61 protein-coding genes and 2 pseudogenes (1 of these 63 only partly in view) are annotated in these 54,618 nt (G+C 63.4%); 13 read left to right on the forward strand and 50 right to left on the reverse strand.

The window, feature by feature from the left end; translation table 11 throughout:
* From V3572_RS10365 to V3572_RS10380, 4 genes and pseudogenes are all read right to left on the reverse strand, one after another.
* Window positions 1–974, reverse strand: a pseudogene (locus tag V3572_RS10365) (anaerobic carbon-monoxide dehydrogenase catalytic subunit); the annotation flags it as partial.
* 295 nt (window positions 975–1,269) lie between these two features.
* Complete coding sequence (locus V3572_RS10370) at window positions 1,270–1,929, reverse strand: Crp/Fnr family transcriptional regulator (RefSeq protein WP_332110915.1); 660 nt, start codon at window positions 1,927–1,929, stop codon at window positions 1,270–1,272.
* Between the two features lie 19 nt (window positions 1,930–1,948).
* Window positions 1,949–2,869, reverse strand: coding sequence for a TIGR01777 family oxidoreductase (locus tag V3572_RS10375; RefSeq protein WP_332110916.1), 921 nt, complete (start codon window positions 2,867–2,869; stop codon window positions 1,949–1,951).
* A 124-nt stretch (window positions 2,870–2,993) separates the two neighbouring features.
* Window positions 2,994–3,632: a hypothetical protein gene (locus V3572_RS10380; protein WP_332110918.1), complete on the reverse strand. Its 639-nt coding sequence runs from the start codon at window positions 3,630–3,632 to the stop codon at window positions 2,994–2,996.
* A 147-nt stretch (window positions 3,633–3,779) separates the two neighbouring features.
* Between V3572_RS10380 and V3572_RS10385 the strand changes: the two genes are divergently transcribed.
* Window positions 3,780–4,244, forward strand: a complete 465-nt coding sequence (locus tag V3572_RS10385) for a 23S rRNA (pseudouridine(1915)-N(3))-methyltransferase RlmH (RefSeq protein ID WP_332110975.1) — start codon at window positions 3,780–3,782, stop codon at window positions 4,242–4,244.
* Between the two features lie 32 nt (window positions 4,245–4,276).
* The gene (locus V3572_RS10390) at window positions 4,277–4,495 is read left to right on the forward strand and encodes a hypothetical protein (protein ID WP_332110919.1); all 219 of its coding nucleotides are present in this window, start codon (window positions 4,277–4,279) and stop codon (window positions 4,493–4,495) included.
* On the opposite strand, the gene V3572_RS10395 is transcribed toward V3572_RS10390, so the two are convergent.
* From V3572_RS10395 to V3572_RS10440, 10 genes are all read right to left on the reverse strand, one after another.
* Entirely contained in the window at window positions 4,435–5,172 is a 738-nt protein-coding gene (locus V3572_RS10395; protein ID WP_332110920.1) for a 16S rRNA (guanine(527)-N(7))-methyltransferase RsmG, read from the reverse strand. The genes V3572_RS10390 and V3572_RS10395 overlap by 61 nt on opposite strands.
* A 137-nt stretch (window positions 5,173–5,309) precedes the next feature.
* Window positions 5,310–5,627, reverse strand: a complete 318-nt coding sequence (locus tag V3572_RS10400; protein WP_332110921.1) for a hypothetical protein — start codon at window positions 5,625–5,627, stop codon at window positions 5,310–5,312.
* Between the two features lie 232 nt (window positions 5,628–5,859).
* Entirely contained in the window at window positions 5,860–6,234 is a 375-nt protein-coding gene (locus V3572_RS10405) for a DsrE family protein (protein ID WP_332110922.1), read from the reverse strand.
* Window positions 6,235–6,274: 40 nt separating this feature from the next.
* Window positions 6,275–7,198 (reverse strand): (Fe-S)-binding protein, encoded by a 924-nt coding sequence (locus V3572_RS10410; RefSeq protein WP_332110923.1) that lies wholly within the window; start codon window positions 7,196–7,198, stop codon window positions 6,275–6,277.
* Window positions 7,198–7,500, reverse strand: a complete 303-nt coding sequence (locus tag V3572_RS10415; protein ID WP_332110924.1) for a 4Fe-4S dicluster domain-containing protein — start codon at window positions 7,498–7,500, stop codon at window positions 7,198–7,200. Before V3572_RS10415 ends, V3572_RS10410 begins: the two co-directional genes overlap by 1 nt.
* Before the next feature lie 54 nt (window positions 7,501–7,554).
* Window positions 7,555–7,872: a winged helix-turn-helix domain-containing protein gene (locus V3572_RS10420; RefSeq protein ID WP_332110925.1), complete on the reverse strand. Its 318-nt coding sequence runs from the start codon at window positions 7,870–7,872 to the stop codon at window positions 7,555–7,557.
* A gap of 19 nt (window positions 7,873–7,891) precedes the next feature.
* Window positions 7,892–9,829: a CoB--CoM heterodisulfide reductase iron-sulfur subunit A family protein gene (locus V3572_RS10425; protein ID WP_332110926.1), complete on the reverse strand. Its 1,938-nt coding sequence runs from the start codon at window positions 9,827–9,829 to the stop codon at window positions 7,892–7,894.
* The gene (locus V3572_RS10430; protein ID WP_332110927.1) at window positions 9,822–11,150 is read right to left on the reverse strand and encodes an FAD-dependent oxidoreductase; all 1,329 of its coding nucleotides are present in this window, start codon (window positions 11,148–11,150) and stop codon (window positions 9,822–9,824) included. Before V3572_RS10430 ends, V3572_RS10425 begins: the two co-directional genes overlap by 8 nt.
* Before the next feature lie 71 nt (window positions 11,151–11,221).
* Complete coding sequence (locus V3572_RS10435) at window positions 11,222–11,644, reverse strand: hydrogenase iron-sulfur subunit (RefSeq protein WP_332110928.1); 423 nt, start codon at window positions 11,642–11,644, stop codon at window positions 11,222–11,224.
* A 12-nt stretch (window positions 11,645–11,656) separates the two neighbouring features.
* The gene (locus V3572_RS10440) at window positions 11,657–11,911 is read right to left on the reverse strand and encodes a sulfurtransferase TusA family protein (RefSeq protein WP_332110929.1); all 255 of its coding nucleotides are present in this window, start codon (window positions 11,909–11,911) and stop codon (window positions 11,657–11,659) included.
* Window positions 11,912–12,398: 487 nt separating this feature from the next.
* On the opposite strand from V3572_RS10440, the gene V3572_RS10445 reads away from it, so the two are divergent.
* On the forward strand, window positions 12,399–13,766 hold the full coding sequence (locus tag V3572_RS10445) for a sigma-54 interaction domain-containing protein (protein ID WP_332110930.1): 1,368 nt from the start codon (window positions 12,399–12,401) through the stop codon (window positions 13,764–13,766).
* A 487-nt stretch (window positions 13,767–14,253) separates the two neighbouring features.
* On the forward strand, window positions 14,254–16,137 hold the full coding sequence (locus V3572_RS10450) for a CASTOR/POLLUX-related putative ion channel (RefSeq protein ID WP_332110931.1): 1,884 nt from the start codon (window positions 14,254–14,256) through the stop codon (window positions 16,135–16,137).
* Window positions 16,138–16,353: 216 nt separating this feature from the next.
* Here the strand turns inward: V3572_RS10450 and V3572_RS10455 are convergent, their stop codons facing one another.
* Complete coding sequence (locus tag V3572_RS10455) at window positions 16,354–18,009, reverse strand: AMP-binding protein (RefSeq protein WP_332110932.1); 1,656 nt, start codon at window positions 18,007–18,009, stop codon at window positions 16,354–16,356.
* A gap of 54 nt (window positions 18,010–18,063) precedes the next feature.
* Window positions 18,064–18,624 carry a helix-turn-helix domain-containing protein gene (locus V3572_RS10460; protein WP_332110933.1) on the reverse strand — a complete coding sequence of 187 codons (561 nt, stop codon included), beginning with the start codon at window positions 18,622–18,624 and terminating at the stop codon, window positions 18,064–18,066.
* Window positions 18,625–18,836: 212 nt separating this feature from the next.
* Here V3572_RS10460 and V3572_RS10465 point away from each other — a divergent pair, with 212 nt between their 5' ends.
* The 6 genes from V3572_RS10465 to V3572_RS10490 all read left to right on the forward strand — a co-directional run bounded on the left by V3572_RS10465 (window position 18,837) and on the right by V3572_RS10490 (window position 25,166).
* On the forward strand, window positions 18,837–19,418 hold the full coding sequence (locus V3572_RS10465; protein ID WP_332110934.1) for a helix-turn-helix domain-containing protein: 582 nt from the start codon (window positions 18,837–18,839) through the stop codon (window positions 19,416–19,418).
* 11 nt (window positions 19,419–19,429) lie between these two features.
* The gene (locus V3572_RS10470; RefSeq protein ID WP_332110935.1) at window positions 19,430–21,085 is read left to right on the forward strand and encodes an AMP-binding protein; all 1,656 of its coding nucleotides are present in this window, start codon (window positions 19,430–19,432) and stop codon (window positions 21,083–21,085) included.
* Between the two features lie 102 nt (window positions 21,086–21,187).
* Window positions 21,188–22,648, forward strand: a complete 1,461-nt coding sequence (locus V3572_RS10475) for a sodium:solute symporter family protein (RefSeq protein ID WP_332110936.1) — start codon at window positions 21,188–21,190, stop codon at window positions 22,646–22,648.
* A 153-nt stretch (window positions 22,649–22,801) separates the two neighbouring features.
* Entirely contained in the window at window positions 22,802–24,259 is a 1,458-nt protein-coding gene (gene cysS, locus V3572_RS10480) for a cysteine--tRNA ligase (protein WP_332110937.1), read from the forward strand.
* Between the two features lie 89 nt (window positions 24,260–24,348).
* On the forward strand, window positions 24,349–24,918 hold the full coding sequence (locus V3572_RS10485; RefSeq protein ID WP_332110976.1) for a UbiX family flavin prenyltransferase: 570 nt from the start codon (window positions 24,349–24,351) through the stop codon (window positions 24,916–24,918).
* Window positions 24,915–25,166 carry a hypothetical protein gene (locus V3572_RS10490; RefSeq protein ID WP_332110938.1) on the forward strand — a complete coding sequence of 84 codons (252 nt, stop codon included), beginning with the start codon at window positions 24,915–24,917 and terminating at the stop codon, window positions 25,164–25,166. Before V3572_RS10485 ends, V3572_RS10490 begins: the two co-directional genes overlap by 4 nt.
* A gap of 21 nt (window positions 25,167–25,187) precedes the next feature.
* On the opposite strand, the gene V3572_RS10495 is transcribed toward V3572_RS10490, so the two are convergent.
* From V3572_RS10495 to V3572_RS10560, 14 genes and pseudogenes are all read right to left on the reverse strand, one after another.
* The gene (locus tag V3572_RS10495) at window positions 25,188–25,874 is read right to left on the reverse strand and encodes a class I SAM-dependent methyltransferase (RefSeq protein ID WP_332110939.1); all 687 of its coding nucleotides are present in this window, start codon (window positions 25,872–25,874) and stop codon (window positions 25,188–25,190) included.
* Window positions 25,875–26,191: 317 nt separating this feature from the next.
* Complete coding sequence (locus V3572_RS10500) at window positions 26,192–26,473, reverse strand: SemiSWEET family sugar transporter (protein ID WP_332110940.1); 282 nt, start codon at window positions 26,471–26,473, stop codon at window positions 26,192–26,194.
* A complete protein-coding gene (locus V3572_RS10505; protein WP_332110941.1) occupies window positions 26,473–27,123 on the reverse strand; it encodes a hypothetical protein in 651 nt (216 codons plus the stop codon). Before V3572_RS10505 ends, V3572_RS10500 begins: the two co-directional genes overlap by 1 nt.
* A 152-nt stretch (window positions 27,124–27,275) precedes the next feature.
* The gene (locus V3572_RS10510; RefSeq protein WP_332110942.1) at window positions 27,276–27,848 is read right to left on the reverse strand and encodes a tetratricopeptide repeat protein; all 573 of its coding nucleotides are present in this window, start codon (window positions 27,846–27,848) and stop codon (window positions 27,276–27,278) included.
* A 48-nt stretch (window positions 27,849–27,896) separates the two neighbouring features.
* Window positions 27,897–28,886, reverse strand: a complete 990-nt coding sequence (gene ilvC / locus V3572_RS10515) for a ketol-acid reductoisomerase (RefSeq protein WP_332110943.1) — start codon at window positions 28,884–28,886, stop codon at window positions 27,897–27,899.
* Window positions 28,887–29,080: 194 nt separating this feature from the next.
* Window positions 29,081–29,563: an acetolactate synthase small subunit gene (ilvN, locus tag V3572_RS10520; RefSeq protein ID WP_332110944.1), complete on the reverse strand. Its 483-nt coding sequence runs from the start codon at window positions 29,561–29,563 to the stop codon at window positions 29,081–29,083.
* A gap of 12 nt (window positions 29,564–29,575) precedes the next feature.
* Window positions 29,576–31,267: a biosynthetic-type acetolactate synthase large subunit gene (ilvB, locus tag V3572_RS10525; RefSeq protein WP_332110945.1), complete on the reverse strand. Its 1,692-nt coding sequence runs from the start codon at window positions 31,265–31,267 to the stop codon at window positions 29,576–29,578.
* Between the two features lies 1 nt (window position 31,268).
* Window positions 31,269–31,502: a DUF465 domain-containing protein gene (locus V3572_RS10530; protein ID WP_332110977.1), complete on the reverse strand. Its 234-nt coding sequence runs from the start codon at window positions 31,500–31,502 to the stop codon at window positions 31,269–31,271.
* Between the two features lie 96 nt (window positions 31,503–31,598).
* Window positions 31,599–31,847 (reverse strand): annotated as a pseudogene (locus V3572_RS10535) (DUF167 domain-containing protein); the annotation flags it as partial.
* Entirely contained in the window at window positions 31,844–32,389 is a 546-nt protein-coding gene (locus V3572_RS10540) for a DivIVA domain-containing protein (protein WP_332110946.1), read from the reverse strand. The pseudogene V3572_RS10535 and the gene V3572_RS10540, both read right to left, overlap by 4 nt.
* Before the next feature lie 15 nt (window positions 32,390–32,404).
* Complete coding sequence (locus tag V3572_RS10545; RefSeq protein WP_163300962.1) at window positions 32,405–32,713, reverse strand: YggT family protein; 309 nt, start codon at window positions 32,711–32,713, stop codon at window positions 32,405–32,407.
* 205 nt (window positions 32,714–32,918) lie between these two features.
* A complete protein-coding gene (locus V3572_RS10550; protein ID WP_332110947.1) occupies window positions 32,919–33,596 on the reverse strand; it encodes an HAD family hydrolase in 678 nt (225 codons plus the stop codon).
* Window positions 33,597–33,598: 2 nt separating this feature from the next.
* On the reverse strand, window positions 33,599–34,456 hold the full coding sequence (locus V3572_RS10555; RefSeq protein WP_332110948.1) for a hypothetical protein: 858 nt from the start codon (window positions 34,454–34,456) through the stop codon (window positions 33,599–33,601).
* A 4-nt stretch (window positions 34,457–34,460) separates the two neighbouring features.
* Entirely contained in the window at window positions 34,461–34,847 is a 387-nt protein-coding gene (locus V3572_RS10560) for a hypothetical protein (RefSeq protein WP_332110949.1), read from the reverse strand.
* A gap of 117 nt (window positions 34,848–34,964) precedes the next feature.
* Between V3572_RS10560 and V3572_RS10565 the strand changes: the two genes are divergently transcribed.
* Window positions 34,965–35,156 (forward strand): twin-arginine translocase TatA/TatE family subunit, encoded by a 192-nt coding sequence (locus V3572_RS10565; protein ID WP_163300958.1) that lies wholly within the window; start codon window positions 34,965–34,967, stop codon window positions 35,154–35,156.
* Window positions 35,157–35,246: 90 nt separating this feature from the next.
* Here V3572_RS10565 and V3572_RS10570 read toward each other — a convergent pair whose 3' ends face one another.
* Both V3572_RS10570 and V3572_RS10575 read right to left on the reverse strand, forming a co-directional pair.
* Window positions 35,247–35,843 carry a CDP-alcohol phosphatidyltransferase family protein gene (locus V3572_RS10570; RefSeq protein ID WP_332110950.1) on the reverse strand — a complete coding sequence of 199 codons (597 nt, stop codon included), beginning with the start codon at window positions 35,841–35,843 and terminating at the stop codon, window positions 35,247–35,249.
* Window positions 35,844–35,995: 152 nt separating this feature from the next.
* A complete protein-coding gene (locus tag V3572_RS10575; protein WP_332110951.1) occupies window positions 35,996–37,225 on the reverse strand; it encodes an N-acetylmuramoyl-L-alanine amidase in 1,230 nt (409 codons plus the stop codon).
* A 22-nt stretch (window positions 37,226–37,247) separates the two neighbouring features.
* Here V3572_RS10575 and V3572_RS10580 point away from each other — a divergent pair, with 22 nt between their 5' ends.
* Complete coding sequence (locus V3572_RS10580) at window positions 37,248–37,739, forward strand: SixA phosphatase family protein (protein ID WP_332110952.1); 492 nt, start codon at window positions 37,248–37,250, stop codon at window positions 37,737–37,739.
* A 4-nt stretch (window positions 37,740–37,743) separates the two neighbouring features.
* On the opposite strand, the gene miaA is transcribed toward V3572_RS10580, so the two are convergent.
* The 18 genes from miaA to V3572_RS10670 form a co-directional block, all read right to left on the reverse strand.
* Window positions 37,744–38,664, reverse strand: coding sequence for a tRNA (adenosine(37)-N6)-dimethylallyltransferase MiaA (miaA, locus tag V3572_RS10585; RefSeq protein WP_332110953.1), 921 nt, complete (start codon window positions 38,662–38,664; stop codon window positions 37,744–37,746).
* 8 nt (window positions 38,665–38,672) lie between these two features.
* Window positions 38,673–39,206 (reverse strand): pantetheine-phosphate adenylyltransferase, encoded by a 534-nt coding sequence (gene coaD / locus V3572_RS10590; protein WP_332110954.1) that lies wholly within the window; start codon window positions 39,204–39,206, stop codon window positions 38,673–38,675.
* Window positions 39,152–39,757: a 16S rRNA (guanine(966)-N(2))-methyltransferase RsmD gene (gene rsmD, locus V3572_RS10595; protein ID WP_332110956.1), complete on the reverse strand. Its 606-nt coding sequence runs from the start codon at window positions 39,755–39,757 to the stop codon at window positions 39,152–39,154. The genes coaD and rsmD overlap by 55 nt, the downstream gene beginning before the upstream one ends.
* The gene (locus V3572_RS10600) at window positions 39,757–40,872 is read right to left on the reverse strand and encodes an acyltransferase family protein (protein WP_332110957.1); all 1,116 of its coding nucleotides are present in this window, start codon (window positions 40,870–40,872) and stop codon (window positions 39,757–39,759) included. Before V3572_RS10600 ends, rsmD begins: the two co-directional genes overlap by 1 nt.
* Before the next feature lie 16 nt (window positions 40,873–40,888).
* Window positions 40,889–42,940: an elongation factor G gene (gene fusA / locus V3572_RS10605; protein ID WP_332110958.1), complete on the reverse strand. Its 2,052-nt coding sequence runs from the start codon at window positions 42,938–42,940 to the stop codon at window positions 40,889–40,891.
* On the reverse strand, window positions 42,937–43,854 hold the full coding sequence (locus tag V3572_RS10610; RefSeq protein ID WP_332110959.1) for a hypothetical protein: 918 nt from the start codon (window positions 43,852–43,854) through the stop codon (window positions 42,937–42,939). The genes fusA and V3572_RS10610 overlap by 4 nt, the downstream gene beginning before the upstream one ends.
* A 156-nt stretch (window positions 43,855–44,010) precedes the next feature.
* The gene (locus tag V3572_RS10615) at window positions 44,011–44,745 is read right to left on the reverse strand and encodes an outer membrane protein assembly factor BamD (RefSeq protein ID WP_332110960.1); all 735 of its coding nucleotides are present in this window, start codon (window positions 44,743–44,745) and stop codon (window positions 44,011–44,013) included.
* A gap of 391 nt (window positions 44,746–45,136) precedes the next feature.
* Window positions 45,137–46,063 (reverse strand): NAD(P)/FAD-dependent oxidoreductase, encoded by a 927-nt coding sequence (locus V3572_RS10620; RefSeq protein WP_332110961.1) that lies wholly within the window; start codon window positions 46,061–46,063, stop codon window positions 45,137–45,139.
* 3 nt (window positions 46,064–46,066) lie between these two features.
* Window positions 46,067–46,387: a thioredoxin gene (gene trxA, locus V3572_RS10625; RefSeq protein ID WP_163300947.1), complete on the reverse strand. Its 321-nt coding sequence runs from the start codon at window positions 46,385–46,387 to the stop codon at window positions 46,067–46,069.
* Between the two features lie 198 nt (window positions 46,388–46,585).
* Window positions 46,586–47,656 carry a tRNA (adenosine(37)-N6)-threonylcarbamoyltransferase complex transferase subunit TsaD gene (tsaD, locus tag V3572_RS10630; protein ID WP_332110962.1) on the reverse strand — a complete coding sequence of 357 codons (1,071 nt, stop codon included), beginning with the start codon at window positions 47,654–47,656 and terminating at the stop codon, window positions 46,586–46,588.
* A complete protein-coding gene (gene fbp / locus V3572_RS10635; RefSeq protein ID WP_332110963.1) occupies window positions 47,653–48,663 on the reverse strand; it encodes a class 1 fructose-bisphosphatase in 1,011 nt (336 codons plus the stop codon). Before fbp ends, tsaD begins: the two co-directional genes overlap by 4 nt.
* Before the next feature lie 71 nt (window positions 48,664–48,734).
* Window positions 48,735–49,646 (reverse strand): hypothetical protein, encoded by a 912-nt coding sequence (locus V3572_RS10640; RefSeq protein ID WP_332110964.1) that lies wholly within the window; start codon window positions 49,644–49,646, stop codon window positions 48,735–48,737.
* 275 nt (window positions 49,647–49,921) lie between these two features.
* Window positions 49,922–51,031, reverse strand: coding sequence for a tetratricopeptide repeat protein (locus tag V3572_RS10645; protein ID WP_332110965.1), 1,110 nt, complete (start codon window positions 51,029–51,031; stop codon window positions 49,922–49,924).
* Entirely contained in the window at window positions 51,015–51,341 is a 327-nt protein-coding gene (locus tag V3572_RS10650; RefSeq protein ID WP_332110966.1) for an FtsB family cell division protein, read from the reverse strand. Before V3572_RS10650 ends, V3572_RS10645 begins: the two co-directional genes overlap by 17 nt.
* Window positions 51,341–51,718, reverse strand: a complete 378-nt coding sequence (locus V3572_RS10655) for a hypothetical protein (RefSeq protein WP_332110967.1) — start codon at window positions 51,716–51,718, stop codon at window positions 51,341–51,343. Before V3572_RS10655 ends, V3572_RS10650 begins: the two co-directional genes overlap by 1 nt.
* A 30-nt stretch (window positions 51,719–51,748) precedes the next feature.
* Entirely contained in the window at window positions 51,749–52,312 is a 564-nt protein-coding gene (pgsA, locus tag V3572_RS10660) for a CDP-diacylglycerol--glycerol-3-phosphate 3-phosphatidyltransferase (protein WP_332110968.1), read from the reverse strand.
* Between the two features lie 105 nt (window positions 52,313–52,417).
* On the reverse strand, window positions 52,418–53,329 hold the full coding sequence (locus V3572_RS10665; RefSeq protein WP_332110969.1) for an Mrp/NBP35 family ATP-binding protein: 912 nt from the start codon (window positions 53,327–53,329) through the stop codon (window positions 52,418–52,420).
* A 51-nt stretch (window positions 53,330–53,380) separates the two neighbouring features.
* On the reverse strand, window positions 53,381–54,025 hold the full coding sequence (locus tag V3572_RS10670; protein ID WP_332110970.1) for a protein-L-isoaspartate(D-aspartate) O-methyltransferase: 645 nt from the start codon (window positions 54,023–54,025) through the stop codon (window positions 53,381–53,383).
* A gap of 180 nt (window positions 54,026–54,205) precedes the next feature.
* Here V3572_RS10670 and V3572_RS10675 point away from each other — a divergent pair, with 180 nt between their 5' ends.
* Window positions 54,206–54,618: the 5' portion of a CBS domain-containing protein gene (locus V3572_RS10675; protein WP_332110971.1), read on the forward strand. It continues 37 nt past the right edge of the window; only the first 413 of its 450 coding nucleotides appear in the window; the start codon lies at window positions 54,206–54,208; the stop codon falls past the right edge of the window.

Below are 54,618 nucleotides of genomic sequence, written 5' to 3' on the forward strand. Positions count from 1 at the left end.
GCCAGCTCGGTCATGAGGTGGTTGCCGGCCATGGGCACGCCCTGGCGCATGAGCACCTCGTTGCCGGTACAGCACAGCCCGGCCACGTTGATGCCGACCGCCCCGACGGCCCTGGCCTTTTCGATCATGGCGGGGTCTCTGGCCGCAGCCAGAATCATTTCCGAGACGATGGGACTGTGGCCGTGGACGAGGACATTGACCTGGTCCTCCTTGAGAACGCCGAGGTTGACCAGGCTTTCCCTGGGGGTCGGCGTGCCAAAGATGATGTCCGAGGTCTCCGTGGCGATCATGGACCCGCCCCAGCCGTCGGTCAGGGCCACCCGCGCGGCGTGCAGGCAGATGCTTACGGGGTCGCAGTCCACGCCCATGTGGGTGCGGTGGAGCATCTCGACAACGTCGCGGTCCACCCCGCGCGGGGTGACGCCGTGTCGTTCCCAGACCGCCAGGCGCTTTTCCGGGACGCGGGACAGAAACGACAGGGTTTCGGTTCCAAAGCCGAAGTCCTGGATAAACGCCTGGGCCAGTTCCACGGCCACGGCCGCGTCGTCTTTGCCCGCAATGGCAAGCCCGGCCTCGCCGGCCACCCGGCGGAGTTTTTCCGGGTCGCGCAGGGCGTAATCGCGGGTCTTGCCCCGGCCCACGGCCAGAAGCGTCTCCACCAGGTCGCGGCCATGGTCCGAGTGGGCGGCGGCGCCTGCGGCCACGAAGCGTCCGAAGTTGCGGGCCACGGTGAGATCGGCGTCCGCGCCGCAGGTTCCGCGCTGACGTTTGGCGCGGCCCGGGGTGATGCGGCAGGGGCCCATGACGCATTTGGAGCAGGTCAGCCCCTCCTTGCAGAATTTGCAGGCCGGGCGCTGTTCGGCCATGCGGTCCCAGACGGTTGCGACTCCGTCGCGCCGGGCCTTTTCGATCATCGCCTGGGCGTCGGGCCAGATGGTCAGTGATTCGGGTTTGGGTTTGCGTTCCTCGGCCATGGTCGGTGTCCTCCTTCAGGGGGCAAAGCGTCTGGAGACGCGGCGGCCGCCTGCGCACTATCCATGCAGGAGTCCGTCAGCATTCGGTCTCGGACCGATCCCGGGCCGTGGCCCGACCGCGTCATTGTTCTGTCTCGGACGCATAATCCGGGCCGGACGGCCGGGTCTGTCGGCTGGCCGACATTGGAAGCGAATGAGTGTGAAAAAAATGGCGGCTATAAAAATGCGCGGATCGGGTGGCAGCCGTATGCGAAAACGGTGCGGGACAGAACCCTTGAGGGAAGAACATCCGGGATCAGCGTTCGGCGGCGAAATTCTTGAGCGCAGCCATGTCCGGGATGAGATAGACCCCCCGGCGCAGGCGTTGGACAAGATTTTGGCGGTAGAGACGGGACAGGGTTTCGGACACGGTCTGGCGCGTGGCCCCGACAATCTGGGCCAGCTGCTCGGTATTGACCGACAACCGGACGAGCCGCCCCTCGGGCCGCTTTTCGCCGTGGGCCGTGGCCTCGAAATGCATAAATTCCACCACCCGCCGGGGGATGTCCTTGAAGGCCAGGGAATTGATGATGTCGAAACTGCTTTGCAGGACGTCGCCCAGAACCCGGACCATGGTCCGGGTCAGGTCCGGATGGGCGACAATGAGTTCCCGGAAGCGCTGCGTCGGCAGGACGAGCAGGCCGGTATCCTCGAGAACCTCGATATCGGCCCGGGTATGGCTCGAATAGATGTCTCCGGGTTCGAGATGGGACAGGGTGAACGCGCGTTCCTCGAAAGAAAGGTAAAGCCTGGCCCGGCCCGAGGCCACCACGAAAACGACGTTTTCGGCCTGGGGCGGGGCGAAGGGACGCGATCCGGCCGGAAAAGAGCGAAGGTTGAATTCCCGGCGCAGTCCGGCCATGCCCGGCCGGGCCAGGAGGTCAAGAAGATTGATATCCATCAGGCGGGTTTTCATGGCGACCTCCGAAGCCGATCTAGGCCGCCGCCGTCAGGTCGGCCAGGGCCGAGGCGAGGTCCGGGAAGTCGAAGACGAACCCCAAAGCGGCAAGCCGGGTGGGCGCGACCCGCAGGCTGGCCAAAAGCGCGGCGTCGGCCATCTCGCCCAGGGCCAGGCGCAGGGCGAAGGCCGGAACGCGCAGGACCGTGGGACGCCCCAGGGCCTTGCCCAGGGCGGCGGCCAACTGCCCGTTTGTGACCACGCCCGGCGCGACCAGATGAAACGGCCCCATGGCCTCGGGCCGCGTAAGAAGAAAGGCGATGGCCCGGACCTCGTCTTGAAGGTGAATCCAGGGAAACCAGGCCTTGCCGTCGCCCACCGGCCCCCCCAGGCCCAGACGGAATGGCGGCAGCATGCGGGCCAGGGCCCCGCCTCCGGCCCCCAGGACCACCCCCGTGCGCACAATCACCCGGCGCACCCCCATGTCTTCCACCTCGCGGGTGCTCTGCTCCCACTTGACCGCCGTCTCGGCCAGAAAGCCCTTGCCCGGAAGCGAGGCTTCCTCAAGCACCTGCCCGCCCCGGTCGCCATAATACCCCACGGCCGAGGCCTGCACCACCACCCGGGGCTTGACCGCAGCCTTGGCCACGGCCTGGACCACGGCGGACCCGGCGGCCATGCGGCTCTCCACGATGTCGCGCTTCCGCTGGGCGTTCCAGCGCCCGGCGGCGATGTTCTCCCCGGCCAGATTGACGATGGCCGCATCCTCGGCCAATTCCCCCCATCCCCGGGCGGTCATGCCGTCCCAGACCGCATAGTCCACCCGGCCGCCACCCGTTTTGGGGGCGGCAGGACGCGGACGTCTGGTGAGGATGGTGACGTCATGCCCTGAAGCGGTCAGGACATGGGTCAGGGCCGTGCCGATAAACCCCGTTCCTCCGGCAATGATGACGCGCATGGCGGCTCCTTTGGAAAATCCGGATGTGACCATGTCGAAGATAGCGGAAAGACGATGCCTCCGGCAACCACCATACGCGGCGGGCCCGGGGAGATCGGTCGGCGAATACCCGCCGCAGGGGAAATCAGTAGGTAAAATCCAGGCGGTAGCGGACCTTGGGAATGACCTCGAAGGACCAAAAAAACAGTGTATTGCGCCAAAACGCCGACACGTCGCCGCGCAAAAGCGAGATGCTAAGGACCAGGACATAGGACTCGCCCCGCTTGAGCACGTCCCAGGGCCCCAGGTCCATGGCCACCTCGCCAAAGGCCTGACGCAACACATCGGCCAAATTCGTCCCGGAGGCCAGGGGAACGACCGGAGCGGCCGGTTCGTTCGGGGCGGCCCCGGCCCGGCCCGGGCGTTGCGCCGGAGCGGGCTCCACGACATAGCCGTCGCCGGTCTTGCGCACCACGGCCAGGCGGCCGGACTCCGTCACCTGATGGTCCCACAGGTAGTCGCTTTTTTCCGACAACCGGGCCTCCATGCGCAGGGCCAGGATGCCGTCTTCGGCAAAGACCGCTTCCAGCGGCGTCAGATCGGGGATGGCCAGGCCGAAACGCACCAGGATTTTCCCGTCATGGTTGTTGAGGACAAGGTTGCTCAAGTCCAGGGAGGCGGCGGCCAGGGGCGAAGCTCCCACGACGGCAAGGACTGTCGACAGGCAGCCGACCACCAGGGCGTTGCGCACGCCCGCCCAAAATCCCCGGAAACAAGACCCCATCCCTGACTCCGCCTTTTGTCTCGTGTGCTGTGAACCCGTACCACCCTGCCGCAGCCAGCCGACAGCGCTTTGACAATGCTTCTTCCCCAAGGATACACCATGACTCACAATTCACAAAATACAAAACCCGGACCGGCAAAGACCGCTGTGAAACCGTTGCGCTTTCTTTTCGTCGGCCAAGCCAAGGCCCCATTTTTCCGGCAGGCCGAGGATCACTACCTCGAGGCCATCGGGCATAGTATCGCCACCGTTCGGGTGGTGGTCAAGGACGCCCGCTCGGGAAATCCCGACGACCGGAAAAAGGCCGAGGGCAAGGCCGTGCTGGAACGTCTGGGGGCCAGGGATTTTCCCGTGGTTCTGGACGGACGCGGAAAAATGTACGATTCCCCGGCCCTGGCCGCGCGTCTGGGCGTCTGGGTGGAGGATCCCGGCCGGGCCCCCTGCTTCATCGTGGGCGGAGCCTACGGCCTGCCGGACGAGGTGCTGGCCCGGGCCGGGGAGGTCTTAAGCCTGGGGCCCGGCACCCTGCCCCACGAACTGGCCCGGGTGGTGCTTCTGGAACAGGTCTACCGGGCCATGGCCATTTTGCGTGGCGCGCCCTATCATCACTAAAAAACCGGCCGCACCCCGGCCAAGGAGTTCCCATGCTCGACCCGGCCTATCTGAAAAAAATCGAGGCCTACATCAAAAGCGGCGACATGGCCTTCGACTTTGAAAACGGCGACGAAGACCGCAAGGGACTGATCCTGGATTTCCTGGAACAGCTCATGGACCTGGCGGAACTGGCCGACGAAACGGCCACTCAGCTCATCTTCAAGGGCAGCGCCCTGGAGGCGTTTTTAGGGACGAACAGCGACAAATAGCGGGTTTTCCCGAGCACCTCGTAGGCGGACTCGGCATGCTGCGCCCAGCCAGCCCCGGCGATGGCCGCGGGATCGTCGGCCGGGCGGTCGCCGGTCATGGTCAGCACCGCCACGGGCCGTCCCAGATTCCCCAGGCGCGTCGCGGCAAAGGCCAGAAACTTCGGCCAGGGAAGAAAGGCCCGGGACAGGCACAGGACCAGCCCCGGCCGATCCGGGATCACGAGCCGTCCCGGTGCCTCCTCGGCCCGGCCGGAAAAGACCGTGGTCCGGGGCAGGGACAGGCGGGCCAGGGCCTCGGCCAAAAAGACGGCGCGTTTGGCCCGCACCTCGATCAGGACGTAATCCCCGCGCGTCCACAGGATGCGCAAGGGGATTCCCGGCAGTCCCGCCCCGGCCCCGAAATCCAGGCAAAGCGGCTCCCCTCCGGCTGCGTCGAGAAGCCCGGCCACGCGTGGCGATTCGAGAAAGGCGGCCAGATGCAGGCTGTCGACCGCCAGATCGTCCAAAATCTCCGTCCACCGGATGTGCCCCACCAGATTGACCCGGCGGTTCCAGGCCGTGAGCACCTCCAGGTAGGCGGCCAGGGAAGCGGCCTGATCGGCCGTGACGGCCAGGCTCTGGGCGGCCAGCCGCGTCTGGATGGCGGCCGGGGCGATGGCGTCGGAGGTTTTGGTCATGGGGGGCGTATCCTTTGGCGGGCGTGGCCGCGTGGCGGATGTACCCCGAGACGGGCGCTTTGAAAAGACGCCGCCCCGGGGGAGCCATACCCGGGGCGGTTGCGATGATCCCGGCCAGGAAACAGGGATCGTGCGGATTATGGCTGGAGGTATTTCCGGTTGACATCCTTGAGCTTTTTTTCAAGCTCGGGGCACTGCTCGGGCGGCAGACCGAGCTTGACCATCTTCGGGATGACGGTTTTGCACAGACAATCGAAAAACTGACGCCGCACCTCGGCAGGCTTTCCGGAAACCTCCTTCCAGTCCGCAAAACCATGCACCTTCACGCACTCCGAGACCGCGAACCGAAAGGCCCCCTTGACGGAAAGATGGTTCAACCCGGGATGCAGTTTCCCGACTTCCCTGGCCAATTCATCGATTTTTTGTTCCTGTCTGGTCACCCCTGTCATGCTCATGAGACACCTCCAACAAACGACGGTTCAACATTCAAGCGGCAAAACAGATGCCTTTGGGAACAGTCCGGAGGAAGCCGACAAGACCTCCCCCGGATTGCGTCGCAGATGTGCAGCCTGGACAATTCCCTTGAATCGCGATTTCGCCATTCGCGCAGCGTGTTATTTCAAAAAAGCTGCCAGATCGATTTCATTTCTCTTTGGCAATGCTGTCGTGCTGCGTAGGGAGCCCCCGCTAGAAAACCAGCACCGCGTCGGCCTCGATGGCCGCGATGTTCAAGGCCCCGCCAGCCGTGATTTCCGCCTCCTCGATCAGATCGGACTCGTCGATGTTGCGTTCGGCGATGCAGGGTTTGCAGACCTTGAGCTCCCCGCCCTGGGCGATGAAGTCCTCCATCAATTTTTTGAGCGGCGGGAATCCCCCGCCAGACAGCATGTGGTTTACGAATCCCTTCTGCGCCAGGTAGACGCCGTTGGCCTGCAACGCGATGGTGGCCTTGATGTCCATGGCCAGGGCCGCATTGCCCAGGACAAAGGGCAGGTGCGCCTTTTCAGGATGATCGTTGGCATGGGTTCCGATGTAGAGGATTTTCTCCTGTTTTTCCGACATGATCGTTCCTTCCTTGTGGTTATCAGTTGGTGGCCGACGCTTAAGCGCCCGCCAGTATGGAGGACAAATCCACGACATTGGCGCCCGACCTGGCCAGGTTGTTGAGGCAGATCGGGCACATGGTCACAATCTGTTCCCCGGTGGCGTCGAGCTTTTGCACCCGTTGCGAACCGATCCGGGAGGACAGCTTGGGGGAGATGGATTCGGCAGGCCCGCCGCAGCAACTGGTGAACAACCCGCTCTCGCGCACATCCACGCATTCGTAGCCGATCTCTCCCAGAATCCGGCGCGGGGCGCTCGAGAGTTCCAGATAGCGGCCATAGAAACACGGATCGTGCAGCGTGAGTTTTTTCCCCGCTCCGTTGGCGCGAAGGTGCAGGGCCTCGAAATAGGTGCTGACCTCAAAAGACGCCCCGACGTATTTCGGGTAGAGAACCTTCAAGGCATACGTCGTGTGGGGGTCCGTGGTGATGATCTTTCTCACCCCGGCCTTTTGCAGTTTTTCGGCCACGATGCGGGCATGGCGGACGAAGTTCTCCTGGTCGCCCAGGTCATAGAGCAGGATGCCGCTGTATTCGTCGAGGTCCGGGCGATAGCCGAAACGCGTTCCGGAGGCCCGCAAGACCTTGACGATATTGCGCAGATGCCCCGCCGCCTTGGTTTTTTCGGCCGCCGGAGTGAGCATGGCCAGGCCCAGGCCGGACAGGGAGCTCGGCATATACTTGGCGTATTTGAGATAGGGCGTCCATTTCGTGTCCTCGTACCGTTCCAATTGCCTGGTGGCGGTCTCGATGTAGGGGACGAACTGGTACATAAGGCCCGTAAAAAGCAGAGTCTCCTCGTCCGGCCGCAGCCCTTCCGTCTTCCACCACCCGTTGACCAGGCCCTTGGGCACGCCGAAGGGACTCATGGTCTTTCGGACGTTGCCGGCCAGGATCTCGATAATGTCTCTGGGATTGTACATCAGGACTTCCTCCAGGCGGCCGTCACAAACCGCTTGAGCGTCAAAATGACCTCGCCGGGGTTTGCCCCGCGCGGACAGGTCTGGGTACACAGGCCGCAGTGCAGGCAGCGCCACAGATCCTGGGCGTGTTCCATAATCCGATCCTGGGCGCCGATTTGCACGTAGCGAATCATCTTTCGCGGAAAATGCTCGGAAATCAGGGGGCATATCGCCGCGCATGTCCCGCAGTTGAAGCAGGCCGAGCCGAGGTCCGCGCTCAACGGCTCAAGGCGCTTGACGAATTCCGGGTTGACTCCGGTCATGACGTTTCTCCTTCCCTGACGAATTCGGTTTCGGAACAGGTCCAAAAAACCGCATTATGCTTCTTGGGCCTGCGCCGCCTCGGCAGCCAGGGCGTACCGGTAAAAGCTGCCGTCTTTCTCCGCCTCCACGACCTCGCCGAACTTTTTCAGGCTGGCCACCATCCACAGCGCCGCATCCGGGGCAAGTCCCGTGGCCTCGGCGATTTCCGGAACCGTGGCGCTTGCGGCCGCCAGACGGTCCATGACGGCCTTTCGGGCCTTCTTGTTCTCCCGGGCCAGGGCCGAGGCCCCGGCGATCCAATCCTTGCGTTCGGCCCGCAGGGCCTTCAATCTTTCCTTGGAGACAGGCGTATCGGATATGTTGTGACTCATGGGATTGCTCCTTGTTCGCTCACGCGCCGACCGCTTCGGGGACCGCGCCCGAGTCCTCGCACACGGCATCGGAGACGATCATGTCCACCATTGCCTCGTATTGCGCGAGGGTCCATCCGTTGATGTCGATGGCGTTTTCGGGACACACGGCCACGCAGGCGCCGCAGCCCAGGCACAAAGCCGGGGTCACCCTGGCCCGCGTGACCTGCCTGCCGTCGAGGTCCATGGTCTCCAGGGCGATGGCCCCCGGGTTCAGGCAGGCCTCGACGCAGGCCCCGGTCCCTGTGCAGCGGCGCACATCGACCTCGGCCACGAAGGGGTCGAGCTCCACGTAGCCCTTGCTCAGAAGCGACACGGCCTTGACAGCGGCGGCCGAGGCCGCGTTGCAGGTCTCGCCCGCATCCATGGGGGCCTGGCAGGTTCCGGCCAGGAAAATGCCTGCGATGGGCAATTCCACCGGACGCAGCTTGGGGTGGGTCTCCAGGAGAAACCGATCCGCCCCCACCGGCAGCTTGAGCATCTCCACCAGATCGGCCACAGGCCCGGGCTCCATGCCCGTGGCCAAAACGACCAGATCCACGGGCACCTCCAACTCCTCGCCAAAGGTCAGCTGGTCCGTGACCGTCACCTTCAGGGGATGGCCGCTGCCCGGCGCACTGCGCTGCACCACGGGGGCCTGGTCGGCGCCAAAACGCATGAACACCACCCGGTTGCCCGAGGCCTTGGCGTACAGCTCCTCCTGGCCCCGGCCATAGGTCCGGATGTCCCGATACAGCTCGTAGACGCTGGTCTGCGGACAGGCCTCGCGGATGGCGTTGGCCGTGTTGATGGCCGAGGTGCAACAGACCCGGGAACAGTGCTCGTTGAGGTGACCGTGCTCGTCCTCCTCATGGATGCCGGGAATCTGGCGGCTGCCCACGCAATGGATAAGCGCCATGCTGCGGATGGGGCGTCCGTCGAGGACCAGCGTGCCGCCACGTTGTTCCTTAAGGCCGCCGATCTTTTGGATCAGATCCGGCAGGGTGACCACTTCCGTGTTCTCGCTGTACCCGTATTCCCCGGGCCGGGGGGTGTAGGAGGTAAATCCCGTGGCCAGGACGACCACCCCGGTTTGCAGGGTCGTCTGGGCCTGGCTTGAAGACGGGGGAACCAGGACGCCCTTGCCCGGGACATATCCCCCGGGCCAGGTCTCCCCGGCCGGGGCGCAGGCCCCGGGGACGGGAGACACGTCCAGGGTGAAATTGCCGACATACCCCCCAAAGGAGGTCACGGCGGACCCGGCGTGAACGGTGATGTCCGGATGGTCGAGAATGCGACCGGCCAACGTGGTCACCAGATGCGCGGCGTCCTCTCCGGTGGGGGCCAACCGGACAAGCCGGGAGACGCCGCCGCCCAGATAGGGGGTTTTTTCGACCAGGGCCACCCGCACCCCCATGGCCGCCAGATCCAGGGCCGCGCGCATCCCCGCGATGCCGCCGCCGATGACCACGGCATGGCGTCGGGCCTCGACCCGGATGGGTTCCAGGGGGATCAGGGTGCGGGCCTTGCCCGTGGCCGCCGCGATCAGGCGGCTGGCCTTGTCCGTGGCCGCCTGGCCGTGATGCACCCAGCTGACCTGTTCACGGATGTTGGCGTGCTCGTATTGGTAGGGATTGCCCCCGGCCCGGGCGATGGCCGAGCGAAAGGTCGATTCGTGCAGGCTCGGGGCGCAGGAGGCCACCACCACCCGGTTGATGCGGCCCTGGCGCAGATCCTCCATGATGAGTTCCTGGCCCGGGTCCGAACACATGAACATGTTGGTCCTGGCCACGGCGACGCCCGGCGTCTTCTCCATGCGCTCCCGGACCTTCTCCACATCCACATGATCGGAGATGTTCCCGCCGCAGTAGCAGATATAGACACCGACCTTGGCCTGCTCCCCGGAGTCCGGGGCTTTGGCGCGTTCTGGCTCACTCATGGGCCGACTCCTTGTTGGCCGCCTTCGGGCCGACGCCCGAAAGCGCAGTCAGATACTTCGCGGCCTCCATCGCCGCCGCCCCGGCCTCGGTGATGGTATCCACGATATCCTTGGGACCGGCCGCCACGCCGGCCACGAAAACGCCGTCCACATCCGTCACGGCTGGCGACATCTTGGGCAGCACGGACTGGATGAACCCGTCCGGCCCAAGTCCCACGGGACAGACGCCGCCGGGGGCGAAGCCGGGCAGCACGCCCATGGACAGCACCACCAGGTCATGGTCCCTGGAGGTCGCGCCCTGGCCCGTCTGGTCTTCGTAGCGCACGGTCACCGCGCCGCCCTCGCCCGCGTCCAGGGACGCGACCTTGGCCTTGACGAACTCGATGCCCATGGCCTTGGCGTTTTGGTAAAACTGCTCGTAGTTTTTCCCGAAGGCCCGAATGTCCATGTAATAGATGGTGATGTCCGCCAGGGGCAGGGAGCCGGACAGCAACATGGCCTGTTTGACGGCGTACATGCAGCAAAACCGCGAGCAATAGGAGACGCCCATGCTCGCGTCACGCGATCCGGCGCATTGCACGTAGGCTATGGAATCAGGAATCATGCCGTCCGAGGGACGCAGCACCCTGCCGTAGGGGCCGTGGGGGGCGAGCAGGCGCTCCATCTGCAAGGAATCGATGACGTTGGGAATGTCCCCATTGCCGTACTGCGGCTTGTCCGCCACCGACGACAACTCGTATCCGGTGGCCAGGATGGCCGTTTTGGCCTGAATCGCCAGCGGTTCGGGCTTTTGGTCGTAACGGATGGCCTTGGTGGGACAGACGTCGGCGCATTTTCCGCACAACATGCAGTTTTCCACGTCCAAAAGCGCCTTTTGCGGGATGGCGTTGGAAAACGGAATGCGGATGGCCTTTCGCCCGGAAAATCCCCCCTGCTCGGCATCGGGAACGAGAACGGGACAGTTGTATTCGCACTTCCGGCAGCCGATACACTTATCGATGTCAACGTATCGCGGCCGCTGGATCATCGAAACAAAAACGCCTGCCGCGTTTTTCTCAACCCGTTGCACGTCGCAACAGGTATAGAGGGTAATGTTTTCATGGTGCGCCGCCGCCGCCATTTTCGGCGTGGTGATGCAACTGGCGCAGTCCAGGGTTGGAAACACCTTGGAAAGACGGATCATCTTTCCGCCGATGGAGGCGTCTTTTTCCACCACGGCCGTCGTGTATCCCTGCCCGGCCAGGTCCAGGGCCGATTGCAACCCGGCAATGCCGCCGCCGATGACCACGGCGTCAAATAGAGCGTTATTCGATGAGTCCATGTGTTGCCCCCGAACACGCGCGTGGCTCGCGGCAGCGGCCACGCGCATCTTTTATATGTCCGTCCGATTCCCTATTGCGCCTGAACCGGCGGGTTCAATTCGTGGACGATCTGATTCATTTGGTTCACTTCGTTGAGAAAGGCCCTGTTGCACACGGTACAGATCGCTGTCAGGCGCAGCCTGCGAATATCCAGGCCTTCCTCCTTCATGAGTTCATAAATGCGGTCCAACCGCTTGGCCATGGCCTTGTACGCCCCCTCGTAGGGGCATTCCTCGCCGCAGGACATGATGATGATGCCGCCGATCCCCTTCCTGAAACAATCAAGGTAGAACTTCTCGGGAAACAACACCGGGGCCTTCACCTTGAGGACGTAGACGTTGGCGGGATACGAGGCGTGGGCCTGCCCCACCGAGTCCGCTCCGGGGTAGGCGCAGCTTTCCGTGGCGAGAAGAAGAATCTTGTCCTGCGCCTTCGCGCGTATCTGGCTCCCCATGACCGCCTCCGCCTACTTCTTTCTGCGAATGAAGTGCTTGTCGTAGCCTTCCGCCGCAACCATCCCCAGATATTCGTGCCCGACCTTCCCGGCCCAGGCCGGAATGTCCGTCCGGGTTCCCGAGTCGTTGGAATAGATTTCAAGCACCTCGCCCACCTTGACCTTGCCGATCCCCTTCTTGGCTTCGAGCAGGGGCCCGGGGCAGGCGCTCCCCCGGGCGTCGGAGGTGTTGGCGATCTGGACGGAGGAAAGATCGAGATCAGACATGATGCTACTCCTTGTTTGAAGATTCTTTTCCATGACGATGAAATATCCACGGCCGCATTTCTTGCTTTCATTTCCGATGCCCATGCACACGAAGTCATGATGTATGCGTCGCAAGTCTTCAACTATCGACCGATCATCGCACACTATTTCAATGGATTCTCCCGGCGACATCTTCTGCATGACAGACCCGACTTCGAGAATGACCAGCGGGGTTATGGAATTTCGAAGATCGAACCGGATCATGTCATATTCCATGTTTGTGCTCTTCGTGTGGGCTAACAGACACCTCTCTTAGCCAGGACCGTGCCAACCTGGCGACATGGGGAGAAGCCTCGCCGGTCATCTGCCAACATTCTTTTTTTGTTCATATTTTTTCGGAAGTCCCGTCTGCCTGTGAATCACTAGGCCACTTTTTCTTGTCCTGGGACTGTCCATGTGTTATGTTTCAGAACATCTAAATCGTTAAAAAACTGAACAGGACTCAGCCATGCTCACCCAAGGCCTCGACGAATACTGGCGCACGGTGGTGAACACCATTCAGGACGGGGTAATGATCGTGGACACCCAGGGGCGGATCGTTTCCGTCAACAGCGCCCTGGAAGAGATCACGGGCTACGCCCGCGATGAACTTGTGGGATCGTCATGCACGATCATCAACTGCACCTCCTGCGAACTGGCCCGCGATAACGAAGGCTGCCATTGGTGCGTGATGTTCCAAAAGGGGAAACTGCGACGGCAGCGATGCGCCATTACCCGCAAAGATGGCTCCGTCATCCATATCGTAAAAAACGCTTCGGTTCTGAAAGACGCCTCCGGCACGGTCATCGGGGCGGTGGAAACCATGACCGACGTGACCGATCTCCTGGAGAAGGAAACCCAGATCGAGACCTATCGCCGGGAACTGTTGGCGGAAGACACGTTCCATGGTCTTATCGGCCGTTCGCCCGCCATGTTTCAGGTCTACGACATGATCGCCAACGCAGCGCAATCGGATGCGCCGGTCATCATCTACGGCGAGAGCGGGACCGGAAAGGAACTGGCGGCCATTGCCGTACACGAGGCGGGCTCGCGCGCCGCCAGGCCGTATATCAAGGTGAATTGCGCCGCGCTCAACGAGTCGCTTTTGGAAAGCGAGCTGTTCGGCCATGTGAAAGGGGCGTATACCGGGGCGCACCGAAATCGGACGGGACGCTTCGAGATGGCGGCCGATGGCGACATCTTCCTGGATGAGATCGGGGACATGCCGCTGAGCACCCAGGTCAAACTCCTGCGCGTGCTGGAGGACAGGGTCATCGAGCGGGTGGGGGATAACCAGCCCATCCCGGTCCAGGCCAGGATCATCTCGGCCACCAACCGGGATCTGCCGACGCTGGTCGGCCAGGGGGCCTTTCGGCGGGATTTCTATTACCGCATCAACGTCATTCCCATCAAAATGCCCGCTCTGCGCGACCGCAAGGAAGACATTCCGCTTCTGGCCGAGGCCTTTTTCCGGCGCATCAAGCTGAAATACGAAAAGAAAAACATCCAGGGTATCGCCCGGGAAACCATGGACGTCTTGATGCGCTACCCCTGGCCGGGGAATGTGCGGGAACTCAAGAGCGCCTTCGAATATGCCTTCATCGCCTGCCGGGGCGATGTCCTGGAGCCTGGCGACCTGCCAAACGACATCACCCAGGAGACGGCCACGCCGTCGGCGCCCCCCCTCCCCGCCGTCGGCGACCTGGACGCCATACGCAAAAAACGCCTTGTGGAGGCCCTGCGCGCCGCCGGGGGCAACCAATCCGAGGCGGCACGGCTGCTTTGCATCTCCAGGACCACCATCTGGAGCCAGATCAAACGCTTCGGACTGAAATAACCACGGTCGCGTGGCGGATTGCGCCTGTCACCATTCCCGGAAGGGTCGCGGACATGGCCAACGCACACGGTGAACGAACAATGAATTGCGGTTCCATGCGGACAGAGGGTGGTTCTCCATGACATGCCCTTTGCCGAGCCTTATTTTCGCCCCACTCGGCAGAAAATCCTGGCATTATGGAACATTTCCTCGGGCTTGTCTTCATCCGATGCAGATTATCAATATAACTAACGCAAAATTTGCATTTCCCGTGAACAATAATTGCTTTCATAATCACTGTCCTACACGTGCTGCATAAAACGGACACACCTTCGGAAATTAATTTCTATTAACACAAACAGTCATCAAGCTTATTATTGACAGCCTCACAGGCTATGCCCTATTGAGACCGAAAATTGTATTATAATTATTATGTATAATTGTTTATCCACGATCTGGCCAACAGCAGATCCGCAACAGCTGGATGACCAGCAAAGGATTGGTGGGTATGCACAAAATCACTGCCCGGGATAAATTCCGCTATCAGTTTGACGCCTTCATGTCCCGCGGCTCCGGGGCCCTTATTCTGGGACTGTTCCTGGTGTCCGCCATTATCGTGGTCCTGGCCTCGATAGTGGTTATGGCCCTGGACCTGGCCCCGGAGCCGCAGTCCATGCCGCTTCACATGTGGGGTAACCTCATGCGCCTTGTCGACGCCGGAACATTGGCCGGCGACAGCGGTGACTGGCCGTATCTGATGCTGATGCTGCTGGTCACGGCCGGCGGCGTCTTCATCTTCAGCAGCCTCATCGGCGTGCTGACCACGGGGCTCGAAGCCAAGCTCGACGAACTGCGCAAGGGCCGCTCCCTGGTGGCCGAGACAGGCCACAGCATCATCCTCGGCTGGTCGCCGCACATCTTCTCCGTGGTTTCGGAACTGGCCCTGGCCAACGAAAGTCAGGGCTCTTTCCGCATTGTCGTCATGGCCCGGAAAGACAAGGTGGAGATGGAGGACGAACTGCGCGACAAGGTCAAATTACCCCGGGGCGGACGCCTGGTCTGTCGCACGGGCGACCCCATGAACCCGGACGATCTGACCATCGTCAACCCCGGTGCGGCCAAGTCCATCCTCATCATCACCGACGAAGGCGACGATCCGGACGCCTCGGTGCTCAAAACCGTGCTCGCCCTTTCCCACAACCTTGCGGACGTGGCCCCGGGGCCGCATATCGCAGCGGTTCTGAGCAACGACCGCAACCTCTCCGCCGCGACCATCGCCGGGGCAGGTCGGGCCGTCTTCATCCCTGCCGGCGGCATTGTCGCCCGGATCATGGCCCAGACCTGCCGACAGCCCGGACTGTCCATCGTGATCGCCGATCTCCTGGATTTCTCCGGCGACGAAATCTACATGTACGCCAACCCGCGGCTGGAGGGAAAAACCTATGGCCACATCGCCCTGGGCATGGGGCACGGAGCGGCCATGGGGCTTCGAACGGCCTCAGGAATGATACGGATCAATCCCCCGGGAAACACCATCTTTGGGCCCGGAGACGACCTTATCTGCCTCGCCGGGGACGACAGCGTAATATCTTTGGCCGAGAAATCCCCCCTCGTGGATGAAGCCGCCCTTGCAACCGGAGAGATCCGGCCCGCAAAGCCGGAACGCCTGCTCATTCTCGGCTGGAACAATCTCGGCCCGCTTTTTCTCTCAAGCATTGACGAATACGCCGCCCCGGGTTCGGAGGTCGTCATTGTAACCTCTGCCATCACCCACGGCTCGCCCATCCCGGAAAACCTGCGAAACATGCAGGTCACGGCCAGCACCGCGGACGTTTCGGACCCGGCGATTCTGGAAGGACTGTCGCCGCAGGATTTCGACCATGTCATGGTTTTCAGCGATCCGAGCCTGCCCCTGCAAAGCGCAGATGCAAAAACGCTGGCCATCCTCCTGCAACTCCGGGCCATCGCCGACCGGCTTGGCCGACGCTTTCCCATCACCACCCAGATCCTCGACGACCGCAACCATTCCCTGGCCCAGGCCGCCAGAGCCGACGATTTCATTGTCAGCGACCGCCTTCTGAGCATGATGCTTGCCCAAGTCAGCGAAAATCCCGAACTGATCCAGGTTTTCGGCGACCTTTTCCGATCCGAGGGATCGGAGTTGTACCTCAAGCCGGTCGCAGCATATGTGCGTGAGGGTTGTCCCGTGTCATTCGCCACCGTGATTCATGCCGCCTTGCGCCGGGGCGAAACCGCCCTGGGCTGGCGCGCCGCTGCGTCGGCAAACGATGCGCACGCCAACTATGGCGTGCGGCTCAACCCTTCCAGTTCGGAAATCGTGACCTTCGCGCCAGGCGACAAGATCATCGTGCTGGCTGAAGACGAAAGCTGACGGGGTGTCTCCGCTTGTACCCGGGGCATGCCGACCATGCAGACATCCTGGTCGCGTACGTGGCGTCAGGCCCGGGATAAGGCGTTATTGTGTTCGTACTGCGTGAAGAGGCCAAGGATTCGTCCACGTTTTCCGCCGCCGCAAAAAAGGCGCCCCCCGCCCGGCCAAAGGCCGCCGGGGACGGGGGACGCCGCGTTGTCGCGTTCCGGGGCGGGGCTACATGTCCCGGGTCAGGTCCATCTTGCGGATCTCGGCCCGTTTGATCTTACCGCTGATGGTCTTGGGCAACTCGGGCACGAACTCCACGATGCGCGGATATTTATACGGCGCGGTCACGGTCTTGACGTGGTTTTGCAGCTCCTTGGCCAACTCGTCGGACGGCTCGTAACCCGACGACAAGACCACCGTGGCCTTCACCGCTTGGCCGCGCACCTGATCCGGCACGCCGGTCACCGCCGCCTCGATCACGGCCGGATGGGTGATCAGCGCGCTCTCGACCTCGAAGGGGCCGATGCGGTAGCCGCTGCTTTTGATCAGGTCGTCGATGCGGCCCAGGAACCAGAAATAGCCGTCCTCGTCCATCCAGGCCTTGTCGCCGGTATAATACACCCCGTCGTGCATGACGTTGGCCGTCTTCTCCGGTTCGTCCAGATAGCCGGTGAAAAGGCCCAGGTTTTTGCCCGGGGCGAGCTTCAGGCAGATCTCTCCTTCCACCCCCGGGGGGCACGGCTCGCCGTGCTCGTCGAGCAGGATCAGATCCCAGCCCGGCGTGGGGCGGCCGATGGACCCGGGCTTGGGGGTCATAAACGGGAAGGTGGCCAGTTGCAGACAGGTTTCGGTCTGGCCGTAGCCTTCATAGATGGGCATGCCCGTGGCCGTCTTCCAGGCGTGGAACACGCTGTCGTTTAACAGCTCGCCCGCCGTGGTGCAGTGGCGCAGGTGCGAGAGATCCCACTTGGACAGATCCTCGCGGATGAGGAAGCGGTAGACCGTGGGAGGGGCGCAAAAGGAGCTGACCTTGTTGGCGGACACCACGTCCAGGAGTTCGGACGGGACGAACTTGCCCCGAAAATCCCACACGAAAACCACCGCCCCGGCCATCCACTGGCCGAAGAACTTGCCCCACACGGCCTTGCCCCAGCCCGTATCGGCCAGGGTCAGGTGGATGTCCCCGGGAGAAAGGTCGTGCCAGTAAACCCCGGTGACGAAATGGCCCATGGGATAGGCGTTGGTATGCACCACCATCTTGGGCATGCCCGTGGTGCCGGACGAGAAGAAAATCAGAAGGGGATCGTCGCGCCGGGGGGAGTCGGCCGTGCGGGGAAACGCCATGGCGGCGGATTTCCCGATCTCCGCAAAGGACGCCCACCCCTCGGGCAAAGGCGCGGGGCCCACCTGGATGAGCACCTCAAGGCCCGGGCAGGACTGGCGGGCGGTCTCGACCCGGGGCACGACGGAGTCCTCGGCGATGACCGCCTTGATCTTGGCGTAATTGACCCGGAATTCGATGTCGTGGGGGGTCAGGAGGTTGGGCGAGGGCACGGGCACGGCTCCGATCTTGGCCAGGGCCAGAAAGGTCACCCACCATTCCACCCGGCGGTACAGGATGACCATGATCCGGTCGCCCTTTTTGATGCCGAGCGTGGCGAAGGCGTTGGCCATCCGGCTGGATTCGCGGCTGAAATAGGCCATGTCGTAGTCGCGCCGGGTTCCCTTGGGGCCGATGTGGATCATGGCCGGACGGGCGGGCTCGGCGGCGGCCACGGCATCCACGAAATCAAAGGCGAAGGTGTAGTCTTCCGGGACGTCCAGGGAAAACGTTTCCAGGAACTCCCGGTAGGAGGCCGGGGACAGTTTTTGGGGGGTATTCACGTCAGGCTCCGTTTCGGTATTGGGCGGGCCATCGGCCCGGATCGCGCCGCTTTTTTAGATGATCACATCCAGGAACTCGGCCTCCTGGCCGTCCAGACCGCGCATGGCGTGGGGGGTGCGGGAATCGAAATACAGACAGTCCCCCGGCTCCATGGTCACGACGTCGCTGCCGAGACGAATCTCCAGACGCCCCCGCAGCATGTAGACGAATTCCTCGCCCAGATGCCGGTTGCTCTCGACGTCGAACTCGGGTTTGGGCGGAACCGTGACCAAAAAGGGCTCCATGGCGGGTTTGCGGAACCGGTAGGCCAGGCTCAGGTACTTGTAGGCCTTGCGCCGATCCACGGACAGGCCGTGTCCGGCCCGGACCAGGGAATAGGCATGCAGATGGGCCTCGCCGCCGGTCAAAAGCGTGGTCAGATCCACGTTGCAGACCTGGGCGACCTTGTAGAGGTAGCTGACCGGAATCTCGCGGTTTCCGGATTCGTAGGCCAGGACGTCTGCAGCATCCACGCCGGTTTTTTCGGCCAAGGCCTCGGGGGAGAACCCCATGACCTCGCGTATGCCGCCTAGTCGCATGGCGATGTCCTTAACCGGACCCACTTCCTCGTTCATGGCCGCACCTCGTGGCAAGCTGGATGGTTGGCGAAAAAGCGAAATGATCGCGAAAGAGAGGCTCTTTCTTTTTCCGAATATTTTTCCGTTGTCAAAGGGAAATCGGCGAAAATTGAAGGGAAGGGACAAAAAGGGACTGGAATCCCGGCGAAATATCCTGTACCGGAACCCGGGCGTACGTTCCCATCACACTCATGACCACGAGGTGTCGCATGAAAAACAAGAAGCTTGGAGAACGCATCCGGGCCTTCCGCGAATTGCAGGACTTAAGCCGGGAGGAAATGGCCGAGCGCACGGGCCTGACCCTGGAATTTCTCACCTCCCTCGAACAGGACGACATCACGCCCTCCCTGGGGCCGCTACTCAAGGTATCGCGGGCTCTCGGCGTACGCCTGGGCACCTTTATGGACGACGAGGTGGGCAGCGATTGCTGTCTGGTGCGTTGCGCGGATCTGGGCGGCGGCGACGATGTGGTCCTACACACGGGGGCGGCCCAAAAGGGCGAAGGACTGACCTTCCACTCCCTGGGCGCGGGCAAGGCCGACCGCCACATGGAGCCGTTTTTCATCGAGATGCAGCCTGAGGCCACGGGGTGCGACAGATCCCTGTCCTCTCATGAGGGCGAAGAGTTCATCGTGGTGGTTTCCGGCGAGGTTGAGGTGGTCATGGCCCGGGAAACCCATCTGTTGAGCCCCGGCGACAGCATCTATTTCAATTCCATCGTGCCCCACCATGTGGGCTGTGCGGGAACGGAACCGGCCCAGATCTACGCCGTTCTGTATTTCCCGGAATAAAGGCGCCGACCATGTCCGACGTTACCCCCTTGTTCGATCTGACCATGGGCCAACTCTTGGCCAAAACGGCGGCAGCCAACCCCGACAATGAGGCCGTGGTCTATGTGGACCGCGACTTCCGCCTGACGTACTCCCAGTTCGATAAGCTTACCGACGACCTGGCCAAGGGGCTCATGGCCCTGGGCGTGCAAAAAGGCGAAAAGGTGGCCGTGTGGGCCACCAACGTGCCCTATTGGGTGGCCTTGCAGTTCGCCACGGCCAAGATGGGAGCCATCCTGCTCACGGTCAACACCAACTACAAAAGAAACGAGCTCAAGTACCTGCTCACCAACTCCGAGTGCGAGAACATCTTCATCATCGACGGCTTTCGCGACTCGGACTACATCCAGATCCTTTACGATCTGGCCCCGGAACTGCGCAGCATGGAACGCGGGCGCATCAAAAGCACCACCTTCCCGCATTTGAAACGCGTCTTCTTCCTGGGCCACGAAAAACACCGCGGCATGTACAACATCCCCGAGGTGCTGGGCATGGCGCGCATGGTCACGGACGAGGAGTACGCCGGGCGCCAGGCCACCCTGCATCCCGACGACGTGGTGAACATGCAGTACACCTCGGGCACCACGGGCTTTCCCAAGGGGGTCATGCTCTCCCACAAAAGCGTGGTCAACAACGGCTACTGGATCGGGCAAAGGCAGCGCTTCTCGCCCAAGGACCGGGTCTGTCTGCCGGTGCCGCTTTTCCACTGCTTCGGATGCGTGCTGGGGGTCATGGCCTGCGTCAACCACGGGGCGGCCATGGTCTTTGTTGAGGCCTTCAACCCCATCGGGGTCATGTCCTCCATCGACCAGGAGCGGTGCACCGCGGTCTACGGCGTGCCCACCATGTTCATCGCCATGCTGGAGCACAAGCTCTTTAAAAAGTTCGACTTCTCATGCCTGCGCACGGGCATCATGGCCGGTTCGCCCTGCCCCATCCAGGTCATGCGCCAGGTCATGGACCTGATGTACATGAAGGAGATCACCATCTGCTACGGCCTGACCGAGAACTCCCCGGTCATGACCCAGACCACCCCCGACGATCCCCTGCACTACCGGGTGGAGTCCGTGGGCAAGGCCCTGCCGCACATCGAGGTCTGCGTGCGCGATCCCGAAACCGGCCTGGAGGCGCCCCATGGGGTGCAGGGCGAGGTCTGCTGCCGGGGGTATTCGCTCATGAAGGGCTACTACAACAACCCCGAGGCCACGGCCAAGGCCATCACCCCTGACGGCTGGCTTAAGTCCGGAGACCTGGGGACCATGGACGAAAACGGCTACCTGGCCATCACCGGACGCCTCAAGGACATGATCATCCGGGGCGGCGAAAACATCTATCCCCGGGAGATCGAAGAGTTCCTCTACACCCTGGAGGGCGTCTCCGACGTGCAGGTGGCCGGCGTTCCCAGCCGCAAGTACGGCGAGGAGGTGGGGGCCTTCATCATCCTGAAAAAAGGCGCGACCTTGGCCCCCGAGGACGTGCGCGACTACTGCCGGGGCCAGATCGCCTGGCACAAGATTCCGAAATACGTGGCCTTCGTGGACAGCTATCCCATCACCGCCAGCGGCAAAATCCAGAAATACAAACTGCGCGAGCTGGCTGGCGAGATGTTTCCCGAGGCCATGAAATAGCATCCGCCATCCCGGCCGCAGGCGGGCCTGCGGCCGGGACAACCCCCCGCCCCGCGCGAACCGCCGCGCCGGGAGGCACAGAATCCGGGAGCGTGGCTTTTCATGTTCGCCATTATTTTATTGTGCGTCTTTTTTGCCTTCATGATCGGGGTCGGCGTGTGGGGCATGCGCCGCACCACGTCCTTAAACGATTTTTTTCTGGGCGGCCGCAGCATCGGTCCCTGGGTGTCGGCCGTGGCCTACGGCACGACCTACTTTTCCGCCGTGCTGTTCATCGGGTTCGCCGGAAAGCTCGGCTGGGCCTATGGTCTCAACGCTCTATGGATCGCCGCCGGAAATGCCGTGTTCGGGTCGCTTATGGCTTGGCTGGTGCTCGGCAAACGCACCCGGCGCATGACCAAGAACCTCGACGTGATGACCATGCCGGAATTTTTGCAGGAGCGTTACGACGGAAAATACTTGAAGATCATCAGCGCGCTTATTATCTTCGTCTTTCTGCTCCCCTACTCGGCCTCGGTCTTCAAGGGCCTGGGCTACCTCTTCGAGGCCAATTTCAACATCTCCTTCGACACGGCCTTGCTTATCATGATCGGCATCACGGGCCTGTATCTGGTGCTCGGCGGCTATTTCGCCATCGCCTTCACGGATTTCGTCCAGGGCATCATCATGATCGGCGGGTCCATGGTCATGGTCTACCTGCTGGTGCAAAAGGGCGGCGGCCTTTCCGAGGTGCTGGAAGCCATCCCGGTCAAACACCTCCTGCATGTGCCGATTGAAAAACAACCCGGCACGCTTTTATTGTGCGCCCTGGTGTTCATGACCTCATTCGGAACCTGGGGGCTGCCCCAGATGGTGCAGAAGTTCTATGCCATCAAAGACGAATCGGTGATCACCAAGGCCGCCCTGGCCACCTGCGTGTTTGCGCTGATCATCGGGTTTGCGGCCTATTTCACCGGGTCCATGTCGCATCTGTTCTACGACGCCCCGCCGCTTTCCCCGTCCGGCGCGGCCAACTTCGACCGGCTCATCCCGGACATGCTCAAAAACAATCTGCCCGAGGCGCTCATGGCGCTGATCCTGCTCCTGGTGCTCTCGGCCTCCATGTCCACCCTGTCCTCCCTGGTCCTGGTCTCGGCCTCGGCCGTGGCCATCGACCTGTACAAGGGCCACGTCAACCCCGAGATCTCCAACAAGGCCTCAGTCCGCCTCATCCGCGTGCTTTCGGCGCTTTTCATCGTCATCTCCTACGTCATCGCCCGCTACGACTTCGACATCATCATCACGCTCATGTCCCTGTCCTGGGGCGCGGTGGCCGGGGCCTTCATGGCCCCCTACCTCTACGGCCTGTTCTGGAAAGGGGCCACCAAGGCCGGGGTCAAGGCGGGCATGGCCACGGGGCTTGTGGTCAACATCGGGCTCTTTTTCATCCTGGGCCCGGCCAAATCGCCCATCGCCTCGAGCGCGGCCATGATCGCGCCCTTTGCGATCGTCCCCCTGGTGAGCCTTTTTACCCGCCCGCCGGCAGCCCGGACCATTGAACTGGCCTTCGGCGAAAAAAGATGATCCACGCCCGCTCCTGGCAAAACGTCGGCGGGCGACGAACCTGACGGCCGGTTCGCCGGATGCGCCCCTGCCCTGCCGCCGCCCGGCCGGGACGCACTTGACTTTGCCTGCCCCCTTTGCTTTGACAAAACACCCCTTCGACCGGAGAAGCCCATGCAGCTTTACAATACCCAGACCCGTTCCAAAGAGGTCTTCACCCCCCGCATTCCCGGACAGGTCAACATGTACGTGTGCGGGATCACGGCCTACGACCTGTGCCATATCGGCCACGCCCGCTCCTGCGTGGTCTTCGACGTCCTGGTGCGCTACCTGCGCAGCCAGGGCCTTGCCGTACGTTTCGTGCGCAACTTCACGGACGTGGACGACAAGATCATCAAAAGGGCCAACACCGAGGGCATTCCGCCCGAGGCTGTGGCCGAGAAATACATCGCCGCCTTTCACGAGGACATGGACGCCCTGGGGATACTGCGCGCCGACGCCGAACCCCGGGCCACGGCCTACATCACGCCCATGCTGGAATTGGCCCAGCGCCTGATCGACAAGGGCCACGCCTACGCCACGCCGTCTGGCGACGTCTATTTCCGGGTGCGGTCCTTTCCGGGCTACGGCAAGCTCTCGGGCCGCGACGTGGAGGATCTGCGCTCCGGAGCGCGGGTCGCGCCCGGCGAGGAAAAGGAAGACCCCCTGGATTTCGCCCTGTGGAAGGCGGCCAAGCCCGGCGAACCCATGTGGGACAGCCCCTTCGGAAAAGGCCGTCCGGGCTGGCACCTGGAGTGCTCGGCCATGAGCGAGGGGCTTTTGGATCTGCCCCTGGACATCCACGGCGGCGGCCAGGATCTGATCTTTCCCCACCACGAAAACGAGATCGCCCAGAGCGAGGCCGCCCTTGGCCGGGACTTTTGCCGGTTCTGGGTGCATAACGGCTTCGTGCGCATCAATACCGAAAAGATGTCCAAGTCGCTGGGCAACTTCGTCACCCTGCGCGACATCTTTGCCGGATATCTCCCGGAGGTGCTGCGCTTTTTCCTGGTCTCAGCCCAGTACCGAAGCCCCCTGGACTATTCCCGCGAGGCCATGGACGAGGCCGAAAAAGGCATCCGCCGCGTCTACGCCGCCCTGGAGACGGCCCAGGCGGCCCTTGCCCGCACCAAGTGGTCCGGCAGCGCCCTTCCGGCCGACATCGCCCCGGAGATGGCCCGGCTGGAATCCGGCTTTACGGCGGCCATGGACGACGACCTGAACACCGCCGCCGCCCTGGGGCATGTCTTCGGCATGGCCCGGCTCGTCAACCGGGTCTTGGAGGACAAGGCCCTGGCCAAGTGCCAGGACGTGCCCGACCTGTGCCGCCGGTTTCTGGCCGACATGGCCGGATACGCCGCCGTGCTCGGGGTCTTCGGCACGGACCCGGCCGAGTTCAAGGCCCGGCTCAAGGCCAGCCGTCTGCGCCGCACAGGCATCGACGCCGCCAAGGTGGAGGCGCTTGTCGCCGAACGGCAGGCGGCCCGCAAGAACAAGGATTTCGCCCGCTCGGACGCCATCCGGGACGAGCTTTCGGCGCTGGGCGTGGAGGTCATGGACACCCCGGCCGGGCCGGAGTGGGACGTGGCCTAGCGGCGTGAACGTGAAATGCATGAAAAGGAACGCAAAAAGACAGCCATGACCCATTCTCCGCATCGGACACGCCCGGGAGCCATCCCATGATCCGCCGCGTGGTCCTGGCCGTCACCGGGGCCAGCGGCATGCCCTATGCCGTGTCCCTGGCCCGGGAACTGTCCCGGGCGTCCGGCGTGGAGCTGCATCTCATCCTGTCCGATGCGGCCCGGCTGGTCCTTTCCCTGGAGTCTGCGGTATCGGCCGCCGAGCTGTCGGGCATGGCCCACGCGGTCTACCGCCAAAACGAGCTGGACGCCGGTCCGGCCAGCGGTTCCTGGCGGCATTCGGGCATGGTGGTGTGCCCCTGCTCCATGGCCTCCCTGGCGGCCATCGCCACGGGCCTGGGCTCGAATCTCATCCACCGGGCCGCCGACGTCTGCCTCAAGGAACGCCGTCCCCTGATCCTTGTGCCGCGCGAAACGCCTTTCAACCGGACGCATCTGAAAAACATGCTGGCGGCAAACGAGGCCGGGGCGGAGATCCTGGCCGCCGCGCCGGGCTTCTATCACCGGCCCGCAACCATCGACGACCTGGTGCATTTTGTGGTGGCCCGCATCCTGGACCGCCTGGGCATCGCCCACGACCTCATGCACGGCTGGAAAGAGGACACGACATGAACGACGGACAAGACGGAGACGGCTGGACGGTCATGTCCAGTTTTGACGGGCCGGGCGAGACGCGCCCGGAATTCGAGGACATGCTGTGCGGGGAAATGGAGCGGTGGGAAGGCGAGGCCCGGCGGGCCGGACTCGATCCGGCCAGTCATGTGCGCCTGTCCCGAGTGGGCACGACGGTCCTTATCGCCATCAGCCCCGAGCTCGAGGCGGCCTTCACCCCGGCCCAGACCTTGTGGAAGGCGGACTAGCCTTTGGCGGGAGTATCCCGCTTAGGCCCGCACGAACCGCAGGAGCTTGCGGGGCTTTTCGTACTCCCCGTTTAATTCCGAGATGGGCTCCATGCGCCAGCGCGGGGCGAAAAAGTCCTGTACGTAGTCCAGCAGATAAAACGATCCGTCCCGCACGTACCTGTCGGTATAGACGCCGCGCAGGGCCTCGGGCGTGGTTCCCAGTTCCTTTCTGATCCAGTAGATCTTTTGCACCGACACGATGAGTTCCCGCTCCGAGAGTTTCTCCAGAAACCCCAGGGTGGGCGCGATCCGGTTCTCCAGAATGAAGGTCTTGCCGATGAATTCCACGAGCATGGCGATGTCGAAGGTCCGCTCCGGCAGGGTGCAGGCCGGATCGTAGATGTCGTGGGCCTCGAAGCTGACCGGAGAGTTAAAGTAATCCTTTAACACCTCGCATCCCTGCAACACCCCCTCCTCGCGATCCACCCCCACCACCTGGCGGGCGCCCAGCCGGGCGGCATAGAAGGTGAAGAATCCGAAGTTGCAGCCCAGGTCGACAACACTTTTGTCCGTGAAGTCGATCCGGGAAAAGGTGTCCAGGATCTCCGCATTGATGTCTTCCTTTCCCGGAACCAGGACGCGAAGATCCTCGTCGTATACGGTACGGTAGACATGCTCCGGCCCCACCAGGGAGGCGATCTCACGCATCTTTTCGGCAATGGACATGGAAAAAACTCCCGCTGACAGTGGAAAAAGGCGGACAGTGCATGCAACGGACACGGAAATCAATACCTGCGTTCTACAAAACACGGTGCGGCCATCTCCGGGAAACATCGCTGTCGGCATGCAGCCCAAACAGGCCTCGGGACGAAGGCAAAGCCTACCCATCCCGCTTCTTCCCGCGTTCGGCGTTCTCCGAAAACACAGAATCCACTAACAAATATTTAACAACTGAACAAGAAAAATCATGCTGCTAAAGAGAGAAAACGATCCCTCACGCCCATCGGGCGCCTCGCTGCCCATTTGGCGCGTCCGGCCGAGCCCTACCGCTTTCCCCTGCCGAAAACAACCTTCATGACCACCATGGACAGGGACAACACGAGCCCCACGCTGCCCACGGCCACCACGGGTCCGGAAACGGCAAGCAGGCCGTGGACCAGCCACAAGAGGATTCCGATGGTGAAAATGACGTACATGGGAAGCGAAATGTCCCGGGCGGACCTGGAGGCATAGGTCTTGATCACCTGGGGCAAAAAGGCCACGGTGGTCAGGATTCCGGCTGCATAGCCGAAGCGGTCGGGAAAAAAGGGGTCGAACGACGGCATCAGGGGGCCTTGCCGCCCATGTTCACGGCCGGGACCGACGGACTGCTCGGCGCGCGCGGGCCGGAAGCGCCCGAAAGGTCGCCGGGCCGTCCCGCCCCGCTTGACCCGCCCGGCTTGGCGGCGGACGTCCCGGCAGGCGTGACGGGTTTGGCGAAATCCACCGAAAAGCGGCGCAACGCGGCGGCCGTCTCGCGAAAATCCGTGGCGGCGGCGGCGATTTCAGCGGCCACCGGCTGTCCGTTCAGATTTTTCACCGTCACATCAAGCCACTGCAATTCCTTCTCGATCTTTCCGGACACCACGGACAATCCTGTTCGCATCAATGACCCCACGTCTTTCACGGATTTTTCACAGGATGGATCGAGGCGGTTATAGAGATACACCATGTCTCCGGCATTCAGGAAAAGCTCCCAGCAGGCCACAAGCGTCCCCCGGGCGGCCAGCACGTCCTTCATGGGCCCCACCGCCCCGCGCCGGGAAAAATCGGCATAGGCGTCCACCACCTTGCCCAGGTGGGCATGCAGGGTCTTGCTCTGGGCCGCATAGTAGGCCGTGAAGGAGGAGGTGTCGATTTTTCCGGCCACCGCGTAAGCTCCCGACGGCATCAGGAGAAACGCCGCCAGCAGCAGGCGCACCGCCAGCCCACGCACCCGTGCGCCGGGGCGTGGAGGGCGCCCAGGCGACGCAATAAAGCATATCGGAAAAACAACCATGTTCCCTTCCCTGCCCGAAACGAAAAAACCGCCGCAAGGCCAGGCGAGATCTGCCCGTCCCAGGCGGCGGTCCATCATGACACGTATGTTCAGCGTGGCGCGGCCGCCCGCCCCAGGCTCCACTCCTTGGCCATTTTCTGCACCGAGGCCAGATGCTGGGCGGACAACTCCTTCTCCCCCGCCGCCATCATCTTTACGGCCAACCGGCGATCTTCGTCGGGGATGTCCTGGCTGGACGCCGCCAGCGCGGCCCAAAACCAGCACCGGAAGGGATCGGAAGGGGTGGTTCCGAATCCCTGGCTGTACAGCCCGGCCAGCAGGAACTGGGCATGGGAAAATCCGGCGTTGCCCGCCCGGTACAGCCAGATCAGGCCTTCCGGATAGTCCCGGGGGACGCCCTGGCCGTTGACGTAGAACACGCCGACGTTGCACTGGGCTTCAAGATCCCCGGCCTGGGCCTTTTCCATCCACTGGAAAAAAGACAGCTCCTCGACCGGGGGGGGCGCCGTCTCCGCAGGCGGCGCGGCAGGGGCGTCGGGCGTCCCTTCCGGGGCGGCCAACGCCGCCATGCTCCAGACCCCGCCGTCCAGGCCCATCGCCGCCGCCATGACCAGCAAAGAAAAGGTCACCGCCACGCGGCAGATTCGAGACAAGCACTCCATGGCGCCCCTCCAAGGCCGCACCGCCAGGCCCGGCCCGCGTTGTCGAGCCTACTTTTTCAGCCAGCTCATCATGCCGCGCAGTTTGCCGCCCACCTTCTCGATGAGGTGCTCGGCATTGATGCGCCGCATGGCCAGAAAATGCGGCTTGCCTGCGGCGTTTTCCAGGATGAAGTCCCGGGCGAACTCGCCCTGCTGGATTTCCTTCAGTATCTTGCGCATCTCCTGGCGGGTCTGGTCGGTGACGATGCGGGGGCCGCGCGTGTAGTCGCCGTATTCGGCGGTGTCGCTGATGGAATAGCGCATGCGGGCCAGACCGCCCTCGTAGATGAGGTCCACGATGAGCTTCATTTCATGCAGGCACTCGAAATAGGCGATTTCCGGCTGGTATCCGGCCTCCACCAGGGTCTCGAAACCGGCCTTCATCAATTCGGACACGCCGCCGCACAACACGGCCTGCTCGCCGAAGAGGTCCGTCTCGGTCTCTTCCTTGAACGTGGTGGTGAGGACGCCGCCGCGCGTGCCGCCGATGCCCTTGGCGTAGGCCAGGGCCATCTCCGTGGCCTTGCCCGTGGCGTCCTGGTGCACGGCGATGAGGTTGGGCACGCCTGCGCCCTCGGTGTACACCCGGCGCACCAGATGGCCCGGGCCCTTGGGGGCGCACATGGCCACGTCCACGTCCGCCGGGGGCACGATCTGGCCGAAGTGGATGTTGAAGCCGTGGGCGAACATGAGCATCTTGCCCGCCGTCAGGTTGGGTTTGATCTCGTTTTCATACAGGCTCCGCTGGGTCTGGTCAGGCACAAGGATCATGATCACGTCGGCCTGGGCCGCCGCATCCCCGGCGCTGACCGGGGAGAACCCGTCTTCCTTGGCCTTTTGCCAGTTGGCCCCGCCGGGACGCTGGCCGATGACCACGTTCACGCCGGAATCGCGCAGGTTCAGGGCGTGGGCGTGCCCCTGGCTGCCGTAGCCGATGATGGCCACGGTCTTGTTGGCCAAAAGGGAGAGGTCCGCATCCTGGTCGTAGTAAATCTTCATTGTCGCTCCTTTGGTCAAATCATGGCCCGGGGGAGGTTTCTCCCCCCCCGGCATGGAAATGTGTCGGAGAAATCAGGCGGCGCCGACCGTATGTCGCGCCGGGCGCCGTTTCGTCCGTCGTGGATTGGGTCCGTAGTGTAAAACGCCTGTTCCTGTAAAGCGGTCGCCTGCACCGGGCCGTCCGGATCGCGCGGTTATCCCTGCATGCCCCGGCGCAGGGCCACGGCCCCTGTCCGGGCCACTTCCTTGATGCCGTAGCGCTGCAACAGATTGATCAGCGCCGTCAGTTTTCCCTGCTCCCCGGTGACCTCGATGATGAGCTCGTCGGGGCTGACGTCCACCACCTTGCACCGGAAGATGTCCACGATGCGAAGGATCTCGGCCCGCTTGGTCCCCTCGGCATCCACCCGCAAAAGCATCATCTCCCGCTCCACGGAGCTGGCCTCGCTTAAGTCGACAACCTTCAGCGTGGTCACCAGCTTGCGCAGCTGTTTGATGATCTGCTCGATGATCTGTTCGTCGCCGTGGGTGGTGATGGTCATGATCGAAAGCCCGGGGGTCAGCGTCGGGGCCACGTTTAAGGTCTCGATGTTGAATCCCCGGCCGCTGAAAAGCCCGGCCACCCGGGACAGGACGCCCGGCTCGTTCTCCACGAGAATGGAAATGATGTGACGCATGACGTGGCCTCCCTAGACCAGAAGCATTTCGGTTAAGGGCTTACCGGCCGGGACCATGGGATAGACGTTCTCCTCCCGGTCCACGACGATGTCCACGATGACCGTCCGGGGCAGGGCGAAGGCCTCTTTCAAGGTCTTCTCCACCTCGGCCGGGTCCGTGACCCGATATCCCGCCGCGCCGTACGCTTCGGCCAGCTTCACGAAGTCCGGGGCCACATCCAGGCAGGTGGCGCAGTAGTTCTTGGCGTAGAAAAGCTCCTGCCACTGCCTGACCATGCCCAGATAGCCGTTATTTAAGATCACGATCTTCACGGGCAGCCCGTAGCACACGGCCGTGGCCAGCTCCTGGATGCACATCTGGATGGAGCCGTCCCCGGCCACATCGATGACCAGCTTGTCCGGAAAGGCCATCTGGGCCCCGATGGCCGCCGGAAACCCGTAGCCCATGGTCCCCAGGCCCCCGGAACTCAAAAACGTGCGCGGGGTGTGGTAGCGGTAAAACTGGGCCGCCCACATCTGGTTCTGGCCCACCTCGGTGGTGATGATGGCCTTGCCCCCGGTCAGCTTGTAGATGGTCTCCACCACGGCCTGGGGCTTGATGGCCGGGCCTTCGTGGGAATAGGTGACCGGGTGCTCGGTCGCCCACTCTTCCACCTGGGTCAGCCATTTGTCATGGGACGGCGTGGCCGTGCCCTCGTCCAGGCGGGGGGCCATTTCCCGGTTGAGGGCCAGAAGGAAGGCCCGGCAGTCCGAAACCACGGGGACATGCACCAGGACGTTTTTCTGAATCGAGGTGGGGTCCACGTCGATATGCACGATGGTGGCTTTTTTGGCGAACTCGCTGATTTTTCCCGTGACCCGGTCGTCGAAACGCGACCCGATGGCCAGGATGAGGTCGGCGTTGTTGATGGCGTGGTTGGCCGCAAACGTGCCGTGCATGCCGAGCATCCCCAGCCACAGGGGATCGTCGCCGGGAAAGCAGCCCAGGCCCATGAGCGTGGCCGTGACCGGGATCTTCAAGGTGCGCGCCAGCCAGGTCAGTTCCTCATGAGCATTGGAGGAGATGACCCCGCCCCCGGCGTAGATGATGGGCTTTTTGGCCTTGGCGATAAGGTCGGCCACCTTGCGAACCTGCTTGACGTTGGGCTCGATGGTGGGGTTGTAGCTGCGCATCTTGATGGTTTTCGGATACTTGTATTCGGTCACGGCCTGCTGCACGTCTTTGGGGATGTCCACCAGGACCGGCCCCGGCCGCCCCGAGGAGGCCAGATAGAAGGCCTCCTTGATGGTGTGGGCCAGCTTGGTCACGTCTTTGACCAGGTAGTTGTGTTTGGTACAGGAGCGGGTGATGCCCACAATATCCACTTCCTGAAACGCGTCGTTGCCGATGAGCGGGGTGGGAACCTGCCCGGTGAAAATCACGACCGGAATGGAATCCATGTAGGCGGTGGCGATGCCCGTCACGGTGTTGGTGGCCCCGGGACCGGAGGTTACCAGGCATACGCCGACCTTGCCCGAGGCCCGGGCATAGCCGTCGGCGGCATGAATGGCCCCCTGCTCGTGGCGTACCAAAACGTGATTGATCGGATAGTTGGGCAGTTGGTGATAGATATCGATCACCGCGCCGCCGGGAAACCCGAAGACGACATCAACCCCTTCCCTGCGCAAGGATTCCAGAAGGATTTGCGCCCCACTCAATTCCATGTCAATTCTCCTCGGTATTTCTGTATTTCTTGAGGATGGCTTCCAGCTTGGTCTTCCCGGCCAGCTTCTTCTTTTTGATCTCTTTGACTTCCAGATCCTCGGCCGGGGTGAGATAGGGTTTGTTTTCCAGTTTCTCCAGGATCTTCTCGTACGATACGTGCTCCTCGTACAGGGCCTTGAGTTCCGCGTCATTCTCGCCGTGCATGGAAATGAGCTCCAGATCGCGTGCTTCCATGGTCCTGTCTCCCTTTCCGCTTGGAGTTGCGAAGCATCCCCGGCCTGAGGCCAGGACGCTCCAGTCGGGTTCCTCCGGGGCCGTGACCGCCACCGTCTTGCGACGGCCGGTCAACCCCGACACCACTTCCACCTGTCTGGCCCGAAGTCCCAGGCGCTTAGCCAAGATGGCCGCCACGGCCTGGTTGGCCTTGTTGTCCACGGCCTTGGCCCGAACTTTGACCATAAGCCGTCCGTCCAGGACGCCGTCCACGGCGTCCACCGACCCGCCGGGCTTGGCCCAGACCAGGACGGTCCATCTCTCCGGCCCCTGCCGGGCAATGAACGTCGGCGAGGGCCCGGTCATGCCGATTCCTCGCCAAACAAAAAGTCCCCGCCCGCCATCTCGCCGCCCTGCTCCCCGGCCAAGGCCCGGGCGCCGTCCAGGGGGTCGCGTTCCCGACCCTCGTCCGGGGCGTTCAAAAGCCGGGCATGGGCCAACAGCAGGTCGCGCATCTGCTGTTCGAAGCGCTCGCGTTGCCGGTAAAGCGCCTCGATGCGGGCGTTTTCCCCGGCCACGCGACGTTTGGCCGCCTCGGCCAGCTCCTCGGCCTGACGTCTGGCCTCGTCCACCAGAGCCACGGCCTCGGTGCGGGCCTTCTCCTTCATGTCCACCACAATGGTCTGGGTGGTCATGAGGGTGTCGCGCAAGGTAGCCTCGCGCTCCTTGTACTCCCGTAAATCCCGTTCCATCTCCGCGATCCGGCGCAGAAGTTCGGCACGTTCCCCGGCCAGACGGTCCAGGGTCTCGGCCGCCTCGCGCAGGGTTGCATCGACCTCGGCAGGCCGGTAACCGAAAAGTTTTTTCGAAAACGTGTGCGTCAGCAGGTCACTTTTGGAGATGGTCACGTCGCGTGCGTCCCCTTACATGGGCGGCCCGGACAACCCCACGACCATCAGGGCCGGCACCAGGAAGCTGCGCAAGAACTGAATGGCCAAAATAACCACGATGGGAGTCAGGTCGAAGCCTCCTACCACGAGAAAGGGCGCCAGGCGACGGATGCGATAATAGACCGGCTCGGTGATGGCGTACAGAAATCGGACGATGGGGTTGTAGGGATCGGGCTTGACCCAGGTTAAAAGGGCCGAGATGATCACCACCCAGAAATACAGCATGAGCACGGTGTCGAGAACAAGCGCCACCGCCCGGAAAAAAAGACCGACTATCTGCATTGCCGCTCCTTTAGGCACGCGTCTGACGTCGAACGCGCCCTCTGCCTGAAAGGTGGCACAGCACACCCGGCAAATCAAGGGGATTTTTCATCCCGAAGCGAGGTCCACTCGCCCAGCCCGCCGTTCTCCGCCGTGCGTGACGGCGGCCCAGGCCCCGAGTCCTGGCGATCCGGTCCGGCCTGGCCGGAATTGCCGCCTTCGCGCCTCAGGCCCCGGGATCGGGCAGGGCCTTACGCAGGCACTGGCGCAGGCTGTCGAAATTGGGAATGTGCATGGCGGCCAGAAGGGCCGGGTTCTTGTAGGCCCAAAACGGAACGCCGGCCGCCCGGGCGGCCCGCTCATCCAGGGCCGTGTCCCCGATGTAGGCCACCTGCGGCGCCGACAGCTCCCAGGCGGCCAGGATGCGGTGCAGGCCCTCGGGGCACGGCTTGGGGTGGCTGATGCGCCCGGCGGTCACCACCGGATAAAAGAACAGCGACAGGTCGAACGTCTCCAGAACCAGGTCCATGGTGTTGGTGCGATTGGTCAAAATCCCCATGCGCACGTTTTTCTGGCGCAAAAGGACCAAAAGCTCCCGCAGACCCGGCTCAAGATAGACGTAGGGCATGATGTCCCGGTAATCGAATCCGCGTCGGATGGCGTCCGCCTCCTCCAGGCGATCCGGGGGGATGATCCGGGCCATGGACTTGGTCACGGAATGGGCGTGGACGTATTGCTCTTCCTCGGGGGTCATGGACAAAAGTCCCATGCGTTCCCGAATGAGGTTGTAATACATGCGGTTGGCGTCCAGAGAATCCACCAAAACGCCGTCACAGTCGAAAACGACCCCGCGAATGGCCGAGAGTTCGGCCGGAACGGCCAGGGGCGAGCACACGTAACGCACGATCATTCCTCCCAGGTGACGGGGACAAGGACGGTTCTTAGGGCATCAAGCCAGGGGGATTCGGGGCGCGGCCGGTTGTCCAGAAGCAGTCGCCATCCGGGCAGGGACACGGCCGTAAACAGGTCGGCAAAGGCCTCGGGGACGAACGCCCCGGCTTTTGGGGTCGCTCCGCTCCCGTCCAGCTGGCCCGCCTCGGCATAGGCGTCGGCCACCCGGGCCTCGGTGATCACCAGGGCGGCATGCCCGGGAAGAAACCGCAGCATGGCGTCCAGAAGCGGCCGCCACGGACCACAAAACTCTCCGGCCAAGGTCTTTTTATCCGTCAACCCGGTCCCTTCCAGGAGCCCCGGGGGCAACTCGTCCGCATCCTCGTCGGACAGCCCGAGGTTTTCGGCGAACTCGCGCATCGACTGATCCACTCCGCCGCCAAGGCCCGACAATTCCAGGATCTTCTCCTCCATCCGCCAGGCCAGGCACAGCCCGAGTTGGGCCTTGACGGCCCCGGCCCGGGAGGCCTTCGGGCGGCCGGGGGTCATCCGGTCGCGCAGGGCGTCCTCGATGCCCCGGGAGCTTTCGGGGAAAATATCCTCGAACCGCGTGGAAAAAAAGGCATCCAGCTCACGGGGGTTTTTGACCTCCCGCTCCAGGGCCTCATATTGCCCGATGGCGGCCATCAGAGAGGCCTGGTCCAGGGGCAGATCCGCCGGACGATACAGCGTCTCCCCGGAGTCCGGGGAGGCCGTGGCCAGACCGGGATCGAAAAAGGCGGCGGCTCCCGCAAGGCGCGTCGGCAAAAGCCCGGCATGCATGCAGGGAAAATAGATGCTCAAGGCAGGGGCTCGGGGATCTTGTGTGGGCACGGCGTCATCCATTGGTCGAAGGTTCGCGGAAAAGGACATAGTGCGGGCACTGGCCGGGACACGGCGGCATGGCCCGCAGACAGATGTCGCCCTCGGCATGCACGCACCCGAGAAAGGCGTCACTATCACCGGGTTGGTAATCCCGGCAACACCCTTCCCGGCCAAGCAACCGGGGAAACCGTTCATTCCAGATGTGGGCGGCGGCGGCTTCGTCCAACCCGAAGGCGTCGGCGCGTTGCACGTGCTCGTCAAAGGCCTCGCACAGGCGCAAAAAAACGCCGCAGCGCACCTTCTGATCGAGGCCGGGATTTTGGTGTTCCGAAAGAAAACAGCGCCCCCGGACGAAGTATCGGCATTGCCGCCCGGGAAGCGCGCGTACCACGCCGGACATGGCCCCTCCACATAAGTCGCCCCATCGGCCGGGGCCGCCCTGCGGGAGGGGCGGTTTCTTGACCTGCCGGAATGGCGCGTGTATAGCCTGCCTCACGTCATACGCTGGAGGCGCCGCATGTTTGGAATCGGAATCCCGGAACTGCTCATCATCTTAGTCATCATACTGGTAATTTTCGGCGCCAACAAGCTCCCCGAAATAGGAGCCGGCATGGGCAAGGCCATCAAGAATTTCAAGAAGGCCACCACCGAGCCGGAAGAGATCGACGTGACCCCGAAAAAAGACGACGAACCGGCTGAGAAGAAATAGCCCGCGAGAGCGGCGCCAGATCAAAAAGCCCCGGAATCGCCGATTCCGGGGCTTTTTCCATGTGCGCCATGGCCGCCATGGGGCGGCGGCCTATCCGCCATTGCCGTTTTTGCCGTCCTCCGGGAACGAGCCGAACCACTTGAAAATATAGAGCGCCCCGGACACCACGCACAATACGGCCACGGTTCCGACAAGAACGTGTTGGGCCAGGATCAACGCCGCTTCGTCCCCGTTCCCAAAAAAGGCCCGCCCGCCGAGCACGGCCAGAATCAGAAGCATCTGGGCTGTGGTGTTGATCTTGCTGATCATCAACGGCCGGATGCGCTCCTTCACGTCCACCCCGGAAAACGACAACACCGCCAATCCGCCCACGATGATCACATCCCGGCTGACTACCACCACGGCCAGCCAATCCGGAATCCAACCCTTGATTGCCAGGCAGATGAACGAGGTGACCAGGAGGATCTTGTCCGCCAGGGGATCGAGCATGGCCCCAAGCCGGGAGCGTTGATGCAGTACGCGGGCGATGGTCCCATCCAAAGCGTCGGTGAGACCGGCCACGCCAAAGGTCAGAAGCGCCGAAAAGAGCCGCTCCTGCATGAAAAGCACCACGAACACAGGGGTCAAAAGCACCCTGAAGATGGTCAGAAGATTGGGGATGGTCCAGTTTCGTTCGCCAATGCCCATGCGCACGCCCTTTCACACGAATGGCGCAATGTAGCCCCATGCAGGGATGCAGGCAAGGCCTTGACGTATTTCCTTTGGCTCCATACGCGCCGCCACCCAAGCCGAGGCCCGCGCGGCGTCAGCGAAAGGCGTGTTCGTCACGGGCCGCGACACTACCCCGGCGCATTCCCCCCGGCGGCGCGGGACGCAGAAAGGATCGCCCGGGCCAGGGAACCGGCCAGTTCGTTGCGGCGGTCGGCATCGGCCAACACGGCCGCGTCCTTGGCGTTGGAGACAAACCCCATGGCCGCAAAGACCGCCGGGGCGTCCACGGCGTCCAAAAGCGACAGCCCGGCGGCCGCCACGCCGCCCTTTCCGGAAAACGGCCCGCCGCCCATGCCTTTTTCCAGGATGGCGGCATAGCGGGCGCTGTCCACGTCCTGCCGCCTGGCCATGCCGTCCCGCACAAGCCCCGCCTCAACGCCGTGATGCCCGGCCCGGGGGAAACCCGGAACCGCCCCGGCCAGACGGTTTTCAAATGCGGCCACGGCCTGGGCCACGGCGTCTGGCCCGCCTCCCCCCTGCCGGGTGAAGAGATGCACCCCCGATACGGCGGCATCGTCCACACTCGGGGCATGCAGGGACAAAAAAAGGTCCGCCGCATACAGGTCGACGCAGGCCGCCCGGGCTGCCGTGGACAGGCGGATGTCCGACATCCTGGTCAAAAAGATGGCCATGCCGGTTCCCGCCCCCTGAATCTCCCGGGCCGTTTGCAGCGCCAGGTCCAGGGTCACGTTCTTCTCCCGAAGCCCCGAGGCCCCGACGCCTCCGGCATCCGGACCGCCATGCCCGGCGTCGATCACCAGCCGAAACGGTCCCGTTGGTCGAGGCGGCCTGCCACTCTCGGCCACAAACGCCTCCCGTTCGGCCCGGGCGGTCTTTTCCAGGCGCGAGGCGCTGCGCCGTCCACCCTTCTCCCCGTGTTTGGCCCCCGTAACCGGCTCTTCCAAAATAGGCCGCTGGGCCAGGATGTCCGCCAGCATGCGGGTGTGGGTGTCGGCGGGATTGATGCGCAGGGCCTCGCGAAAGGCCGCCAGCGCCTGGGCAGGCTTCCCGGACTGGGCCCAGGCCCGGCCAAGGAGAATGAAGGCCCGCTCGTTGCGGGGATCGGCGGCCGTGATGCGACGCAGGCTGACCACGGCCTCCTCGATCTTTCCGGCATCGAGCAGATGCTGCGCGGCAGCCATGGGATCGGCGGAGGCCAGGGCCAGAGACAAAGGGGAGAGGGCGGCCACGGCGGCGAACCCCGCCAGACGGATCAGAAACCGTCTGCGGTTCGCGCGGCAGGGGGCGGCAGGCGTCCCTTTTCCCGCTTGGAATTTTGCGATATCGGACATGGGCATGTTTTTTTTCATGGAGGCGGTCATGGATGTGTATCTTATGCGGTCAGGGACCGGCTTGCCAAGCGATGTGGACCAGGCCCGGCCGCTCTCGCCCGTGGCCAGGGGGCAGGCCCAGATGGCGGCCAAGGTCTTTGTCCGGCTGGGCGTGACGCTTGAGGCCGTGGTCTGCGCCCGTTCCCTGCGCGCCGCCCAGACAGCCGAAATCATGGCCCAGGCCCTAGATTTTCCAGGAACGTCCATCCTGGCCGAGTCGTCCTTCTCGGGCACGGGACAGGTGGACGCGGCCATGGCCTTTTTGGCCGGTCTGGCCCCGGCCCGCTCGATTTTGTGTTGCGGCCATGCGCCGCTGCTCGAACACCTCGCCTCCACCCTGATCAGCGGCGGTCCGGCGGCCCGCATCCACTTCGAACACGGCGGCATCGGCCATTTCGAGGTTCCCGAACTGCCCACCCGGGCGGCGGTCCTGCACTGGCTTTTAGGACCCGCCCAGTTGCGGCTTCTGGCCACGCCCTGACCTGTCAGCCTCCGGCCAGCCGGGCCTGCACCAGCAAGGCCATGCCCTGATGGTCGTCCGGGGCGAACCAGGACACGCCGGACTCCTTGCGAAACCAGGTCATCTGGCGCTTGGCGTAGGCCTTGGTGTTTTTGAGCCACAGGGTCTTGGCCGCGTCAAGGTCCAACTCCCCGGACAGGTGGCGCAATATCTCGGCGCAACCGATGCCGCTTAGGCCCCAGGCCCCTTCGGGAAATCGCGTGGCCGCCCGGGCCACCTCGGCCACGGCCCCCTGCTCGACCATGGCCTCGATGCGCCCGGCAAGGCGCTGGGCATAGCCGTGGGCCGAAATGTCAAGCCCGATTTTCACGGCGGCGTATTCCGGCCCGGTCGTGGCCTCCTGGGCATGCCAGTCCGTGAGCGTGCGGCCCGTGGCGGCGTACACCTCAAGGGCCCGGGTGATGCGCTGCCGGTCGGCCGGGGCGATGCGGGCGGCGCTTGCCGGGTCCACGGCGGCAAGCCGGGCATGGAGCGTGTGCGGCCCGACCCGGTCGCATTCCCTCTGAATGTCGGCCCGCAGGGCGGCCGGGATGTCCGGGATGGGGGCCAGCCCGGAAAGGACGGCCCGCAGATACAGCCCCGTGCCGCCGACCAGGATGGGCAGGCGGCCCTGCCGCCGCACCCGGGCCGCCATGGCATGGACCAGCCGGGCATAGGCCCCGGCGCTTCGCCGGGCGCCAGCAGGCAAAAATCCGTACAGGTGGTGCGGACAGCGCGCCTGCTCCTCCCGGGTGGGCTGGGCGGTGACCAGGGGCAAATCCCGATAGATCTGGCGGGAATCGTAGTTGATCACCGCCCCGTCAAAGGCCTGGGCCAGGCGGATGGCCGCCTCGGTCTTGCCCGTGCCGGTGGCCCCCAGCAGGCAGACCACGGGAAGTGCGGTCATGGCCTCTCCTAGGCCTCCTGGCCTGAATCGAGGGGACCATGGGGCATGGGCACGCCATAGCGTTCGCACAGACGCTCCAGGACCAGGGGGGGGACCAGACCCCGGATGTCGCCGCCAAGCCGGGAGGCCTCCTTGATGATGGTCGAGGAGATGTACAGCCAGCGGTAGTCGGTCATGATGAACACGGTCTCAATGTGCCGCTTGAGGCGGCGGTTCATGAGCGCCAACTGGAATTCGTATTCGAAGTCCGACACGGCCCGAAGCCCGCGCACGATGACGTCGGCGCGGCGTCTTTCCACATAGTCCACAAGCAGGCCGTCGAATCCCTCAACCATGACTTGAGGTTCGTCGGCAAACACCGCCTCGGCAATGGCCACCCGTTCGTCCCGGGTAAAAAGGGGGGTTTTTCCGGAATCCGCCGCCACCGCCACGATGATGGTGCCGAAGATTTTGAGGGCCCGGCGCACCAGCGAGACGTGACCGTTGGTCAGGGGATCGAAGGTTCCGGGGTAGATCGCCACGCATCCGTTGGGATTTGCCATATCATGATCCTGGTTTGGCCGAAAAGACGGTCGGTTGCACATGAGAGTCCGGGCAGATCGCCAAGCCCGGAGACATCCAGTCCGGCCTCGATCTCGGCCACGGCCAGCCCGTCGGCGGCCAGAAAGCCGTTGGCCGTCATCCGGGCCAGGGTCGGCGGCAGCAGATCCAGGCCATAGGGGGGGTCGGCGAACACCACCTGGAACGGCGCCTGGGGCTTTTTGGCCAAAAACGCCAACACATCGGCCACCACCACCCGACATCGGTCGCGCCCGATCCCCAGCGCCGCCGCATTGTCCCGCAACAGCGCCGCCAGCCGAGGATTTTTCTCCACGAACACCACCTCGGCCGCCCCCCGGCTGACGGCCTCGAACCCCACGCTGCCGCTTCCGGCGAAAAGATCCAACACCCGGCAGCAAGGCCAGTCAACCCCCATGGACGCCAGCATGGAAAAAAGCGATTCGCGCACCCGCCCCGTAGCCGGACGGCAGCCCTTGGCCTCGGCGGTGCGCAACATCCGGCCCTTGAAGACGCCTCCGGTCAGTTTGAGCATCAGCCGACCCGCCCCGATGGAGTCGCCGCCGCCACCGCCCCGCCGCCCTGCCGCACCGGGGCCCGCGCCCCGGCCAGAAACCCATACACCCAGGGAACATGACGGGCCAACAGGATGCCCGCGCAGAGCGCCAGGGCGATGGTCAGGGCCGTCAGCCCGACATACAGCAGCATGCCGGTGAAAAAACCCGTGGGCAGGAGGACGAACCGGGTCAGGTAGATCAGATACGACAGAGTTGGTTCGTGGACCAGATACAGGAAAAAGGAATAAGGAGACAGGGCCAAAAGGAGCTGATTGTTGCGAAGCGGGGTCGTGGCCGACAGCCGCCAGATACAGGGAATCCCGATGATCAGTCCGGCGTTGTGGGCATAATAGGTCGCCACGGGGTTAAACTTCGTGATCAGGGCGAAGGTTCCGAACACCAGTAGAGCCGGGTAGGCCGACAGCGAAAAAAGGGTGAGCCCCTTCCCCATGCGGAGGGAGGGCCGGGTCGAGGCCAAAACCAGCCCCATGTAAAAAAAAACCACACTGCGGAAGGTCAGCCACCCCACATTTCCGTCAGGCAGAAGATTCCAGGTCAGGCACAGCCCGATGAGGCTTATGACCGGGATGCGCCGGGCCAGGTAATAGAAGATGGGGGACACAAGGAACATGACCAGCAGATCGCGCAGAAACCACAGGGGGGAGATGATCGGCAGGCCGCCGATCCCCGTGACCAATGTCCATATCCCCCGCTCCTGCACGGTTCGGAAGTCGCCGATGTAGGGAATCTTGTCGAAGGTCAGGATGATGGCCACGCTCAGCAGATTGAAAAAAAGGTAGGGCAGCCCGATGCTGCGCATTTTTTTCCCCAACATGCGCACATAGGCGGCCGGGGTCGGGGTGAAGGAGACAAAGAACAGGTACCCGGACATGGCGAAAAAAAGCGACGGCGCCTCCTGGATCAGGTTGTAGTCCATGAAGGTGGTCACGATGCGCAGGGACAGGGGCGGATCGGACAGATAGGCGTGGAGAACCCGTTCGGCGTGGACCAGAACCACCCCCAGCATAAGCAGGAGCTTGAGTACGTCGAAACGCCGGGAGATATCGGGATCAATGCGGGAACGGGTGGACATGGTCGAATGCGGCCTCCTAGTCGAGAACGTCAAATTTGGAAAATTTCATGACCATGCCCGCCCGGCCCTGGGTCGCCGACCGCAGCTTGGTGGAAAAACCGAAAAGACGCCGCAACGGCGCCAGGGCCTGGACGATTTTTTGGCCTGCCCGGTCGAACATGTTTTCGATCTTGGCCCCGCTTGAGCCCAAAAGTCCGGCCACATCGCCCACAAACTGGTCCGGGACGGAAATCTCCAGAAACATGATGGGCTCAAGAAGCCTGGGATCGGCAGCGGCCAGGGCGTTTTTCAAGGCCTGGTGCGCGGCCATGCGATATCCCACGGCCGAGGACTTGCCGTCCAGGGTCTGCAACCCCTCCACCCGCACCCGCACGTCCTGGACCGGATAGCCGCGCAAGACGCCGGTCTGCAGGCCGTCTTCGAGGCCCTCGGCCACGGCGTCCAGCCAGGCCGGGGGATAGCCCGTGCGGTCGAGGCTGAAGCCGATATCCCGTCCGGCCTCGCGCGGCAACGGCGAAACCCGCAGGGAGACCTGTCCGTAATGCTCCTTTTCGGCCAGTTCCCGGGAAAATTCCGCTTCGCCGAGACCCTCTCCCGAAACCGTCTCCTGGTAGACCACCTGGGGATTCCCCGAGCGCGGCGACAACCCGTATTCCCGGCGCACCCGCTCCAGCACCACCTCCAGGTGCAACTCCCCCATGCCGGAGAGGATGATCTGGTCCGTCTCCTGGTCGTGCTCCAGGGCCAGGGTGGGGTCTTCCTGCAAAAGCCTGCCCAGAACCTCCTTGAGGCGGTCGGATTCCTCCACGTTTCGCGGTTCCAGGGCCAGGGAGATGACCGGCTTGTACCCGGCGATGCTCTCCAGCAAAATGGGATCGGAGGCATGGCACAAGGTGTCGCCGGTCTTGGCGAAACGCATGCCCGAGGCCAGGACGATGTCCCCGGCCACGGCCGACTCGATCTTTTCCCGGTGGCTGGCGTGCATGGAAAAAAGCCGGGCCGGACGTTCGTTCTCGCCCCGGGTGACGTTTCGCACCTCCTCCCCGGCCGTGAGACGGCCGGAAAAAACCCGCACGAACACATGGCGACGGCCGGTCTCCATGCTCACCTTGAAGACCAGGGCGGCCAGGGGGGCGGCCGCCGAGGGGGGGAAGATCTTCTCCTCCCCCGTGGCCGGGTCCGTGCCAATAGCCCCGCCCCGGTCCTCCGGACTTGGCAGATAGTCGCACACGGCGTCCATAAGGGGCTGCACCCCGGCATTGCGCAGGGCCGAACCGCACAACACCGGCACCACGCCCCGGGCCAGGGTGGCCGTGCGAATGGCCGCGCGCAGGCGTTCCAGGGACGGCTCCACACCCCCCAGGTAGTCGTCCATGAGGGACTCGTCGTATTCGCAGGCCGCCTCGACCATGGCCTCCCGCCAGGGCGCGGCCAGGGCTGTTTCGGCCTCGGACAGCGCCAGGCGGTCATAGTGCTCGCCCTGGGAGGACTGATCGAAATGCAGTTTTTCCATGGTCATAAGATCGATGATCCCGGAAAAATCCTGACCCGCGCCAAGGGGAATCTGCACGGGAACCGCCGGGGCCTTGAGGATGGTGCGCATGGCCGTCACGGCGGCTGAAAAATCCGCGCCCAGGCGATCCATCTTGTTGACGAAGGCCAGTTTGGGCACGCCGTAGCCTTCCGACTGCCGCCACACCGTCTCGGACTGGGGCTCCACCCCGGCCACGGCGCAAAACACGCCCACGGCCCCGTCCAAGACCCGCAGAGCGCGCTCCACCTCAATGGTGAAATCCACATGCCCCGGGGTGTCGATGATGTTTATGCGATGGCCGCGCCAGGGACAGGTGGTGCAGGCCGAGGCGATGGTGATGCCGCGCTCCTGCTCCTCGGGCATGAAATCCATGGTGGCCGTGCCGTCGTGGACCTCGCCCATGCGGTGGATCTTTCCGGAATAATACAGGATGCGCTCGGTCAGCGTGGTCTTCCCGGCGTCGATGTGGGCGATGATGCCGATGTTGCGGATGGTGGACAGGCCGCTTTTTTTCGCGCCTTTTTTGGTGCTCATATGCCTCTCCCGGGGTGTTGCGGCCGCGCCGCATAGGCGGTGCGGCCATGAACGAAGGCCGCGACCGGCGCCTGCGGAAAGGCCCAGAAACATTCCATGCCCGGCCCCAGCACGAGATCGGGGCCCGACGCGGCGCACAGCGCGGCCTCCATCTTGCCCCGGGGGACGAACACCGCCTCATACCCCTTAGCCAAAAAATCCGCGAAATTGCCCTCCCCGGCCTGCATGCCCTCGGAAAGCCCTCCGGCCTTGCCCCACACCGTCACCTGGGAACCCGCCTGGGCAAAGGCCAGGGCCTCCAGATCAAAGCCGCGGGCCGAGGTCCGCCATACCCCGATGCTGCCGGACGGGGCCACGGCCAGGGACGGCAAACGGGGCGACATCCGGGCGGCGGGACCAAAATCCACAACCAGTCCATGGGGATGCGCCGCGTGCAGCTCCGAAAAAAGACGGGCCGCATGTTTGGCCGAAAGCGAAAACGCCGACTCCACCCCGCACAACTCCAGGGCGGCCAGCAGGGCCGTCGGCCACGGGGTTTTCGCCTCGGCCCGGACAACGGCCACAAGGGGCGTTCGGGCCAACAGGGCGGGCAGGCAGGCGGCCAAAAGGCGGGAGGGAGAGGCGAAATCCGGCCCGATGGCCACCACGGCGTAGGGCCGGGGACAAAAACGGGTGGAGGCCAGGCCATCCGGTTCGAATCCGACCGTGATGCTGCGCGAAATCGCCCGCCCCGGATCGTGTGCGGCGAACATCCTGGCCAACGTCTGTTTGATGCGGGCCCGCTCCAGGGCGGACAGGGCGTCGTGGGCCGCAGCAAAGGCCTCGTCGCCCAGAGCGTGGTCCGGGAGCCAATCCGGCCAATCGGGCAGGCCTTCCGGGATGTCGCCGGGATACGGCGTAAAGGCGTCGCTCATGGTGTCCGTCCTTGCCGATAAAAAAAGGCGGCCCCGACGGGGGCCGCCTTCCGACGCGGTATGCGACGCGACTTATTGGCGGGGCAGTCCGGACGGCTGGCCTGTCCCGGTGAAAGACACGGCGCGGGAGCGGGAACGCGGCCCTCCCCTTGGCTGCTACAGCCAACTCCTCAGCCACAGTTTCCAACTGCCCTCGATCTTCATGCGCTCTTCCTCGCTGATGACCTTCTGATATTCCAGATAGGAGAGTTGGGCGCGCAAATTGGCGTATTCCTGAATCTCGGGAAGCTCCTTGAAGTTGTCGAGAACATACATGTAACGCTTCCAGGCCGCGCCATATTGTCCTGTGCGCCAATAGAAATCAGCGACAAAGAGCTCATGTTCGGCAAGGCGCTTGCGGCATTCGATGATGTATTCGGCCCCTTCCTTTCCGTATTCCGTATCCGGGAAGTTGGCCACCAGAACGTGGAAGGTATCCAGGGCTTCGTACATGGTGTCCTGGGGCTTGTCGATGGAATCGGAACGCTTGTAGTTGGAAACTCCCAACTGGTATAAGACGTACGGGATCTCCTCATGGCGGGGATGCATGGCCTCGAATTCTTCGTAGGCCGCCGCCGCCTCGGCATAATCCTCTTCAAGGAAGAAGGCGTCGCCCAGGCCGATGATGCCTGCCGGGGTGTAGGGGCTGAAGGGATAGCGGTCCTTGAGCTTGGTGAAAAAGTCGGCGGCGTCATAGTACTTTTTCGCGGCCATGGCCTCGCGTCCGGCCTCGTACAACTCCTGGGCGGTATCTTCCGGCGGCGGCAGAAAATAGTAGTCGATGAGGCCGCAGCCGGACAACAGGAGCACAAGAGCGCACGGAGTCAACAGTCGCAACACGTTTTTTTTCATATCATGTTCCGGGGAAAACAGTTTGCGGTCGAAACGCTGCACAATAGGGATAGCGGCATCGCACGATCATCATTCGCCACACGGCGGGCATTCCCAGTTTTTCATGGCGGCATGCCAGAACGTCTCCGGCATGCAGGTGGGCGTTATAGCAGACCGCCATCACGGGCACAACGGAAAAAAAACCTGGAAAAACGCGCCTCCGGGCGCATATCGGGCGAATCCAGGCGACGGATCGTGTGTCCGGGCCGACCATCCGCAGGCGGGAATCCGATTCGCAGTGAGGTGACGGGCTTGCAAAAATAAACGAACACCGGGAACGCGCCCCCTATGGCAGCCCATGGACAGTCCGCCCGCGCCAGGGGCAAAACGTATGGAAAGAACTGTCCACGCCTTACGGGCGGCTGAGGGATTCCAGATAGGCCAGAGCGGCGTGGGCCGCAGCAGCGCCCTCGCCCACGGCGGTGGCCACCTGGCGGCACTCCTTGGAACGGATGTCGCCAGCGGCGTACAGGCCCGGGAGGTTGGTGCGCATGCCGGCGTCGGTGATCACGAAGCCCCCTGAATCGCGTTCAAGCCCGGCCGGATAGAAATCGCCCTGGGGCTCGAACCCCACGAAGACGAACACCCCGTCCACGGGAATGGCGCTTGTCTGGCCGGTCTTCTTGTTCTCCACCAGGATGCCGGTGACTTTGTCCGTTCCCTGGATTTCCGAGACAACGCTCGAACGCAGAATCTCGATGGCCGGACTCACCTCGCACTTGTCCTGGAAGCATTTCTGCCCCCGAAACTCGTCGCGGCGATGGATGAGGTAGAGCTTTTTGACCAGGCGGCTTAAGTACAGGGATTCCTCCAGGGCGGCGTTTCCCCCGCCGATGACCGCCACCACCTGATTGCGGAAAAAATTCCCGTCGCACAGGGCGCAATAGGAAACGCCCTTGCCTAAAAGTTCCTTCTCCCCCGGGATGCCCACCCGCTTGTAGCGGGCGCCGACGCACAAAACCACCACGGAGGCCTCGATCCACTCCCCGCCGACCAGGATGCGGTGTCCGCCGGGAACCGGCTCCATGGCCATGACCTCGTCGGCAATCTTCACATGGGGATACTTGTCCACATGGGCGGCCATGGCGTCGGCCAGCTTCCATCCTTCAATGCCGTCGGGAAAGCCGGGATAGTTCTCGATCATGTGGGTCATGAGCATCTGTCCGCCGGGAGACAGTTTCTCCACGACAGCGACCGAGGCCTGGGACCGCAGAAGATAAAGGGCGGCCGTCATACCGGCGGGACCGCCCCCAATGACCACGGCGTCAAAACGCTTCATGGATTACAAGGCCTTTTGGCTGAGCATTTCCTTGATGCTGCTTTTGGATACGGCGCCGGTGATCTGCTCCACCACCTCGCCGCCCTTGAACAGGATCAGGGTGGGGATGGCCCGGATGCCGTACTTGCTCGGCGTGCTGGGATTCTCATCCACGTTCATTTTGGCCACCTTGACCTGTCCGGCGTATTCGTTGGTCAACTCATCGATGACCGGTCCCATGGCGCGGCACGGGCCACACCAGGGCGCCCAGAAATCCACCAGAACCGGCAGGTCGCACTGCAACACCTCGGCCTCGAATGCGCCGTCACTGAGTTGTATGGCCATCGTCTCTCTCCTTTTTCCCGAAGCCGGGGGAAAAACAGGCGGCCTCGGAATGCTTTTTGACTCAAAATAAAGGAAATATTACGTACAATTCCCTGTGATGGCAAGAGGAAACGGGAACCCTCCGGCCAGTCGCATCGACTTGAGGTAGGGGCGCGACATATCCCTGTCAACCCGGCCTGCGTCGCCCTCTCCGACATATTACGACAACACCTTGAAATCCAACGGGATTTTTTTCCCTCGGGGAATCGCGTCCACATCCAGCCCATGCCCGAATCCGGCCATGGCCAATTTCCGGCCCATATGGGCGATCATGACGCCGTTGTCGGAACACAGGGCCAGGGGCGGCAGACGCAACGCCAATCGCAGGCGGTCGGCCAGATCGGCGGCCATGCTCCGCACGCGGGAATTGGCGGCCACCCCTCCGGCGACCACCAGGGAGGCGAACGGACCGTGCAGCTTGGCGGCCCGGGTCAGCTTGATGCGCAGGGTGTCGGCCACGGTCCAGTTGAGGGAGGCGCAGGCCACCCGGGTCTCGGGATCAGCCAAAGCAGGGTCGAAGGGATCGCCGGGGGCTGGCATGTCGGCCATCCGGAGACCGGGTCTTTTCCGCACATGCTCGGCCACGGCGGTTTTCAAGCCGCTGAAGCTGAAATCGAGCCCGGGATCGTCGAGATGGGGACGGGGATACAGGCTGTGGTCGGGGGGGACGCCCTGCCCCAGGAGGTCGATATACCGGCCGCCGGGATAAGGCAGATTGAGCATCTTGGCGGTCTTGTCGAAGGCCTCGCCCGCCGCGTCGTCCAGGGTGCGGCCCAACAGGGTGAACTCGAAGTCCGAGGCCATGCGCCAGATCTGGGTATGGCCGCCGGAAACCAGAAGGCCCAGGGCCGGATAGGCGATGTCGTGTCCGATCCCGGCGGCCAGAAGGTGGGCGTGCAGATGGTTGACCCCGACCAGGGGCGCGCCCGTGGCCAGGCACAGCCCCTTGGCCAGCCCCAGCCCCACCAGCAGGCTGCCCAAAAGCCCCGGCCCCCGGGCCACGGCCACCGCCCCCAGATCCCGTGGGGACACGCCCGACTGGGAAAAAAGCGCTTGGCACAGGGGTCCCAGCAGGCGTTGATGCTCCCGGGAGGCCAATTCCGGCACCACCCCGCCGAACAGGGAATGCACGTCCTCCTGCAGGGCGGTCTTCTCCAAAATGAGACCCTCCTCGGCGACCAGGGCCACGCTGGTGTCGTCGCAGGAGGTCTCGATGCCCAGGACGATCATGCGCGATGTTTGGCGTAAATCTCGGACACCTTGGCCACATCGTTTTTGCTGCCGATGAAAAGCGGCACCCGCTGGTGCAGTTCCTGGGGCTCGATGTCCAGGATGTCGCCCGCCCCGTCCGTGGCCGCCCCCCCCGCCTGCTGGCACACGAACGCCAGGGGCGAGGCCTCGCACAAAAGCCTCAGCTTTCCGGCGGGCTTTTTGGGATCGCGAAAATCAGCGGGATACAGGAAGATGCCCCCGTACAGCAGGTTGCGATGGAAGTCCGCCACTAGGGAACCGATGTAGCGCAGGCTGTAGGGCTTGCCCCGGGTGTTGTCCGGGCTCTTGAAATAGGCCACGGCCTCGCGAGTGGCGTCGTCCCAGTAATGCCAATAGGCCTCGTTGACCGAATAGACCCGGCCGGTCTCGGGGATGCGGATGTCGGGATGGGAAAGCAAAAACTCCCCGACGCTGGGGTCCAAGGTGAATCCATGCACCCCGGAGCCCGTGGTGTAGACCATCATGGTCGAGGTGCCGTAGAGAAAATAGCCTGCCGCCACCTGCTCGGAACCCTTCTGGAGCAGATCGCTCAGACGCTCCCCGTTGCCGGAATCCTTGGCCCGGTAGATGGAGAAGATGGTGCCCACATTGATGTTGGCGTCGATGTTGGAGGAACCGTCCAGAGGGTCGAAAATGAGAAAATATTCGCCCTTGGGGAAGGCGTCGGGGATCAGGATGAGGTCGGCGTTCTCCTCGGAGGCGATGGCGCACAACACCCCGGCCCGCTGCATGCGATGGATGAGCACCTTGTTGGCGTATTCGTCGAGTTTTTGCACCTGCTCGCCCTGGACGTTGATCTCGCCGGTGAACCCCAAGACATCCACCAGCCCGGCCTTGCGCACCTCCCGGGAGATGATCTTGGCCGCCAGGATGAGGTCGTTGAGAAGCCGGGTAAACCGCCCGGTGGCCATGGGCGATTCCTTCTGATGCAGCAGCAGGTGTTCGGTGACGGTGATCTGGGGCATGTCGCTTCTCCCGTTGCGGCCAGGGGCCGCGTGGCGCTTGTCCGGCGTTGGACGATTCCCGATGGACGCCCTTAGAATGACGGCGGCGGCGTAACCGTCTCCGGCGGCAATTCCTGTCCGACACCGGCGTCCGCCGGGGGCGCTTCCGTGATGGACGCTTCGGCGGCCTGGCCGGTTTCGGCGGCCGCCGCCTTCTCCGCCTTGGCCTCGTTGCCTGCGGGGGCCTGGGTCAGGTACAGGATGGGCATTTGCCCGATGTAGCGCGACTGCCAGACATAGCGGCCGCCGCCGGCCTGAATCTCGCCCTGGACCTCGGTTTTGAGAACCTCCGCCCAGTTGGCGGACAAAAATCCCTGCCCTGCCCCCTCTCCGGACGAGGCGGCGGGCCACAAGACGGCCTCGGGCTGGAGCATGATCAGCTCATCCGGGGCCGGTGAGGCCTCCACGATGTTTCGCGGCTCGAACCAGGACACGATGGCCCCGGCATATTCGTTGTTTTCGAAAAAGGGCGCGCCCACATAGATGATCGGCCCCATGTCGTCCACACTCGCCGTGGCGGCCAAACCGCGCTTCGTATAGCGGTTCTCGTTGTCCAGGATCGGGCCGAATTCGAGCGGGCGCATGGCGATAAGGGGCTGCTGCATGCGGATGGAGCCGTCCTTGTTCACCACGGCTACCCCGGAAAGCCAGGGAAAGTCGCGCAAAAGCTGTTCGCACCACTCGGCTTCGGGCGGATTGTCCTGCGTATAGTACACTCTGATGAACATTTCCAGGCGTTGGTCCACTGGACCAAACAAACGCGCCAGCTTTTGCAGGGCCGGGTCCGTGATGCCCTCATCGGTCAAATCGATGGTGGGGTCGGTATCGACATACTCCTTGTACAATTTTTTGGTGTCCTTCCAGGTGTTGCGAGCGGTGGAGCATCCGGACGCAAGGCCAAGGCAAAGGGCCGCGACCGCGAGAAGTACTGTCGTGCGTTTCAACGTGTTGTCCTTTTGCGGGAGTTCCGGCAGGCGTTGCGACCGGGGGGATGTCTCCCCGGCGCGTCCGCGCATGGAATCCGAAGTGGTTGTCGCTTGTTTAGCCGTTACCGCCGGGCGCGTAAGACGTGACGCCCGGCGAAAAATCATTACATCCCAAAGTGAAAAGGAGGTCAACGGCCGTCTCCTCCCCGCGCCCGACGGTTTCCCCCGCGCCGCCGCAAAGCCGCGCACCGGCGCGGCAACCGCATCGCAAGGCCAGGGGGAATAGTCTCGTATCAGGCCCCGGAACGGGCCTCCAGGCGGCCCGCCAAGGCATCCAGCAGGCCCATGAGCTTGGCCTTTCCCTTGGATTTCACCGGAGCAGCCACGGGTTGCGGCTCGTGGACGGTTTTGTGCGTAAACGCCGCAGGTCCGCCGGGGGACAACTCGGCGATCCTGGCCTCGACCTCGGCCCGCTCGGGACCGGACGGCAGATGCGTGAGCAATTCGCGATAAATATCCAACGCGCCCGGGGCATCCCCCTGGGCGGCCAAAAGCGAGGCCATGGTCCGGGTCCGTATGCCCATGTCCGGAATCTGAATGGTGCGGACCTGGGCGACGGCGGGCGCCGCGTCGGGGATGTCGGCGGCCAGGGCCCCAGGCCCGTCCGCAAGCGTCTCATCCTCCTCGGCCATGCCAAGCGCCCCGGCCAGTTCCAACACCTCCTGCGCGCCGCGCAGGGGCATGGACATCTCCCCTTCCTCGGCCGGGACGGCCTGGTCGGGAAGTCCGGCTGCGGCAGGAGGAAAAGCCTCCGCCGCAGGTTCGGCGGCAGCGGCATGGCCCACGGCCAATGCGGACGGTGGCGTCGGGACCGATTCCGGCTTCGCGACAGGCGTCGGCGCCCCGCTCTCCAGGATCTCCGCCGCTTTGGCGGACGCCGTCGGCTCGGTTTCCCGGGTCGCCGTCGCCACGTCAGGCTGCGACGGCGCGGCCAGGGGCGCCCCGGCCAAGGCCTCCAGCCCCTTTTCCAGCACCCCGGCGAAGGTCAGGCCCGGATCGCGGAAAAACTGGGCCAGAAAGGACAGGGCCACAATCGGATCGCGGGAGGAAAAGGCGGCGTGGCGGGCCCACAGACGCCATACGGCGGGATAACGGACAAGGCTGTCCTGGACCCCGGAAAAGACCCGGACGGCATCCTCCTCCCGATCCTTTGCGGCATAGAGTTCGACCAGGAGGAACTTGGCCTCCAGATGGTCGGGGTGAAAGCCGATCCCGGTCTCCAGGATGGCCATGGCCTCGTCCGGACGGCCCGACTCGGCCAGAGCCCGGGCCAAGGGGAAAAACGCCTTGGAGTTGGGCTCGATGGCCAACACTTCCCGATACAGTTCAATTTTTTCGATCATCGGGTGACGGTCCCTCCGTGGTCCCCGCCGTGTCCTTGGGGAACTGGTAGAGGATCTCGTTGTCCTTGAGATAATTCATCCGCGACCTGGCCATTTTTTCCGTGAAGGTCCGGTCGGACTTGAGCCAGCGAATCTCCTGGCTCAAATCCAGGGATTTCTCCTCGACGGTTTCCAGCTTCTTGACGAGCAGGGCGTGGTGGGACTTCAGGTCGAGATAGGCGAAGATGCCGTTTTCGCTCCACACCAGATTGTAGAGCAAAAACAGGTTGAATACGACGAGCGCCGAAAGGAGTATTCTTCGCCAGAGCATTAGTGCACGATATATTTCCTGATCTTTTCAAGTTCCACGAGCGCAAGCGGGGTTTTCAGCTCGCGCAAAAAACTTTCCGTGGCCGTCTCGATCCGCGCGACATCGCTTTCCTCAATGTCGATCCGGTCCATGCGGGCCAGAAACGTTTTGAGAATCTGGAACTCCCTGATCAGCACATGCCCAAGCCGCAGACGCTCCAGATCAGGTTCCAGCTCCAAAATGGTCTGCAGGCAATTGGAAATACGTGCAGACAGGTTTTGGGTCTTGTGGCCTTCCATGGGCACGTCACGCCATTTTTTAAGGCCGACGGCGGCATTTCGCCGCGCCAAGCACGTTTTATTCCTTTTTTTCATACCTTGCCGACGGGCGGAAAGCAATGTGATTCTCCGGCCCGGATGTTCGCACCATCACGTATCGCGACGTTGTCTGGCCCCTTTGGTCACGACACCGTAAAAATTCAAAAAATAGTTTATACCCGAACCCACGGTCAAGACAAGGGCGACATATAAAAGGATCGTTCCCAAGGGTTGCGGGTCCAGGCCGTACCAGGGGAAGTGCAGGATGAGCGGGCACAGGGCCACGGCCTGGGTCACGGTCTTGAGCTTGCCGAAGGCGTCGGCGGCGATGACCACCCCCATGTCCGCCGCCACGGCGCGCAGCCCCGTGACCGCGATCTCCCGGCAAATGATGACCACCGCCACCCAGGACGGAATGAACCCCTGCCCGGCCAGCATGATGAGCGTGGACCCCACCAGGAGTTTGTCGGCCAGGGGGTCCAGGAATTTCCCCAGGGAGGTGACCAGGTTGAACCGCCGGGCGATGTATCCGTCGAAGACATCGGTAACGGCGGCGGCGATGAACACCAGCGTGGCCGCCAGGCACATGATCTTTCCCGGGTACGAAAGCATGACCACCAGGACAGGCACCACGCCGATGCGGGCCATGGTCAGGGTGTTCGCCGTATTGAGCATCATCGGAAATCCCTTCTGCGGTAGTGGCGTCACATTTCGGCCGGAGGCTCCCGCCCTCGCCAACGACGGCGGCCGACCGGCCAGGCCCGGCAACAGGACGGCGATTTAGGGGCGCATGCTCACATGGGCCTCAAGGCTGGACTGGGCGGCGTCGGCCACGGCGTCGGCCAAGGCCGTGAACGCCCGCTTCACAGGGGAATCTTCCTCCAGCATGACCACGGGCTTTCCCATGTCCCCGGCCACCACCGTCACCGGATCAAGCGGCACGGCCCCCAAAAAGGGGATGCCGTATTTCTCGGCCAAAAGCCGTCCGCCGCCCTTTTTGAACAGTTCGATTTCCTGGCGGCAATGCGGGCACACCAGCCCGCTCATGTTTTCCACCACGCCAAGGATGTTGGCCTGGGCATATTGCAAAAAATTCACAGCCTTGCGCACATCGGCCAGGGAAAGCTCCTGGGGCGTGGTGACCACCACGCACAGGGCGTCGGGAATGGTCTTGAGCACGGTCATGTGCTCGTCGCCCGTGCCCGGAGGGGAATCGATCACTAAAAAATCCAGTTCCCCCCAGTCCACGTCGGCGATGAACTGCCGGATGGCCGTGGTTTTCATGGGACCGCGCCACAAGACGGCCTGGTCCGGATCCTGGAGCAGGGATTCCATGGACACCACAAACAGGTTGTCCCCGAACTTCTTGGGAACCACGCAGCCCCGCTCCACCTCCAGGTTGCCCGTGAGCCCCAGCATGCGCGGCACGCTCGGGCCATGGATGTCCACATCCATGATGCCCACTTTGAAGCCGCGCAGGGCCAGGGCGCAGGCCATGTTCACGGCCACGGAGCTCTTGCCCACGCCGCCCTTGCCGCTCATGACGAAAATCTTGTAGCGAATCTTCTCCAGGGTGGAGGTGATGAGCACGTCACGCATGGCTTCCGCGGCATCGCCACGGCCGCCGCAGGCGCCTTCCGCCTCAGGGGCCGAGGAGCAGGAGGAACAGGACGATTCGTTTTTCTCGGACATGAAACCTTCCGCCTTCTGTTATGTTATCGAATATGCGCCATCGCGAACGGGCTACCAGCCGTGCCTGCCGACCAGGTCCACGAACATCACCCCTCCCATATCCCGGGAGACGACCCGGCCGTTTTGTTTCTCAACCAAAAGAAGCGTCTGGCCGCGCTTGGACGGCCCAACGGGAATAAGCATTTTCCCCGGGTCCGCCAACTGGGCCACCAGCGGTTCGGGCACCACCGGCCCCGCCGCCGTGACCAGGATGCGGTCGAAGGGGGCCTCTTCGGGCCAGCCCAGGGTGCCGTCATCGAGCTTGAAATGGACCTGGGAACAGCGCAGGGCCGCAAGCCTGACCTTGGCCGCCTCCTGCAGCGCCGCCACCCGTTCCACCGTATAGACCCGGGCGCCCATTTCCGCCAGGACCGCCGCCTGGTATCCCGAGCCCGTGCCGATCTCCAGAACCTTCATGTCCGGCGCGATGTCGCAAAGGGCGGTCATCCAGGCCACCACGTAAGGCTGGGAGATGGTCTGGCCGTGCCCCAGGGGCAGGGGATGATCCTCGTAGGCCTGGGGAATGAGCGCCTCTTCCACGAAAAGATGCCGGGGAACGGCCCGCATGGCCCGCACCACCGCCGGGTCGTGAATCCCCCGGGCCTCGATCTGTTCCCGGACCATGCGATCCCTGTTCCGCCGCAAATCGATTCGCACCGTCCGCCTCCCCGTGCTCCGCGCATCGAACCGAATTGATCCGATTTTTGCTGGTGCAAACCAGAATTCCCCCGGCAAGTCAACACGCCCCCCGACCCGGACGGGCGCAGGCATCCCTGCAGCCTTGACAGACACGCGCCGCCGGTGAGAAGTATCGACGGTCAAGAAAAGGAGATCTCCATGCTCACCGTCCGGGACATCATGACCGACAGGCTCGTGGCCCTGACCGCCGCCGACACCCTGCTTGCGGCGCGTCAGGTCATGGACATGGCCCGCATCCGCCATGTCCCCATCATGGACAAAGACGGCCTGTTCGTGGGGCTTGTGACCCACCGGGACATGCTGTCGGCGACCGTGTCCAGGCTTGCCGACATCGACGACGCCACCCAGGACGAAATCTATGCGGGCATTCCCATCGGGGAAATCATGCGCTCCGACGTCAAACACACCGCCCCGGACGCCCCTCTGCGCGACGCCGCCCATCTGCTTTTGACCCACAAATACGGCTGCCTGCCTGTGCTCGACGGCAAAAGGCTGGTGGGCATCCTGACCGAATCGGACTTCATCCGTCTGTCCATCGTGCTCATGGACGC

It is taken from the genome of Desulfolutivibrio sp., from assembly GCF_036584575.1.
Lineage (GTDB): Bacteria > Desulfobacterota > Desulfovibrionia > Desulfovibrionales > Desulfovibrionaceae > Desulfolutivibrio.

Excerpts from the sequence above, each read along its gene's own strand:
- V3572_RS10370 (WP_332110915.1), bottom strand. The coding sequence starts at position 1,929 with ATGAAAACCCGCCTGATGGATATCAATCTTCTTGACCTCCTGGCCCGG.
- V3572_RS10375 (WP_332110916.1), bottom strand. The coding sequence starts at position 2,869 with ATGCGCGTCATCATTGCCGGAGGAACGGGGTTTATCGGCACGGCCCTG.
- V3572_RS10380 (WP_332110918.1), bottom strand. The coding sequence starts at position 3,632 with ATGGGGTCTTGTTTCCGGGGATTTTGGGCGGGCGTGCGCAACGCCCTG.
- V3572_RS10390 (WP_332110919.1), top strand. The coding sequence starts at position 4,277 with ATGCTCGACCCGGCCTATCTGAAAAAAATCGAGGCCTACATCAAAAGC.
- V3572_RS10395 (WP_332110920.1), bottom strand. The coding sequence starts at position 5,172 with ATGACCAAAACCTCCGACGCCATCGCCCCGGCCGCCATCCAGACGCGG.
- V3572_RS10400 (WP_332110921.1), bottom strand. The coding sequence starts at position 5,627 with ATGAGCATGACAGGGGTGACCAGACAGGAACAAAAAATCGATGAATTG.
- V3572_RS10405 (WP_332110922.1), bottom strand. The coding sequence starts at position 6,234 with ATGTCGGAAAAACAGGAGAAAATCCTCTACATCGGAACCCATGCCAAC.
- V3572_RS10410 (WP_332110923.1), bottom strand. The coding sequence starts at position 7,198 with ATGTACAATCCCAGAGACATTATCGAGATCCTGGCCGGCAACGTCCGA.
- V3572_RS10415 (WP_332110924.1), bottom strand. The coding sequence starts at position 7,500 with ATGACCGGAGTCAACCCGGAATTCGTCAAGCGCCTTGAGCCGTTGAGC.
- V3572_RS10420 (WP_332110925.1), bottom strand. The coding sequence starts at position 7,872 with ATGAGTCACAACATATCCGATACGCCTGTCTCCAAGGAAAGATTGAAG.
- V3572_RS10425 (WP_332110926.1), bottom strand. The coding sequence starts at position 9,829 with ATGAGTGAGCCAGAACGCGCCAAAGCCCCGGACTCCGGGGAGCAGGCC.
- V3572_RS10430 (WP_332110927.1), bottom strand. The coding sequence starts at position 11,150 with ATGGACTCATCGAATAACGCTCTATTTGACGCCGTGGTCATCGGCGGC.
- V3572_RS10435 (WP_332110928.1), bottom strand. The coding sequence starts at position 11,644 with ATGGGGAGCCAGATACGCGCGAAGGCGCAGGACAAGATTCTTCTTCTC.
- V3572_RS10440 (WP_332110929.1), bottom strand. The coding sequence starts at position 11,911 with ATGTCTGATCTCGATCTTTCCTCCGTCCAGATCGCCAACACCTCCGAC.
- V3572_RS10445 (WP_332110930.1), top strand. The coding sequence starts at position 12,399 with ATGCTCACCCAAGGCCTCGACGAATACTGGCGCACGGTGGTGAACACC.
- V3572_RS10450 (WP_332110931.1), top strand. The coding sequence starts at position 14,254 with ATGCACAAAATCACTGCCCGGGATAAATTCCGCTATCAGTTTGACGCC.
- V3572_RS10460 (WP_332110933.1), bottom strand. The coding sequence starts at position 18,624 with ATGAACGAGGAAGTGGGTCCGGTTAAGGACATCGCCATGCGACTAGGC.
- V3572_RS10465 (WP_332110934.1), top strand. The coding sequence starts at position 18,837 with ATGAAAAACAAGAAGCTTGGAGAACGCATCCGGGCCTTCCGCGAATTG.
- V3572_RS10470 (WP_332110935.1), top strand. The coding sequence starts at position 19,430 with ATGTCCGACGTTACCCCCTTGTTCGATCTGACCATGGGCCAACTCTTG.
- V3572_RS10475 (WP_332110936.1), top strand. The coding sequence starts at position 21,188 with ATGTTCGCCATTATTTTATTGTGCGTCTTTTTTGCCTTCATGATCGGG.
- cysS (WP_332110937.1), top strand. The coding sequence starts at position 22,802 with ATGCAGCTTTACAATACCCAGACCCGTTCCAAAGAGGTCTTCACCCCC.
- V3572_RS10490 (WP_332110938.1), top strand. The coding sequence starts at position 24,915 with ATGAACGACGGACAAGACGGAGACGGCTGGACGGTCATGTCCAGTTTT.
- V3572_RS10495 (WP_332110939.1), bottom strand. The coding sequence starts at position 25,874 with ATGTCCATTGCCGAAAAGATGCGTGAGATCGCCTCCCTGGTGGGGCCG.
- V3572_RS10500 (WP_332110940.1), bottom strand. The coding sequence starts at position 26,473 with ATGCCGTCGTTCGACCCCTTTTTTCCCGACCGCTTCGGCTATGCAGCC.
- V3572_RS10510 (WP_332110942.1), bottom strand. The coding sequence starts at position 27,848 with ATGGAGTGCTTGTCTCGAATCTGCCGCGTGGCGGTGACCTTTTCTTTG.
- ilvC (WP_332110943.1), bottom strand. The coding sequence starts at position 28,886 with ATGAAGATTTACTACGACCAGGATGCGGACCTCTCCCTTTTGGCCAAC.
- ilvN (WP_332110944.1), bottom strand. The coding sequence starts at position 29,563 with ATGCGTCACATCATTTCCATTCTCGTGGAGAACGAGCCGGGCGTCCTG.
- ilvB (WP_332110945.1), bottom strand. The coding sequence starts at position 31,267 with ATGGAATTGAGTGGGGCGCAAATCCTTCTGGAATCCTTGCGCAGGGAA.
- V3572_RS10530 (WP_332110977.1), bottom strand. The coding sequence starts at position 31,502 with ATGGAAGCACGCGATCTGGAGCTCATTTCCATGCACGGCGAGAATGAC.
- V3572_RS10545 (WP_163300962.1), bottom strand. The coding sequence starts at position 32,713 with ATGCAGATAGTCGGTCTTTTTTTCCGGGCGGTGGCGCTTGTTCTCGAC.
- V3572_RS10560 (WP_332110949.1), bottom strand. The coding sequence starts at position 34,847 with ATGTCCGGCGTGGTACGCGCGCTTCCCGGGCGGCAATGCCGATACTTC.
- V3572_RS10565 (WP_163300958.1), top strand. The coding sequence starts at position 34,965 with ATGTTTGGAATCGGAATCCCGGAACTGCTCATCATCTTAGTCATCATA.
- V3572_RS10570 (WP_332110950.1), bottom strand. The coding sequence starts at position 35,843 with ATGGGCATTGGCGAACGAAACTGGACCATCCCCAATCTTCTGACCATC.
- V3572_RS10575 (WP_332110951.1), bottom strand. The coding sequence starts at position 37,225 with ATGCCCATGTCCGATATCGCAAAATTCCAAGCGGGAAAAGGGACGCCT.
- V3572_RS10580 (WP_332110952.1), top strand. The coding sequence starts at position 37,248 with ATGGATGTGTATCTTATGCGGTCAGGGACCGGCTTGCCAAGCGATGTG.
- miaA (WP_332110953.1), bottom strand. The coding sequence starts at position 38,664 with ATGACCGCACTTCCCGTGGTCTGCCTGCTGGGGGCCACCGGCACGGGC.
- coaD (WP_332110954.1), bottom strand. The coding sequence starts at position 39,206 with ATGGCAAATCCCAACGGATGCGTGGCGATCTACCCCGGAACCTTCGAT.
- rsmD (WP_332110956.1), bottom strand. The coding sequence starts at position 39,757 with ATGCTCAAACTGACCGGAGGCGTCTTCAAGGGCCGGATGTTGCGCACC.
- V3572_RS10600 (WP_332110957.1), bottom strand. The coding sequence starts at position 40,872 with ATGTCCACCCGTTCCCGCATTGATCCCGATATCTCCCGGCGTTTCGAC.
- fusA (WP_332110958.1), bottom strand. The coding sequence starts at position 42,940 with ATGAGCACCAAAAAAGGCGCGAAAAAAAGCGGCCTGTCCACCATCCGC.
- V3572_RS10610 (WP_332110959.1), bottom strand. The coding sequence starts at position 43,854 with ATGAGCGACGCCTTTACGCCGTATCCCGGCGACATCCCGGAAGGCCTG.
- V3572_RS10615 (WP_332110960.1), bottom strand. The coding sequence starts at position 44,745 with ATGAAAAAAAACGTGTTGCGACTGTTGACTCCGTGCGCTCTTGTGCTC.
- V3572_RS10620 (WP_332110961.1), bottom strand. The coding sequence starts at position 46,063 with ATGAAGCGTTTTGACGCCGTGGTCATTGGGGGCGGTCCCGCCGGTATG.
- trxA (WP_163300947.1), bottom strand. The coding sequence starts at position 46,387 with ATGGCCATACAACTCAGTGACGGCGCATTCGAGGCCGAGGTGTTGCAG.
- tsaD (WP_332110962.1), bottom strand. The coding sequence starts at position 47,656 with ATGATCGTCCTGGGCATCGAGACCTCCTGCGACGACACCAGCGTGGCC.
- fbp (WP_332110963.1), bottom strand. The coding sequence starts at position 48,663 with ATGCCCCAGATCACCGTCACCGAACACCTGCTGCTGCATCAGAAGGAA.
- V3572_RS10645 (WP_332110965.1), bottom strand. The coding sequence starts at position 51,031 with ATGATCGAAAAAATTGAACTGTATCGGGAAGTGTTGGCCATCGAGCCC.
- V3572_RS10650 (WP_332110966.1), bottom strand. The coding sequence starts at position 51,341 with ATGCTCTGGCGAAGAATACTCCTTTCGGCGCTCGTCGTATTCAACCTG.
- pgsA (WP_332110968.1), bottom strand. The coding sequence starts at position 52,312 with ATGCTCAATACGGCGAACACCCTGACCATGGCCCGCATCGGCGTGGTG.
- V3572_RS10665 (WP_332110969.1), bottom strand. The coding sequence starts at position 53,329 with ATGTCCGAGAAAAACGAATCGTCCTGTTCCTCCTGCTCCTCGGCCCCT.